The organism is Candidatus Accumulibacter similis (assembly GCA_013347225.1).
GTDB lineage: Bacteria > Pseudomonadota > Gammaproteobacteria > Burkholderiales > Rhodocyclaceae > Accumulibacter > Accumulibacter similis.
The window spans coordinates 4,141,907-4,198,529 of record CP054595.1 but is presented as its reverse complement, the minus strand read 5'-3'; the positions used below and the strand labels follow the sequence as shown (position 1 = coordinate 4,198,529).

Sequence of the window (56,623 nt, the reverse complement as noted above, 5' to 3'; positions counted from 1 at the left end):
GCAGTTGCGATCCGTTGCCGGTGCCGTCGGCGAGCCTGTTGGCGAACGTGTTCGCTGACGGCGCAGCGGGCGTCTCCGCTGTTGCCGGAGTGGCCGCCGGCTGATTGCGCAGCGCGGCTGTCTGCAGGTCGAAAAGCCGGTCGAGGAAGGGCTTGCGCTCGGCCGTCGCGACGCCGATCTCGTCGAGTCCCTCGCCGATCCGCCTGAGCAGCGACGAGGCCATCCCGGCCAGCCTCTTGCGCTCGTCGGGACCCTGCTTCGGCAACACGCTCCAGATCAGATCGTCGGCGGTCCGGCTGTGCCGCTGCCAGCGCTCGCCGTGTGGGCTTTCGCCGGCGGCAGCGGAGATCATCACTTGCAGCCAGTAGGTTTCGAGAAAGGCGGCGATGTCGGCCGAGCGCGTCCGCGCCAGGCTCGTTCGCAGCCAGGTCGACGCGAGCTGGCTGGCGTAGCGGCGGTTATCGTGCGTGCGCACCATCTGCACGTACGGTTCGGCCGCCACCCGGATCGTCCGTTCGCGCTCATCGATCAGCTCTGCCAGATCGGCGAGTGGGGCATCGAGATCGACAGGCTGCCGTCCGAGCGCTGTGCGCGCCGTTACTGCCAGCCGGGACAACCGTTCGCACAGCGGGTGCGACGATGGAGCGCTGCGTGCCAGTCCGAGTGCCGCGTGGCCGAGTCGGTTGAGCAGCACGCGGGCAGGGTGTGCCTCGTCGGCGAGCAGCGCCGGATCGATGATCGCCACTTTCAGCATCGGAATCTGCAGGCTGCCGAGCGCCGCCCGGATGGCATCCGGCAGCTCATCCGACTCGAAGATCGCATCGAAGATCAGCGCCATGGTGTCGATTACGATCGCTTCCGGTCGTCCTGCCGGCAGATCGAGGTCCTGCGATCGCGGCGCGGAACTGTTGGCGGCATGGGCCGCCAGGGGGTCTGCTGCGGGCGTGCGTGCCTCGAGCGCAGCCAGGCGGGCGAGCAGGTGGTTGAGCATCACGAGCGCTGCCGTGTCGAGCGTCGGGCTGCCGGCCTGCGGGCTGCCATCGCCGGTCAGCGGGGCGGAGCCTGCCGTCGGTGTGCCGGCAGTGCGCTGGCGGATGATCTCCTGCAGTGCCGAGCTCGACGTGCCGCCATTGCTGGCCGTGTTCCGTGGCGGCGGTGCCGTCGCCATGCCCGTGTCGGCCTTTTGCCGTCTCTCCGCCGGCGCCGCGTCGACTCCCTGGCTGGCGAGGAAGTCGTCGATCTCGCCATAGATCAGGGGAAGTTGCTGCAGCAGCCGCTGTTCGATCCGATCGAGCAGGGTCAGCGCCTCCTCGAGGCCGCGGGCAGCCTCGCGACAGAGTGCCCAGAGCCCAAGGCAGATCACCTCGGGACCCAGTGGCTCGTCGCCCTCGTTGATTGCCGACCAGCCGAGCAGCGTCAGGTAGCGCGACTGGCAGCGAGACAGGGCACGCCCGCCCACTTCGCGCAGGCGGCCGCCGAGGCTGCGCATGCGGATGTCGAGTTCGAGATCGTCGTCGCCCATCAGGGTGAGGCGCGAGGCCGTCAACTCGCTGGCTTGCCCGAAGTCGTCGTCGGAGTGGGTTGACAGGAGTTCGTCATGCGCTTCGCCGACCTCGCGCTCGAAAGCTGCCGCCGCTGCCGGCGAATGTGCCGCGCAGATCCGGACGACATCGCCCAGCCGGCGTTGAAGGATCTCCCTGCTGGCGCGGGTCAGCGCGAGCTGCCGCTCTCCGGCGCGATTGGTTGGCGGTTCGTATGGAAGCATCGGCCAAGCCTTCGGGTTGCTCCCGCATATCGCGGGTGGTCTCGATTGGTGTATCGTGATGCGGCGCGTCTGTCGGCTGCAGCCTGCGTTGCTGCGGTTTCGGAATCGTGGCACCGATTATAGACGACGATATCCGTCGTCATGCATGGGCGTCGGTCGATGGCGCCGAGCTTGAATTCCTTGCGCGCAGGGGGCGCCGAGGATCGTGATGGTCGTCGCTGTGCGACAAGCGGGAGAAGACATGAAACGGACATGCCTTGGCAACAGTGACCTGCAGGTGTCCGAGCTTTGCCTCGGAACGATGACCTTTGGCCAACAGAACAGCGAAGCGGAAGCGCATGCGCAGCTCGACCGGGCGCTGGCTGCCGGCATCAACTTCATCGACACCGCCGAGATGTACCCGGTGCCACCGCGGGCGGCAACCTGCGGCCGGACCGAGGAGATCGTCGGCCGCTGGCTGCGCGGCCAGGCGCGCGACCGCCTGGTTGTCGCCAGCAAGGCCGCCGGGCCGTCGCGTGGCCTGAACTGGATACGCGGCGGCCATCTCGGGTTCGACTACGGCAGCCTGCGCAGCGCGGTCGAAGGCTCGCTGCGACGGCTGCAGAGCGACTGCATCGACCTCTATCAACTGCACTGGCCGGCGCGCAACCAGCCGATGTTCGGCCAGTGGCAGTTCGATCCGGCCAGGGAGCATGCCGCGACCCCGATTCTGGAAACCATCGAGGCGCTGGCGAGGCTGATGCAGGACGGCAAGATCCGACAGTACGGCCTGTCGAACGAGCATCCGTGGGGCGTCATGGAGTTCGTTCGCCTGGCGCGCGAGAACGGTCTGCCACGGCCGGTTTCGCTGCAGAATGCCTACAACCTGCTCAACCGGGTCTACGAGAGCGGTCTCGCCGAGGTCTGTCACCGCGAGCACATCAGCCTGCTGCCGTACTCGCCGCTCGCCTTCGGTACCCTGACCGGCAAGTACCTGCGCGACCCCGGGTCAGCAGGTCGCATCAACGAGTTTCCCGGCTTCGGCCAGCGCTACGGCAAGGCCGGCGTCGCGCCGGCGGTGCAAGCCTACGTCGAACTGGCGGCCAGGCACGGGCTGGCGCCGGCGCAACTGGCGCTGGCCTTTGTATACTCGCGCTGGTTCGTCGCCAGCACGATCATCGGTGCCACCAGCGTCGCGCAGTTCGACGAGAACCTCGGTGCGCTTGCGCTGCACCTGTCGCCGACGATCGTGGCGGAGATCGACGAAATTCACCTGCGCTGCGGCAACCCGGCTCCTTGAGCGGCGGCAGTGCCCAGCCGCCGGCAGGCACAGGCCGTTGCAGCGGACTCGCCGGCGAGGAGATCCCTGGTGCAGTTCGCCAGCGAACCGGTGCCGGTGCCGTGCCGGGCGTCCGCGCGACGACGCGCGCCAGCTCCTATTCCCTGGTTGCAGCCTTCGGCGCCGGCCTGCCTTCAGCATCGGCTTGTTCGGCGGCCTTCTTCTTCTTGCTGCCGGGCGGTTGCGGCGGTGGCAGTTGTGGCTCGACGGTTTCCAGCTTGTTTTCGCGCATGTAGATGTCCATGTCGCGCCAGCCTTCGTAGACCGAGGCCTTCGGCAGCCACGAGTAGATCGAATAGCAGTCCTCGATCGCCCGTCCGGATTGCCGGCACGCACCGCCGACTGCCTTGCCCTCGGCATCGAGACGCGCGAGCTTTGCTCCTGCTGGCTCGATGCCGACAGCCTGCTGCACCGAGTCACAGGCGCTCAGGCCAGGCAGCAGCCAGCAGGCGATCAGGAGGGTACGAATTGGCAGGCGCGCACGATGGAACACGGTGCTTCCCGAGAAGCTGAAGGTCAGTCCCGCATTTTAACCACAAACGAAGGCTTGCCACGCCGCTTTCGCTGCCGGTGGTGACGCTTTGTGGCTGCCGCTGGGCGGCATCGCTTGCCAGTACTTTGCCTCCTGCCGCTATAATCGCACTCTTTTTCTCGCTACCAAAGGACTGCCATGCTCTTGCGCAAATTCCTTCCGACGGCACTGGCTCTTGCCCTTGCCGCTTCCATGCCCAGCCTGACGGCGGCCGCGCCGGCAGAGATCCTGCTGTCGCACCAGCTCGACGAGGAGCGTGCCGAGCGCGTCGAGAAGGTGGTGGAGCGCTTCAACGGAGGCCAGAAGGACTACCAAGTCAAACTGGTGCGCCGCGTGCAGGGCGAACCGGCGACGGATCTCAACCTCGTGACGCGTGAGGAGCAGGGGCATTACGTCGCCGCCAAGGCGACCTTCAAACCGATCCAGCAGATCATGACCGAAGCCGGCATTCCCTTCGACGGCAGCAGGATCGCTCCCGAAATGCGCGTTGGCCTGACCGATGCGAAAGGCGGCTTGGCGGCTCTGCCGCTCGGCCTGTCCACACCGATCCTGTTCATCAACAAGAGCGCCTTCCGCAAGGCCGGCCTCGACCCTGAGAAGCCGCCCAAGACCTGGGCCGAAGTGCAGCAGGCAGCGGACAAGCTCTTCGACGCCGGCAGCAAGTGCCCGTATGCCACTTCCTGGCCGGCGTGGGTGCATATCGACAACCTCAGCGCCTGGAATGGCGTCGAAGTCGCCGATGCCAAGGGCCGGCTGATCTTCAACGGCCTGCCGCAGGTCAAGCACACGGCGCTGCTGACGACTTGGGCGAAGGCGCGCTTCTTCATCTACTTCGGCCGCCGCGACGAGGCCGACAGGCGCTTCGCGGAAGGCGAGTGTGGGATGCTGACCAGTTCGTCGGCGCTCTTCGGCGCGCTGCATGAGAGCCGCAGGGTCGACACCGGCGTCTCGCCTTTGCCCTATCACGACGATGTGCAGGGAGCGCCGCAGCAGACCCTGGCCGGTGGTGCGTCGCTGTGGGCTGCCGCCGGCCGGAAGCCGGCCGAGTACAAGGGAATCGCGCAGCTCGTCCGCTTCCTGATGGAACCAGATATGCAGGTCCAGCTCACCGCTGCCTCGGGCTTCCTGCCGATGACCGCCGCCGGGCGCGCCGCCGCCGGCAGCAAGCTGCTGCAGCCTGACGTTGCCGGTCTCAACATCGCCTATCGCCAGTTGCAGGGTCCGGCGGCGCTGCGCACGATTCGTGTCTCGGAGATCGAGAAGGTGCGCATCATCGTCGAGGAGGAACTCGAGGCCGCCTGGTCCGGCAAGACGCCGGCCAAGGAGGCGCTCGACATCGCCGTGCAGCGCGGCAATCTGGTCATGAACCAGGCGCCGGCGGCAGCGGCCAAGGCGCCAGCCAGGAAGAAGTGATCACGGCGCGGCTCGGCTGGCGCCTGCCGCGCGTTTTCGCACACCGCTGCGGTGGTGCGCTGGCCCCCGAGAACACGCTCTCCGGCCTGCGCATCGCTGCCTGTCTCGGCATCACGGCGGTCGAATTCGACGTCATGCTGTCGGCCGACGGGTCGCCCTGGCTGTTGCATGACGAGACCCTCGAACGGACCACCGATGGCGCAGGCCGCGTGTGTGACGCGAGCGACGCGCGGCTGCGTCGCCTCGATGCCGGCGTCAGTCGGCACCCGGCTTTCGCCGGCGAAGGTGTGCCGACCCTGGCCGCGGCTGCGGCCGCGTGTCGTCAGCTTGGCCTGCACGCCAATGTCGAGATCAAGCCGGCGGCCGGCTGCGAAGAACTGACCGGCAGAGTCGTCGGGCGGCTGGTGGAGGAATTGTGGAGCGGCACCGGGCAACTGCCGCCACTCGTCTCGTCGTTCTCCGAAGCCGCGCTTCGGGCGGCGCGCACGGTGGCGCCGACCCTGCCGGTCGGCTGCCTCTTCGAGCGCGTCCCCGCCGACTGGCGCATGCGCCTGCGCCGGCTCGGGGCGCTGACGCTGCACTGCGACGCCGCGCTGCTGGACGATCGCGTGCTCGCGGAAGCACGCGCCGGCGAAATACCGGTGCTCTGCTATACGGTCAATGATCCGCTGCTGGCGTCGGACCTGTTCGCACGTGGCGTCGCGGCGGTGTTCACCGATCGCATCGACCTCATCGCCGACGGCGAGTCGGCAGCCGGGCGCGCGGCGGATCATGCCGGCAGCGGCAGGGTCGCGTGATCCCAGACGCCGCCCATCGCCCGTGCGAGGTCGATGAGCGCGATGCGGACAGGTGCGGCCGAGACCGGGGTGGCGTGTCTGCTGCTCTGCCGGCGCGGTGGCCGTGCGCCAGGCGGTTGACGCAGGCGTTGCTGGTTGGCAGCTTGACTCGCAGCCACCGCTGCTTCATCTTTCCCACTTGCTGCGGCGCCTTGGAAACGAGGCAGCAAGGATGTGACAGGGGGGAGGCATGGGAATTCTCGACTGGCTTTTCGGCGGCAATGACGTGGCGACCGGGACGGTCGTCGATCCGGCGGTCATCGAAACGCGCATCGAGCAGGTGGTGGGGATCGTCAATCCGCGCCTGAAGCTCGTTCCCGGTTATCGTCGCAGGCTGGCTCCGGCTGTCGAGCAGGCAGTCCTGTACTGCCGGAAGATCGAGGCGCAGATTCCCCGGGCGATCGAGGCCAGTGCGGCGCTGTGGGCAGACAATCCGGTCCTGCGCGCGGTTTTTGCCAGCGCTCGCGATGTCCCGGCGGTCTTCAGTCGCAGCCGGGCGGTCCAGGATTTTTTCGACCAGGCGGCGGACGCCGACCATGTGTGGGCGGCTCTGCGTTTCATTCGTTGCGAGGAGCAACGCGTCGTGGTGGCGACGAGCGGCGACGTGGTGCAGCGCGACGTCGTGCGAACGGCCGTTTCGTGTGGCGACAAGAAGGTCGTCCTGCCGAGCGGCTGCGAGGAGGAGGCGCGGCTCGAGATTCGCCGCCGTGCATTCAGGTTCCTGGCGAACGAAGCGCTGCGGCAGATCGCTTCGGCCGCGGTGATCAGCAATGACCTCGCGACACAGCGCTCGATCCTGCTCGACCGGCTGATGATCCTCAAGGGACAGCGAGCCGGCCTCGAAACGGTGGTTGGTCATGGCGGGCGGCGGGAAGTGCAGATCGAGGAGGTCGAAGCCAGCCTGTCGCGGAACGAACAGGCGCTGGCAGCGTGTTCGATTGCCGGCAACGCGCTCGAACATGCCATCGAGCGCATCCAGCACGTGCTGATGCACGGCGCCGACCATCTTCACATCGAAACGGCCAGGTTGCGACTGGATCAGATGAATCTCGTCGTCCCGGAAGGATCGGACGAGGCAGCCGTCGACATCGCGCTGCCGCTGGTGGTGGTCAGGAGCGCTCCGGTCATCAGCCTGCTGCCGTGCCGCTTTCCTCGCCGCGAACTCATCCGGCGCCGAACCCTGCTCAGCGATGCGCAGCGATGGGTCTGCTGAGCGGGGCAGCGAGCTCCATCTCGCCGCAGCGCGGCATCCGTATCTTCATCGCAGCCTGCCGAGCTACTCAACGCTTCGAGGAGACGGGGGGCCGCCGCGGGAGCACTCGAGTCCGCTTCCGTTGGCCTGCTCACAGCCCCATTGCGATCGTCCTGAAGCGCGATGCTACTCGCCTCGGGAGACGTCCAATGTGAAAGTTTCTGTGGGTAGCTCGCCGGTCCCTGAAGCCGGAGTCTCACCTGCTTTACCCCCCGTCTCCCCCGCCTCCTTCCGCCGCGCGGCCGGCTTCCGGTTCGGCGGCCTGCGCCTCGAAGAAGCCACGACGGGTGTGCGTCCAGCACTGGGCATGCGTGATCCCGGTCTTCGCCGCATAGTGGGCATAGGCGTGGTAGCCATCCGACAGCAGCACCGCTCGCTCGGCAGGCGTCAGCCCCAGCGCCGCCTCGACGTGCTTGATCTCGCGGCTCTCGAGTGCTCGCCTTGGACCAGTCGGAAATGAAACGGCCAGCCTCGAGACGCTTGGCCCAGACGCAGAAACCACCGCGGTCCCAGTAGAGCACCTTGACCAGCGTCGAGCGCCGGTTGAAGAAGACGAAGAGTTGTCCGCTCACGGGGTCCTCGCGCAGCGCGTGGCGCGTCAGCGCAATCAGCCCGTCGAAGGATTGACGCAGATCGACCGGGCAACCATAGACCTGCACGCGAATTCGCGCTTCCGGGAAGAACATCAGCCGCGAACGAGGAACAGCTGCAGACCTCCGCCGAGGTCGAGGGTCAGTTCAAGACGCGCAGCTGACGAGCTCTCGCGACGCAGCACGCCGACATCGAGAAAGGCTGCCGGCGCCGCACGCTCGGGTTTGCTGCTGCCGCCGGCCCGCAGGCGGCTCCGCCAGCGATGGAAGCTGGTGTCGCTGATTCCTTCGCGCGCGCAGAATTCAGCGACGCTCAAACCGCTGCCGTCAAAGCGCGACAGCAGGACCCGCCACTGCTCCGCGCCACGCTTCACCCGCAACCTCCTGGTCGTCTTCTCCATCCCTGACCTCCATTCCGTGAGCCAAGGAAGGCATTCTCGTCAGGACGGCGAGCGCGGGGAAGAACGCCGGCTGGTTATCGGTTACGTACCGACGACTGGGTCGATCGCGCGGGCGGCGAGATGATCGTCGGGTTGGCGCATCGCGCTCCGGCAAGCGCGGGCAGCGCCAACCCGATGCCCGCCAGGCAGGAGGTCACGGGCGAAACGAAATGAGAGATCACGGGCGAACGACGGTGAGACTGCGAGTCGATTGCCAAACGCCCGATCCGGCCGGACCCTTTCGCGCAAGCGGCGGGGACGGCGGCAGGCGGCCATTTCTGACACGATGGGAGCGTCGAAAACCCGATCGCGCGTACCGCGAGCAACGATAGCACAGCTTGCCGGAAGCTGGCTCGGTGCGTCGAACAGGACAGGCATCGCCTGTCTCTGGTCCCGCTGCGCTTGCCGGGAAGCCGCACGTGGCGGCCACGCCGGCCGTCGTTGCTACCGCGGGACGATGGGCAACGACTGCGGCGTCTGGCCCTGGAGAGGAGCCGGCGCCGGCGCCGGCGCGGGAAACAGTGCTGCCGCTCCCGCTGGCGCCGCCAGTCCGGGTGCTGGCGGCACGGTGTTGCTGCCCTGCGCCACGCCGGCCGGTGCGCTGCCTCTCGCCGGTGCCGCCGGCAGGACGGCAAAGACCCACTCGGAGTATCGCTCCTTGCCTTCGAACAACTGGTTCTCGGGATCGAACCCGGCGATCTTGATGGCGCGCGCGTCGGAGAGGCTGTGCACGCCCATGATGCCGCCGCCCGGTGCGGCGATCAGGCCCCACTCGGGCTTGCCGGTGATCGGGTCGGGATAGAGCTGCCGCAGGTGACGGCGGATGCCCGGGTAGCGCGGGTCCTTGAGCAGGTCGGCGAGGGCAGGGGGATAGCTGCGCCGACCGCCCGGGCTGCTGTTGAGGTAGCTGGCGATCGCCTGGCGATAGGCGGTGCCCACCTCGAGCAGTCGCTGCTCGGCCTCACGACGCTGGGCGATGCTGCCCAGGGTCAGCGTCGCGCTCGTCGCCAGCGCGAGCGTGGCGACGAGGATCAGCAGTGCTAGGTAGGTGAAGCCGCACTGGTGGCGGTGACGGTGTCGCCTGCAGGGGCGGGCGCGCGGCATCGTCAGAGGTCCGCAAAGGGCTTGCCGTCCCTGGTCGTACCCGGGGCGCCGCTCCTGATGTCGTAGACCTTGCCCTGCGCGTCCGGCGCCTGCGGCGGTATGATCGTCCAGGTGCTCGTGCTGCCGGTGACCGGGTCATGCGGCAGTGCCCGCAGGTACCTCTCGGCGACCAGTTCCTCGAGGTTCTCCGGGTAGCGTCCCTTGTCGCCGTAGAACCGGTCGATCGTCTCGCGAACGATGCGCAGATTCTCGCCGAGAACCGCTTCCTTCGAACTGTCGATGCTGTGGAAGTAGCGCGGAACGGCAATCGTCAGCAGCAGGGCGATGATCGACAGCACGACGAGCAGTTCGATCAGCGTGAATCCCTTGCCGACCGGCTCGACCCGGTTGCCGGAGCGGCCGGTGCGATGGCGGGGTTGCCGCGGTTTGCCGTGTTTCACCATTGGCGGTAGGGGACGCCGTTGAGACCAACACCGGCGGATCTCGAATGGACGTCGTAGACGTCGTCGCCTTCCTGTGGGTTGTCGGGTTCGCTCGCGTAGGCTCTCCTGGCCCAGGTGTCTGCGGCCGGCACGCTGGTATCCGGATGCATCGGGTCGCGCGGGATGCGGCGCAGGAAGTAGATCTTGCGGTGCTTGGGATCGCGCACATCCTCCTCACCCTCGACGAGGATGGTGAGTGTCTTCGGGTAGCCGGTCTCGCCGGCCACTTTACGGATCCGCCCTTCGTCGTGGGCCTTCTTGTAGAGGTCGATCGCGTGGCGCAGCTCGCGCAACGCGAGCCGCAGATCGTGCTCCTTGCTGCGCTGGATCGACGTCTGGGCAACCGGAACGACGACCGTGGCGAGAACGGCGACCACGGCGAGGGTGATCATCAGCTCGATCAGCGAGAAGCCACGTCCCTGGCGTTCTCCAGGCTGCCGCCATGGAGCCGTCTGGGCACGCGGCCGGAAGGTGATGGGCGGCGTCATCGATCAGGGGTTGATGGTCAGGGTGTGCGGTGCCGGTGGGGCGGCGGTGATCGACGCACCACCGGCAGCGATCGGGGCGATGGTGATCAGCTCGATGCGCGAGGCGCCCGCCGCCAGCGCGCGGAACGTCAGCGTGGCGAGGACATCCGGAGCGCTGGCGCCGCCGGCGCCGGATCGCGTCGTCGTCAACAACACCTGGCCACCGGGATCAACGCGGTAGTTGAAGGTCGTCGTTGCACCACCCTGGCGCAGGAAGCCGCCTTCGCTGACGTTGGCGACCTGCAGCGCCCGCGGATCGAAGGCGACCGCCAATGGTACGCTGACCACCGGCTGGTCGGCCTGCATCACCAGTTGCACCGTTGCCGTCTCGCCGGTCCGCAGTGCGGTCGGACCCTGCCAGAGCAGTTGCGCCGTCCCGCCGGGAACGGCGCCGGCCAGGCCACCGCTGCCCGACAGGAGCGATCCGGCGGATGCCGCGGAACCCTCCGCCGACGGCGTGACCGGGCTTCCCAGCGGATCGGCCGTGGTTCCCTGCTGCAGCGAGGCGGCCGCAGGCGAGGCGAAGGGGTTGGCTGTTGCACCGCCGGCGCCAGCTCCGGGCGCGGCAGCCGGTGCCGCCTGGCTGTTCGGACGGATGCCCGGTACGGGCGTGACCGGCAATTGCGCGCCTGTGCCGCCGCTCTCCGGCCGCGAGCGGAAGCTGGTCTCGGTGCCGCCGTCGAACTCGGCCAAGTAGGCGTCGACCCGCTGGATGTTGCGCAGGATTCGCGGCGTGATCGACAGCACGATCTCGGTCTTCTTCCCCTCGTCGCTGTGGCTGCCGAAGAGCCGGCCGAGGACCGGGATCTCGCCGAGGAACGGCAGCTTGCTGGCGGTGCGCCGGTCTTCGTCGCTGATCAGTCCGGCCATCAACTGGTTTTCCCCGTCCTTCAGGCGCAGCACGCTGGTTGCCGTGCGCGTGCCGATGCGGTACGCCACCGTGCCGGTCTTGGTGGTTTCCTTGTCGAGAATGTTGCTGACTTCGAGGGTCACCTTGAGGGCGACCTCGTTGTCGAGATAGATCGTCGGTTCGATATCGAGCTTGAGGCCGACGTCGATGTACGTCACCGACTCGGAGGAGAAGCCGGTCGCGGTGATCGTCGAGGTGATGTTCGGCACGCGCTCGCCGATCAGGATCTTCGCCTTTTCCCGGTTGCGGGCGCGGATTCGCGGGTTGGCCAGCAGGTTTACGTCGGCATCGAGCTGGTTCGCCCGGATGACCGCCGGTCCAATGGTGACGCCGGTCGTCGATGAGTTGATGTTGCCGAGTTGCTTCAGCGTCAGTGTGTCGACGGGCAGCGCGCGCAGGAACATGCTGTCGGGCCAGTTCACTCCGAGAGTCTGCAGACGATTGCGACTCACTTCGAGGATCTCGACTTCCAGCATCACTTCGGGCTCGGGAACGTCCTGCACGGCCACCAGCTTGTCGGCGACCCGGATGGCTTCGGCACTGTCGCGGATCATCACCATGTTCAGTTTTTCGTCGACAACGATGTCCTTCGTCTTGAGCATCGTCTTCAGCGTCGTGCCAACAGTCTTGGCGTCCGAATTCGCCAGGTAGTACGTCTTCACGACCAGCGCCTGGTAATCCTTGTGCTTTGCCGGTGTGCCGGGGTAGATGAGGATCGAGTTGCCGTCAAGGATCCGCTGTTCGAGCTGGTTGGTGAGCAGGAGGACGTTGATCGCGGCTTCGATCGTGCTGTTGCGCAGAAAGATGGTTGTCTTCTGGTCGGCGCGCAGATCCTTGTCGAAGACGAAGTTGAGCCCAGATGTCCGCGAGATGACCTCGAAGACCGTCTTCAGCGGCGTGTCCCTGAACTCGATGGTGATCGGCTTCCTGAACGCCGCCGCCAGGGTGGACTCCCTGGCGCCCTTGGCGGACTTTTCCTCGATCAGGCGCTGCAAGGCGAGGGCGCGCTCGTGCTTCGGGTAGGCGACGAGGACCACCCGCAGGTGAGCCAGCGCCAGCTCCGGATCCTTCTTCGCCCAAGCTGCTTCGGCTTCCTGAAACAGGACTTCGTGCCGGCGGGCGCCATCGATCTGGCGCAACCCGGCGGTCGCACGCTCATTGCCCGGTTGCAGCGTCAGGGCGCGGCGATAGGCTGCCTCGGCCTCGTCGTAGCGGCCTTCGACGAAGGCGCGTTCCGCGCGTGCCAGGCTCGCATTGAGATGACGGTCCTGGGCGCGGATGTAGCCGATGCGATACTCGACGGCGCTGGGGTCGAGGAGCATCGCTTCCTGGATCTTCGCCAAGCCGGCGTCGACCTTGTCTTCGGCGAGCAGCGTCTGGCCTTCGCGGTAGGCCTCCTGTGCCGCGCATCCGGCGAGCAACAGGGCTGCTGCCGCGCTCAGGCAGCGGCGGCGCCAGCCAGCGGGTCCGGATTGACGGGAGTTGGCCTCGCTCACTATTGCGATCCTCCGATGGGGATGGTTTGCAGTTGTTTCAGGGGCAGGTACAGCAGCGTCAGTGTCGGTGGCTTGATGCTCTTGACCCGGTAGGTGCCGGCAAAGTCCATGCCTTCGCGAACGATCAGGACTTCGTCGCCGCGCCCGAGATAGACCTCCCACTGTTCGCCTTCCAGTTTCTTGCCGAGATAGGCGAAGGGGATCGGCGGCGCCACCGGTTTCGCCTTCCGCAGCGGCACTTCCTTTGGCGGTGGCGGCGTCCAGCTCAGCGAGGGGAAGAGGTCACGGGTGGCCTTGTCATCGCCGGACGCCGGAATCAGCTGGTCGCGCGGAATCAATGTCGCGACCTCGGTCGTCGCGGGGCTCTTGCCGGCACCGGGTCGCGCAAGCAGTGAAAGGTTCGCCGCCGGCGCTGTTGCGCTCGCACCGGAAGGGCTCCTGTCTCGTCCCGGCGTCGGCTGGACGACACCGTCAGCAGGTTCGCCCGGCGGCGTCCTGTCGCCAAACAGCGCCAAGTAGACTGCCAGCAGAAGCAGCAACAGCAACAGCAGGTGACGGCGGGTCATGGGTCTGTGGTGTCCATGTCAGGCAGGCGGCGGTGTTCGCCCGGGAGCGGCGGCCGGTGCCAGATGGTCAGGCGCACCTTGGCCTCGACCTGGCTCAGAGCGATTTCCTCGCGTTTGAACGCGAGTTCATTGAGTGCCACCGCCGCCTGCGTGCGCAGGATCTCCTCGACCCAGCTCCTGATGTCCGCGTAGCGGCCCTTGACGGGCACCGTCATCTGCAGCCGCGCTGCTTGCGCATGGGCATCGGCGGCACGCAGGTACTCGGCACGGGTGGTGGTCAGGTGATGCCTTGCCGCCGCGTCGAGCACCGTCTTGATGGTCGGCAGGACCTCGTCATCCAGAGCCAGCGCGTCGCTGAACGCCTGGTAGTTCGATGCCGAAGCAGGGGCGGCCGCCGCTGTCGGGGCGGCGGACTCCTGGCGGTTCGCCAGCCGTGCCTGCACTCCGTCGAGGACCAGGAGTTTCGCGGCCAGCTCCGCATCCAGCCGCGGCAGGACGATCACGGCGCAGCCCAGCAACCCCGCCAGGGCGCCGGCGAGCAGCAGCCACCAGGGGCCGTGCCGATGAAGCCAGAGGTCGGCGAGCAGGCGCAGGCGATCGGCGATCCGTTTCACCTCGTTCACTCGCTGTTCCCTTCATGCTCGCTCGGGGTGGCAGCACCCGCTGTCGCGTCGGCGAGCAGCGCCTCGAACATGAAGCGCAGCGGTCGATTGGGATCACGCTCGTTGACCTCGTGCCGGGTGACCATGGCGCCGTTGAATGGTGCGACGGAGCCGAGCTGTTCGAGGTAGTCGAGCATCCGCTGATGATCCTTGGCCTCGGCGACGCCCTTGACGACGTGCCGACGATGATCCGGCTCGAGCTGCAGCAGGGCGACGTCGGCGCCGGCGACGCGTTCGAAGCCATCCAGCAGGGCCGGCCAGGGCGTATTCAGTTGTTCGACGATGCGATTGATGGCGACGACCTGCTGCTCGGAGAGCAGCAATGGCGGCGGTGGCGGCGGGCTGCGGGCGACGATCTCCTGACGGGCCAGGGCGATCGCCTGCGTCGTCTCGGCGAGCCGCTGCTCGAGCAGCTGCCACCACCAGAGGACGGCGGTCCAGGCGAGCGCCGTCACCACGCCAACGGCAGCCAGAATCCGGCGCTGGCGTGTGGCCGGGAGGCGCCATAAGGGACGCTCCGCGAAGTCGATCTGCAGGGCTTTCATCGCTGGCTTCCGGCGAGCGCCAATTGACCGGCGACCCGGCAGTCGTCGGGCAGGCTGGCGAAGTGGCTCGTGCGGCTGTCGTGGGCGCCCGTGCGCGAGGCCAGTCCGGCCACTGTGGCCGTTTCCGGCAGCCAGTCGGCTGCTCCCGTCCATGACAGCCGTTGGCGGGCGTGCGCGTCTGTCGGCAACGGCGTTCGCAGGCGCTCCTGTTCCAACAGCGTGGCGAGTTCGGCCAGTCCCGGGGCCGCCGGCAGGCGCTCGGTGCGCAGCGCGACGGGTTGGGCGTTGCAGGTGTGGGCGAGGGTCAGCGTCAGCCCGAAACCGACGATCAGCCAACCGTCGTCGGGGACCGCGAGGGGGTCGCGATTCCAGCTGCGGACCAGTGCCGGACACACCGATCCGAGTTGCCAGCGATTCGTCCGGGCGAGGCTGTCCAGTTCCCGACAGAGCTGTCGCGGCAGTGCGCTGGCGATGAACGGTGCGCTCGCCTGCCAGTCGGCGGCGAGCAGCCATGGTTCCGCAGATTCGCCGTAGAGCACGGCAAAGCGCGCGGCGGCGGCGGCCCGCAGCTCCTGCAGACCGCGTGCGCCGTTCGGTGGCGTGACGACGAAGCTGCGCACCAGGCCGTCATCGACGGTGACGTGCAACTCGGTGCGACGTGCACCCGCGGTGGGTCGTGCCGGTTTCAGCTCGCCCAGTGCCGCACACAATGCGGCCACCGACGCAGTTGGTGGTGGCTCGACGGTCGTCTGCGCCACCACTTGGCAGGCGGCTGAAGCATCGCCGGCAAGGACGACGGCGCTCGCCGCCGTGCAGCCGAGCAGGAGGCGCTCAGCCTGAAAGCGTGACACGGCGCATCTCGTCGAGCGTTGTTTCACCTTTCGCGACCAGTCGCAGCGCGGCTTCGGTCAGGCTGCGGGTACCGCTGCGGAACGCCGCTTCCTTGAGTTGCCGGATCGGCCGCTTCTCGATGATCAGTTCGCGCAACTCGTCGTTCAGGTTGAGGATTTCGGCAACTGCCTTGCGCCCGCGGTAGCCGGTGCCGCGACAGTCGCCGCAGCCACTGCCGCGACGGAAGTCGAAGCGCGCCAGGTCGTCGGCGGCGATCACGAAGCGTTCGAGTTCGGCATCGCTGGGTACGAAGGACTCGCTGCAGCGGGGGCAATTGACGCGCAGCAGGCGCTGCGCCCAGATGCCGTTCAGTGCCGAGGCGAAGGCGTAGGGGTCGATCCCCATGTGGGTGAAGCGACCGAAGACGTCGAAGACGTTGTTGGCATGCACGGTGGTCAGCACCAAGTGCCCCGTCAGCGCCGACTGGACGGCAATCTCGGCGGTCTCGCGGTCGCGGATTTCGCCGACCATGATCTTGTCCGGGTCGTGTCGCAGGATCGATCGCAGGCCGCGGGCGAAGGTCAGGCCCTTGCGGTCGTTGACGGGAATCTGCAGGACGCCGGGCAACTGGTATTCAACCGGGTCTTCGATGGTGATGATCTTGTCGCGACCGTTGTTGATCTCGGAAATCGCTCCGTACAGCGTCGTCGTCTTTCCGGAACCGGTCGGGCCGGTGACCAGAAGCATCCCGTAGGGCTCCCCGGCCAGGCGCCGCAGGGCTTTCAGCGCATGCTCGTCGAAACCCAGCGAAGCCAGCGTCAGCGAACCGTGCGCCTCGATGACGCCGCGCTTGTCGAGGATGCGCACGACGGCATCCTCACCATGAATGCTGGGCATGATCGAGACGCGCAGGTCGATGTCGCGGCCACTGACCTCGACGCGGAAACTGCCGTCCTGCGGGGTCCGCCGTTCGGCGATGTCCAGTTCGGCCATCACTTTCAGGCGCGAGATCACCTGCTCGGCCAGCGCCACGCCGCTGATCTGGGCGACCGTATCGAGTACGCCGTCGATGCGGTACTTGATCGTGATGCCGGTCGGCGTGCTCTCGAGGTGGATGTCGCTCGCCGCGGCCTTCACCGCATCGTAGACGGTCGAGTTGACGAGCTTGACGGCCGGGCTGGCGGCTTCGCTGAGCGACGCGAAACTCAGGACCTCAGCCGGCCGGTAACGCTCTGGTGCGCCGCTGCCCGTGTCGAGCAGCGAGTGGACCGCATGCACGGACTCTTCGTGTTTCGACAGGTAGGCCTGGATGTCCGCCGCCAGTGCCAGGCAGAAGTGAACCGGTGCACCGGCGAGGCTGCTCAGCCAGACCATGCAGTCGGTATCGAAGGGATCCGGTGTCACGCCGATGATCCGGCTGCCGGCAAGCGCTTCCGGCGAGCGCAGCAGCACGCAGCCGCGCGTCTGTGCCCTGGCCAGGGGCAGGATGTCGAATGCCGGCGCATGGTTCAGCATCTCGGTCGTCTCCATCACCGCCAGGTGGAAGCGCCGGGCAAGCTGGTCGACCAGTTGCCGCGGCGGAGTTCCGGTCAGCGCCTCGAGTTCCGTCACCAGCGACCGTCCGGAGCTGCGCGCCAGGCTTCGCGCGTGCTGCAGGACCTGGTCGCCGAGTTCGGCATCGACGTTCGCGGTCGGCGCGTTCATTGCAGCGTGCCCGCAAGGTCGAAGATGGGCATGTAGAGGAGGATGACGATCAAGCCGACGAGGAGGCCGATGGCGGTCATCAGGACCGGCTCGAAAACTTTCGTGAAACGCTCGATCCAGCGGGCGCTCTCACCTTCGTAGAACAGCGCCGAGCGCGTCAGCATGGCGCCCATCTGCCCCGAGCGCTCGCCGACCCGCAGCATGCGCAGGGCGATCGGTGTCGCCAGCCGGCTGCTCTCGAATGCCTGCGACAGGGTGCCACCGTCGGAGATGATGCGGCGGGCTTCGAGGACTGCGGCACGAGTCGTGGGTGAGACGGCATTGCCGACGATGTCCAGCGCGGTGACGATCGGGATGCCGCCCTCGAGCAACATCCCGGTCGTCAGGTAGAGGCGGGAGAGCTCGATGATCCGGACGCGCTCACCGAGCCCGGGCAAACGGGTCAGGAAGACGATCCAGCGACCGCTGCGGACGAAACGCCGCAGCCAGTAGCCAGCGGCGAGCAGCCCGGCCAGCAGGCATCCGAAGACGGCGCCGGAGTGCTGGCCGACGAACTGTCCCCAGTCGAGGAGCAGTTGTGACAGCCACGGCAAGGCGCGGCCGCTCCCCTGGTACACCCCGGCGAAGCGGGGAACGACATAGCCCATCAGGAAGAAGGTGACGCCACCGCCAACGATGAGCAGTATGGCCGGGTAAATGGCGGCGCTGAGCATCCGGTTGCGGACCGTGTCGAGCCGCGTCTGGTAGTCGATGTAGCGCGACAGCGCCCGTGGCAGGTCGCTGGTTCCCTCTGCAGCCCGGACGATGCCGACATAAAGCGCCGGGAAGACGGCCGGCTGGCGGGCCAGCGCAGCGGAAAAGCGCAGACCCTCGCGCAGGTCTGCGGTCAGACGTTCGAGCACGCCCCGCGAAACCGGCGAAGCTTCCTTCTCGAGCAGTGCCTCGAAGGCCTCGACCAGGCTCAGGCCGGCCTCGAGCAGGGCGAGCAATTCGGCGCTGAACAGCAGCAGGGAAAAGGTGCTGCGGCCCGGCAAGCCGGCGGACTCCGCAGCGACTCCGCCCGCTGCCTTGATCGACAGCGGTTGCAGCCGCTGCTGCAGCAACAGCCTGCCGGCTTCGCCGGCGTCTGCGGCGTCAACGGTGTGCGTCTCGATCAGATTGTCGGGAGATAAGGCACGAACCTGAAAGCGCATCCTTGCTCCGCGGCATCCTCATTGATTGGTGACGTCGGCTGCGTCGCCGGCCCCACCCGGTTGGCCATCCTTGCCGTAGGAGATGATGTCGAAGTCGCCGGCCGCTCCCGGAGCCCGGTAGAGGTAGGGGCGCCCCCAGGGATCCAGTGGCACCGCTTTCTGGAGATAGGGCCCGTTCCACTTGGCAACGGTGCCGGGCCGGGTCAACAGCGCATTCAGCCCCTCCTCGGTCGTCGGATACTGGCCGACGTCGAGCCGATAGGTGTCGAGCGCACGGACGAAGGCTTCGACCTGCGCCTTGGCGACTCCCTGTTCGGACTTGCCAAGCTGTGAGAAGTACTTCGGGCCGACGTAGGCCGCCAGCAGACCGATGATCGTGACCACCACCAGCAATTCGAGCAGGGTGAAGCCAGCGCTGGTGCCGACCTGACTGCTTGGCCTGGAGCGACTTGCATTCACGTACTGCAGGCGTTCGGGCAGTCGCTGGCCGACGATCGCCGTGTGTCTGATCATTGCCGGGTTCCCCGTGTCGCTTCGGCAAGTACCGCCGGCACATAGAGCATCGTTTCCCGATACGGCGGAATTCGCCCGCCATGCCTGGCCACCGCTCCCTGACCGGCGTTGTAGGCCGCCAGCGCCAGCGCGACATTGCCCTGATGCTGGAGGAGCAACTCCTTGAGGTGGCGTACGCCGGCATCGATGTTCTGTGCCGCATCCACTGGATCGGTGACCCCATAGCGCGCGGCGGTTGCTGGCATCAATTGCATGGCGCCGGTCGCACCCTTCGGCGAGACGGCCCGCATGTTGAACCCCGATTCCACTCTCACCACCGCCGCGACCAGTGCTGGCTGCACGTCATGGAGGCGCGCGTAATGCTCGATCAGCGGAGCGAGTTGCAGCCTGCCCTGGTGCTGGTCGTCTGTGTTCGCTCGCGGCGCGGCACGGCTGCGAGCGTCGGGACGCTTCTCGCCGCGGATGAACAGCCGATAGCTGGCATCCCGGCGGTGGCTGGCGTAGCTCGGCACGCCGTCGGCGGAATAGGAGACGAAGACATCGCCGACGGTCGCTGATGTCGCCGGACATGCGAGCAGGCCAGCCAGGAGCAGCGCCAGGAGCGGAAACGTCCGAAGACTCCCTACTCGCGCACGAAGCGGATCGGCGGCTGCGGTCGTGCGCATGATGTTCAAAGGGTCAGAAACCGTTGGCACGACACCGCCGCCTTCCCGACGCCGAGCAAGATTGTGCTTGACACCACGTGTCCCTCCCGAGGGTGTGCGCTTGCGAGTGGGTGACCGGAAGCTGATGGCGAAGGATAACATGATGCGTGGCCGGAGTATTGTGGTCCATGCGTGACGGCAGCGAGCTCACGATGACGAGCCTGGGAGACGGCAGACGGCGGCGTCGTGCCGGGAGGGGCGATGCGCAACCCCTCTCCGGGGACCTCATGGCCAGCAGCGTCGAGCCGGTCCGCAGCGACAGGATTCAGCGACCATCGCCAATCGACCCAGGCAGATCCGATCAAACAGTAGTCCGGCGGTTGACGGGTGTCGCCCACGGCTTGCCTGGATGACCGCGGTTGACATAGCATAACCATGTTGCCGGCCATGATGCGACTCCCTCGGGGCTGGTGACGCGCCGATGTGCCAGCTTATTTCACGCCAACGCGTTCTTGCTGGCGGCGCATCTCATGGGGAGGTGCAGTCCAACAACGGCTCACTTTACGGATGATCGGAGTATCCATGAACACACGGAAGATCCTGCTTGCTGCTGGCCTCGTGGCGATCGCCATCTCGCAACCCACCGCCTTGGCAGGGCCGAAAGACGTGCCCTTCAAGGCCAGCCTGGCTGCTCAGGAAACGCTTAATGCTCCCGGGGGCCCATGCCCCGTGCCGGAGTACTTTGCCAAGGGCACCACTGCGGTGGTTGGGCGAGCCTCGCATCTCGGTCGGGTAGCGGGAGTGGGGAGCGATTGTATCAAGTTCACCGACTTTGGCCCCCCGCCGTCATACGCTTTCGATAATGGGGAGCTCACGCTCACCGCGGCCAACGGGGACCAACTCACTCTGAAGTACAGGGGGACGTTCATACCGACGGCACAACTTCCCGTCTACGCGATCAGCGGGCTCTTTGACATCAGTGGAGGGACGGGCCGATTTGCCAATGCCACGGGCTCGGGCTTGCTTGAAGGCACGGAGAACACTCAGACCTTCCAAGGGCAACTGGAGTTCAGCGGACGGATCTCGTACTGAGCACCGTGAACCCCGATGCGGGTCCGATCATCGGAAGGTAATGCACTCGTGCACTCCGAGATTGGAGCCCTTCTGCGAGCGGAGGAGGCTGATTGCAGAACCGGCAGTACGCCCGTGTTCTGAAGACAGTTCCGGTTCGCCGGCAGAGCAGTGGAAATGCAGTAGGTGGAGGTGCTCGTCGTTTCTCGACTGGACGAGTTGCGCCGCTTCCCGCTGCGTGATCAGGTCTGCCGCCCGGTCGACTGAGTCAGTGCCAGCGGCCCGGCTTACCTTCTGTCGGTCGAGCGTCTTTCGGTCCATGTCCTGGTCTCGCCCCGCCCCGCCCCTGGAAGCCGTGATTCCGGCGGCACCACGCAATCCTGCTCGAGTTCGACCGCGCCAAGGCGACTGTCGACGGCGCCCGGGTCGCGCCTCAGTCGACCCGCAGCAGCACGACGCGATCGTTGTAGGTATCGATGACCCAGACGTAGGGCGCGCGGGCAAGAACTGCCTCGGGCTTGTGGAAGGCATCGGCGGCGCGGCCGCGTCGGCTGCTGCCGAGTACACCGAGGAGTCGATGGCTGCGATCGAGGAGCAGGATGCGATGGTTGTACTCGTCCGCCAGCCAGAGGCGATCGCCGTCGATGGCGAGGTACTTCGGCCCGCTCAGGCCAAGCGCAGCGCCGAAGCTGGCCCGATGCCGCAAGGCGGCGTCGAAGACCTGGACGCGGTTGTTGCCCGAATCGACGACATACACCGTGCCGTCGCTCGCGACTTCGACGTCATGCGGATTGCGCAGTTCGCCGTCGCTGCTGCCCGGGTCGCCGGCCGTTTGCACCAGCCTGCCGTCGCGAAACATGCTCAGCGTCGCGCTGCGCGTGTTGCTGACGAGGACCCGTCCGTCCGGCATGATCGCCACCCCTTCCGGGCCGGCGAGACCCGTCAGCTCGCCGACCAGCCTGGCTTGCGCGCCCTTGATCTCGTAGATCGCCACGCGGTCGTTGCCGGTGTCGGCGACGAGCAGTCGTCCGGATCGGTCGAACTCGGCATCGTGCGGATGGGACAACTCACCGGTACCGAAGCTGCCGACCGGTTTCAGCGTCATGGCTTCGAGAACCTGGATGCGGCTGTTGCGCATGTCGGTCAGGTAGATCAGTCTGCCGTCCGGAGAAAGGGCCGCATCGTGCGGTTGCGCCAGTCCGTCCGCGAACTCGGCGAGCTGCGTTGCGCGCAGGGCGGTTTGCGCCAAGGTTGGCAAAGACAAGAGAAGCAAAGCGGCCAATACGAAAATGCGCATGCCCATGAACCGCGCGGCCGTGCGTCGAGGCAACGGCGCCAAGGGCTGCGGCAGGCCCCGGCCTGCCCGACACCCGCCTGTGGCAGCCATTGCCGGTGCACCCTCGGCCCGGTTCACGAGTCCTCCGGCGACATGCGGTAGAGGTGGCCCGACTCGGGTGCCCCAGACTGATGGTGGCCAACCAGCATCGGCATCACCCAGACCAACTTGCGCAGCGACCTGCCGGGACCATGCGCCTGATTGCGCCAGTGCCTCCGGCGCCGGTGCGTAACCGGATGCCCCGCGCCGGGGCTGGCCGAGGCACGGACGCGCTGCCGCTGCCTTTCGACCTGCTGGCCGCACAGCAGAACGGGAACGTAGCCGCGCGCCGCCAACTGCGATCGCGCGCGCCTGACATCCTTGCCCTGGCCAGTGCTCGCTTTCGTCTGCAGCGCTTCCGGTGTACCGGTCGGCCAGACCGTCGCGATGTCGTCCGGATGGGCGGTGACCGTGAAGCAGACATCGCCGGCGTCGCCACCCGTTTCGACATGGGCGCCATCAACCAGCCAGCCCGGCTCGCGCTCAAGATCGGGCTGTGGTCCGAAATGGAGGTGCCGGGCGGAGCAGGGCATCCTGATGGAGTCATCTCGTTGAGCAGGTCGATGGCCGGCATGCCCGAGCGGGCGTCCACCTTGTGGCGACAGATCTTGCCGATCTGTTCAGCGCAGCAGCCTCCCCAACACACGATCCTTCATCGCCTGTCCGTATCTCGCCAGTCGCATCCTCTCCCTTTCGCCCCCTCGTCTCAGATCCTGTCGAGGCGACAACTAGTCTGACGCAGAGGGGGGTGAACGGTCACGATAGAAGACAGCGCCTCGGCACGGTGCATGCCCGTTTAAGACTCTCTTAATCTTTCGCTTTGATGATGATGACGATGACGCCTCGAATATGGGCATGCGACTCGATCAACGGAGTCGGCAGCGCCTATTGGCCATGGTTCGGGCGGCGCCAGAGCAGCGTATCGCTAGCTTGCTTCTTGACCGCTCTGAGCGGTTCAGACAATGACAGTCCTGGGCTCTTTGCCGCGGACTCGTCACTCTTGGAGGATACGCAATGCAATTGAAGACGATTTCGCCACGCTACCTGATCCTTTGCGGTCTGGCGCTGGCTTCCCACCATGGCGCGCAGGCGGCTCCACCCCCAGGACAGCTTCTGGCCTCCCAATGTGCACAATGTCACGGCACCAATGGCAACGGTCCAGGGTTTGACGAAGTGGCGGGCAAGAGCGCCAGCGAACTGCTAAAAGACCTCCTGGAAATGAAGCGCCGACCGGTCGAGGGCATCATGGACCGACAGGCTCGTGGCTACACCGATGCCCAGATCAAACTCATTGCCGACTACCTTGCGGCACACAGCGGTGTAGCGGCCGCGACGACTGACCATTGAGAGGAGACGTCGGCATGATGCACACCTTCAGCAGAAGACGATTCCTACAACTGGCGGGCGCGGCCTCAGCGGTTGTGGTCTTGCCCCAAACAGCTGCTGCAGCTGCCTCTACCGCTGCGCGTGTGGTTGTCGTTGGCGGTGGCTTCGGAGGCGCCACTGTTGCCAAGTACCTCAGCATTTGGGGCGGCGGCCAGGTGGCGGTTACGCTCGTGGACCCCAATCCGAGCCACATAGCGTGCATTCTTTCGAACCTCGTGGTCACCGGTGCGTTGTCCATGGACCGAATCACATTGGGTTACAGCGCGCTGAAAGGCAAGCCTGGTGTTACGGTGAAGCAGGGTCTTGTGACGGCGATCGACTACATGCGCGGCGCCGTCAGCCTTGGTGACGGAACGACTTTGCCATACGACCACTTGGTCCTTTCGCCCGGCATTGACTTCATTCCTCCACCGGACGGGGCCTGGGATCCAAACCTCACCCCGCATGCCTGGCAGGCCGGCGCACAGACCCTCTTGCTGAAACAGCAGCTGGCAAGCATGCGGGATGGTGACACCTTTGTCATGACCGTACCCAAGTCTCCGTACCGCTGTCCGCCTGGCCCCTATGAGCGCGCCTGCATGGTTGCCGACTACCTCAAGAGAAAACGCCTCGTTTTTGCCAAAGTCGTCGTTCTTGACGCGAACCCCGGCATTCAGGCCGAGCCTCTGGCCTTTGGCGAAGCCTTCAACTTCATATACAAGGGGATGATAGAGTACGTTCCCAATGCCACGGTGCTGGCCGTGAATTCAAAGTCGCGAAGCATTGACACCACGGCTGGCGACTGGTCAGGCGTCCGCGTTCTGAACTACATTCCCAACCAGAGGGCTGCAGCCATGGGCCCGGCCGACAGCCCTAATCGCGGATGGCCGGTGCTAAACGCACAGGGCTTTGTGCCCGTCGACCCGCTGACCTATGGTATCAGTGGCTACGCGAATGTACACGTGATCGGGGACGCATGCGCAGTACCCGCCAGTGAGGGCAAGGCTGTGCCCAAGTCCGGTCACATGGCCAATGCGGAAGCGAAGGTCTGCGCCGACGCCATCCTGCGCACCTTGAACAACCAGCCACTCGACCAGAACATCACAACCAACTCGGCCTGCTTCAGCCCGATTACCGCCACCACGGCGTCTTGGCTTTCGGCAAACTTCAACTACGGTGACATCTACGACGGCGCTGGCAAGGTAAAGGGCAAGGGCATGCACCGCGTGGATCTTGGCGAGGCCCCCAAAACCAACGGCGACAACTATCGGGACATGTTCACCTGGGCACAAGGACTATTCGCGGATAGCTTCGTTTGAGAAAAGGGGGCCGGCAGAGTGCGCCCGACCAAAAGTCGTCGCCGGCTCCGCGCCCAAGCCTCGAACGTTAGCTGGTTGTCATTGTTACTGCTAAGCGTGAGAGAGGGGCGGTTTCGGCTGCGGTCTGGAGTTGCGATAGTCACTGGCGGCGTATTGTGACCCGCGATCCGAGTGATGCATCAGACTCAGCCAGAATCCAGGCAATAAAACAGGACAACTCACGATGTCAAGACGATGGCCTGGCCAGTCATTGCCTGAGGTTGCCGAACCTGCGGCTATTCCCACTCGATCATCAACGAGCCTTCTAAGCTGTTGATTTGCAATGTACGCGACTCTGCCTCGCAGACTTTTACCGTCATTTTTACCGTCAACCTGTGAGGGACCAGCATTGGCGCGGGATTCCGGGCAGTTCGGCGAAAGCTGACCTTTCGAGATCTATCGACATCCATCGACTCCCACGACGATCGCGGAAAGCATCGCAGACACCAATGACGCATGTCCGTGGCGGTCACGGCAACGCCGAAGAAGGGCCGGCATCGATCGACCTAAGCTATTGTCCTGTCGCATTTTTCCGCCCATTTTTTTACCGTCACGGTCCCGTATGGCGGTGAAGTTGAGAGTCTTCATCTAGATCAATCGACACGAATAACTCTCGGCGAACGATCGGGCGGAGTCAGATCGCTCCCTAGCATTCTGGCAGAGCGCTTCACCAGCGGATACGCCCCCGAAGACCCCGGCCGCGCTCGGCTAGTGCGAATGCGAGTGCCGGTGATGGATGTCAGGGTAGTGAGGGTGCTTGTGCGTCAGCACCTCGTGTCGATGGGGATGCACATGCGGTTCGTCGCTGTTCCAGTCGAACGCGTGCGCATGCTGATGATGCGCGTCGTGACGATGCGGGTGAGAGTGCTCGAGCGGCTGGTGCGTGTGCTCGTGCAGATGTCGTTCCCGCACGTGAAGCCAGACACCTAGCGTCATCAAGGCTGCGGCCACCCAGAACAATGGCCCCGGCACGCTTGGCCAGATGGTCAGTGAGATGACGACGCCGAACAGTGGCGCCACCGAGAAGTAGGCGCCGGTGCGAGCGGTGCCGAGCGCCCGAAGGCCGACCACGAACAGTGTCAAGCTCAGGCCGTAACCGAAGAACCCCACCAAGAGGCTGGCCCCAACTGCAGGCGGCGCCGGCCAGTTCGCCCCGCCGAGCAGCGCCAAGGCCGTGTTGCAGGTGCCCGCCACAAGGCCCTTGAGGCAGGCAACGAGCATCGCGTCATTGGTCGACACCTTGCGCGTCAAGTTGTTGTCGATGGCCCAGCAAAGGCAGGCGCCGAGGATGAGCAAGGCTCCGGTCGAAAACGTCGCGCCACCAGGTTCCCAGGAAAGCAGCACCCCGCCGGCAACGATGGCCGCCATACCGAGGACGATCTGCCGGTCGGCGTTCTCCTTGAACACGAGCCAGGCGATGACCGCGGTCAGGACACCCTCGACGTTCAGCAGGAGTGACGCCGCCGCGCCGCTGGTCTGGGTCAGCCCCAGCATCAGCAGCGCCGGTCCGAGGATGCCGCCGAATGCGATTGCACCCAGGAGCCATGGAACCTCCCCGCGCGGAATTGCAAGGTGCGTGGCTGCCTGCCCCGAGGCGCACTCGCGCGCACATCGCAAGGCAAGAAGAGCGCCCAGACCCAGACCACTGCCGAGATAGAGCAACCCCGCCAGCAGTAGCGCGGGCACGCCACCCACGAGCAGCTTGGCCAACGGCGTACTCGCGCCGAACAGTAGTGCCGCCGCGAGCGCAGGGAGTGCAGTGCGAAGAGCCATGGCGCAAGTTGAGCACAAACGCACCAAGGATGTAGCACGGCGCACGTACTTGTAGCATTCATCGCTTTGTGCGATATTTGCTACATGACGGATTGGCTCATCCTTACCGCAACGCTCCCAACGAACCCAAGCGCGCTGCGCGTGCGCGTCTGGCGGGCACTCAAGGCCACCGGGGCCGGAACCCTGCGCGAAGGCGTCTACGTGCTGCCCAACGGCGCTCCGACTGCGCAGTCCCTCTGGGACATCGAGCGGACCATCGCCGAGGCGGGTGCCGACGCGCACATGCTGGTCGTCACTGCCCGAGACGAAGCCCAGGAACGGGTGTTTCGAGACCTGTTCGACCGGTCCGACCTCTATGCGGAGTTGCTGCAATCCATCAAGGATGCGCGCGGCACGATCAGGAAGGTCACCGAGGCGGAACTGCACAAGCAGCTGCGGTCGCTCGAGCAACAACTCCAGACCATCCAGGCCAGCGACTTCTTCCCCGGCAAGGCCCACGAGAAGGCTGCCAGTGCCCTCGCCGCGCTTCGACGCGAGGTGGAACTGCACCTTTCGCCCGGCGAGCCTGCGTCGACCCAGGCACACATTCAACGCCAGTCAGCCGAGGGCTTCCAGGGTCGGACCTGGGCGACACGCAAGCGACCCTGGATCGACCGCCTGGCCACCGCATGGCTGGTGCACCGCTTCGTAGACAAGGCACCAAAGTTCATCTGGCTGGACGGCCCGAAGAAGTGCCCGGCGAGAGCCGTCGGGTATGACTTCGACGGCGCACGGTTCTCGCACGTAGGCGACAAGGTGACCTTCGAGGTCGTAGCGGCGACGTTCTCCCTCGACGAAGACCCCGCCATCCGCGCCATGGGTCAGCTGGTCCATTACATCGACATCGGGGGCATCCCGATCGACGAGGCGCCTGGGTTTGAACTGCTCGTTCGCGGCCTTCAGGCGCAATACCGCTCCGACGACGCGCTGCTGGCGGCCGCGCTGCCCGTGTTCGACACGCTCTACGCAGCTCTGCAAGCACGCACATGAACGACGAAACGATGGCCGATCCGCCTCAAGGCCCAACCTTCGGCCAGGCCCTTTCGTATTGGCTGAAGCTCGGCTTCATCAGCTTCGGCGGCCCTGCAGGGCAGATCGCCATCATGCACGCGGAGCTCGTGGAGAGACGTCGGTGGATCTCGGAAAACCGATTCCTGCATGCGCTCAACTACTGCATGGTCCTGCCCGGTCCCGAAGCACAGCAGCTGGCTACCTACATCGGCTGGCTCATGCACCGGACCTGGGGCGGCATCGTTGCGGGCGGCTTGTTCGTGTTGCCATCGCTGTTCATCCTCATCGCCCTGTCCTGGGTATACATGGCCTTCGGCAACATGCCGGTCATCGCCGGGATCTTCTATGGCATCAAGCCGGCCGTGACGGCGCTGGTGGTCCACGCGGCCTGGCGCATCGGCTCGCGAGCTCTGAAGAACGCCTGGCTCTGGGGTATCGCCGCCGTCGCGTTCGTCGCCATCTTCGTGCTCGATGCGCCGTTCCCGCTCATCGTGCTGGCGGCGGGGCTCATCGGTCACTTCGGCGGCCGTTACGTCCCCGACAAGTTCAGGACCGGCAGCGGGCACGGCAAAGCTGCAAAGGAGTTCGGCACCGCGCTCATCGACGACCACACGCCGACACCCGAGCACGCCCTGTTCACCTGGGGCCGGTTCCGGAGCGTGCTGTTGGTGTGCCTGGGCCTCTGGGGAGTTGCCATCGGTGCACTCACGGCCATCTACGGTTGGGACGCGGTACTGACGCAGATGGCGTGGTTCTTTACCAAGGCGGCCCTGCTGACCTTCGGCGGCGCCTACGCGGTGCTGCCCTACGTGTACCAGGGCGCCGTGGATCACTACCAGTGGCTGACGGCCCTGCAAATGATCGACGGGCTGGCTTTGGGCGAGACGACGCCCGGCCCGCTCATCATGGTCGTGTCGTTCGTCGGTTTCGTCGGCGGCTGGACCAAGGCCATCTTTGGCAGCGACTCTCTGTTCCTGTCCGGAGCAGTGGCTGCGGGCGTGGTCACCTTCTTCACCTTCCTGCCGTCGTTCTTCTTCATCCTGCTCGGCGCGCCGTTCATCGAGTCGACGCACGGTAAGCTGAAGTTCACCGCGCCGCTGACCGCCATCACCGCCGCCGTGGTCGGGGTCATCGTGAACCTGGCCATGTTCTTCGCGTACCACGTGCTGTGGCCGCAAGGCCTGGGCGGGCACTTCGAGTGGCCCTCTGCGGTCATCGGCCTTGCCGCTGCGGTTGCACTGTTCCGCTTCAAGCTTGGCGTGATACCGGTCGTAGTGGGCTCCGGCATCGCCGGTCTGACGTACCAGCTCGCCCATGCCGCGCTCTACGCACACGTTTGAGGAGACCCTATGGACGCTCGAATCCTGGACCTGCCGTCCGAAGCTGCAACGGTGAAGGGTCTGTCGGAAAAGCTGCTGCGCAGCCACCATCAGAACAACTACAGCGGTGCGGTCAAGCGATTGAATGCCATCCGCGCCCAGTTGCGCGAGTTGCCTTTCGCATCAGCGCCGGGCTTCCAGCTCAACGGGTTGAAGCGCGAGGAACTCGTTGCGACGAATTCGATGCTCCTGCACGAGCTGTACTTTGACTGTCTGGGTGCGAGTGCCCCCATGGTGCCTGCCATGGAGCTGGCGCTGCGAGCCAACTTCGGCAGCGTGGTGCGGTGGCGTGAGGAGTTCGTGGCGATGGGCAAGGCACTCGGCGGAGGCTCGGGGTGGGTGCTGCTCGTCTTCCAGCCTCGCGAGGGAACGCTGGTGAACCAATGGTCCGCGGAACATACATACGCCATCGCCGGAGGCGTACCCATCCTGACGCTCGACATGTATGAGCACGCGTACCACATGGACTTCGGGGCTGCGGCCGGGCATTACGTCGATGCCTTCATGGAGAACGTTCGGTGGGAGCGTGTCTACGAGCGCTACCAGCAGGCCGTCGAGAACGCGAGCGATGCGTTCGGCGCGGGCCAAGAAGAGGTCCAAGGTGCAGTCCTCCTCGATGTTCGGCGCTCAGCCATCTACGAACAGTCGGACGCGGTCATCCCCGGCGCCCAGTGGCGTGACCCGGGCGACGTCAGCACCTGGTCAGGGCAGCTGCCCAGTGACCGCGATGTCGTCGTGTACTGCGTCTTTGGGCATGAGGTCGGCCGCGCGACGGCCATGAGGCTGCGCGCCGCAGGCATCCGCGCCCGCTACCTCCGTGGCGGCATCGATGCCTGGAAGGCGGCGGGCAAACCACTCCAATCGAAAGGAGCCACGTCATGAAGTGGGTCACGCGTGAACGGCCGAAGATCGACCGCATTGCTTGTCCCTGGCTAATTGCGAGGTTCATCGACAAGGAGCCGGAGTTCCTCTATGTGCCCGCGGCACAGGTACTGGTCGTGGCGGAGAAGACGGGCGCCGTGCCCTACGACATTCCGGGCGTGGAGATGTCGCACGTCGGCGATCTCTGCAGCTTCGACGCCTTTCTTTCAAAGCACAAGTTGAGTGACCCGGCGCTGCAACAGCTCGCTGCCATCGTGCGCGGTGCCGACACGTCGCGGCTCGACCTGACCCCGCAGTCCGCCGGGCTCTACGCAATCTCGCTGGGTCTGTCTCAAACGTACCTCGACGACCACGAGATGCTCAGGCACGGCATGGTCATGTACGACGCGCTCTATGCGTGGTGCGTGAGCTGCCAAGCCGAGACGCACCAGTGGCCGCCCAGGATGGCTTGAGGATTCCGAATGCGGGTGGTTATGAGTCAGCGCGACAGATCCCCGACGACGTCACCTCATCGTGATCACGTCGCGCGACGTCAATACAATCCGTAGGCTGCGCAATGCGTTCACCGGCATCGGCAATTCAGTCAGTGAGAGACGATCATGGAGTCGTCGACTCTTCTTTGCCGGGCTTCTCGAAGTTGGCGGGCACGCGCTGGAAGTACTTCTTCAGTGCCCAGCCAGTGCGATGCTCTTGGTAGAGCCAGTGGTAGTACTCGAACTCGATCCACTTGCCGCGGTCCGAGATCGGCCGGACCACCTCTCGTGGCAGCAACTTGCCCTGAACGGCCGACCCGTGCTCCGGCTTGGACCGAACGATGGCCACGCGATCCAAAACGACGAATCGCTCCTCCTGCCGTTTGGCTTCTTGCGCCAAGGCCCTCTCCACCACCTTCGTGAGGGCATGGATCGTCTTTCGCTGCGCCTCCAGATTGGTGCCAAGCGCCTCGATCCTCTCGGTCTGCCCTGCGAGTGTTCTATCGGTCGCTGCCTGCCAGCGTGAAGAGCTGAGCTCTTGGTAGAGCGGGATCAGTACTGCCAGGATGAAACCCAACAGTGCCATCAACTCCAAGGTCTTGCGGCTGAGACCGAGGCCGTCTTCTTGCTGAACGAACTGGACGTTGACTGACCCATCGGGGTTGATGCCCATCGCCGCGAGCTGCGCCTTGATGCCCTCCGGCCCCAGCACCTTGGCAAGCGTGGCAGCAGACGATGCATCGATCACAGGCAACGACAGCCTGCCCATTTGCTCCTGCAGCGCCTGCAACGCGCCAATCGAGTCGAGCAAGGGCTGAGGAACGATCCAGCGTTTGTTGGCCTCCTCGAAGCTCTTCATGAGCTGCCCGATACCACTACTGACCGAGGCATCCGCAAGAATCTTCCGGGCGCTCTCGATCGAGCTCTCGATGTCCGAGTGCATGCCCTTCAGAACTGCGCTGGATCCCGTGGCCTGTTCGACGAGCTTGGCCAACTGCTCCGAGGCGGCAAGTGGCTTCGCGAGGTCCTCCAGCATCTGCTGGATCGCACTGTCCTTCAAAAGCGAACTGCGAATGTCCTGAAGGGGTTCGAGCATTCTTCTGATGCTCTCTTGTTCGGCCCTTTGGACTTCCTGCCATCGCTTTGCCATCTGGACAGCCAGCGAATTCTCAGGAATGAGCAGCTTCATCTGTTCTGGCAAGGAGTAGGCCCGCAGCTCCTTTGCCTGCTTACTCAGCTGGGCCGCAAGAGACGTGTCTCCCACCACCTTCTTCATCTGCTCTGCGATGCTGTGGCTCTGGGCCATGGCCGCCATCCAAGAGGCGCGCTCCAGTTCGAGCCTGCGCAGTTCACCGGCCACACCGCTGGTCAGCAAGCCACCAATCTTGTCGAGTTCCAAGCTCTTCAGGGCGTCGCTCTGCACGATTTCAGACCACGATGGCAACCTTGTTGGCAATGACGGCGTACAGGTCCACTTCGGTCTGCTCGGTGTGGATCGACACGACGAGGCTGTATCTCGCAGGGAGGGCGTACCGCTCGAGCGCAGGTCGCGAACGCCACCAGCCAGCCGATGGATACACCGCGATGAATCCCCTGCTGGCCAAGTCCGCCGCGGTGCCTTGCCAGACATCGCGATGAAGCGACCCACGGTGACGCTGCCGCTCCCCCAAGTACCAATCCGTGTCCTTCGGGTTCGCCGCATCGCCTTCGTCTTCGCGCTGGGCGGCGGCGTTCACTCGTGCGATGAAGTCCTCCGTTGAAGCGTCGAGCGGCCGCTGGACGTCGAACCGGAGGCGGTGCGACGGATAGTGGAACTTCGACGACACGCCTCTCGCCGAAGGGTTGGGCTCGATGAAGTACGACAGCGTGACGTGCAACTGCACCTCGGCATCGCCGAGGGCCTCCAACTCTTCCTTCGGCCAAGGAAGTGCATGCAAATTCATGTCGCGACTGACGACACCCCGCTTGTCATCCTTGCCATAGGGATGAACCAGGTCTTCGACCACCAACGTCAGCGAGTTGCCCGCGCTCCAGAGTGCCCGGTCGAGATCTGGCATCCCCCAGCCGCAGTGCCGGATGAGATTGACATAGTCCTTCTTGGTCGGCTTGGCATTGGCGGGCAGATACATCTGCCGCATTGCCGGTGTCCACCTGGCCGAGTGAACGATCAGTGCACGAACTGTCTCGGCGCGTAGCTGCGGATAGGCAGCCATGATCTGTGCAGCCATGCGCGCACACTGCGCCGAGGCGGCGCTGGTGGCGTTGGTCGTCGTGAACAGCCGTTCGTTGGGTCGGTGGTTTGTCGTGAGCAGGTTCAGGCTCGACATCCCCGTCGCCCCTTGCTGGTCCTTGGCGACGTTCCCGCCTTCAAATACAACGTCGGGCTTAAGCGGCCACGCGGGATCCCAGGTCATGGACGTGGTGGTGTAAGGGCTCAAGCCGCCATCGGGAGCGATTGCTACGAGCGAATCATGTTCAGTGTCGATCTTGTTCGTGCAGGCGCCCACGGTTATCGCATTCCATGCCTGCCCCGGGTCGTGAACGAGGTTGGTCGAGAGGCTGTCTGGATACGTCATCCAGGCCCCGTGATCCCGCGTGTTCCCGGCCGCGAGTACGAACAGCCGGGGATACTGGCCGGCGTCGTCGACGTCTGCTGCCATCCGATCGACCATGGAAGACCATGACGACGGGCGACCGCGGTCGCGGTAGTCAGAGGCGGTGACGGCGGATGCGAACACCCGTCGTCGATCTGCAGCAGTGACCTCCGGTCGGCTGACAGCCTCGGCGAACAGATAGGCGTGGTGTTTGCTGTCGCCTTCGTTCGACCCCTCGTCTGGCGTCAGCTTGACCGATTCGAGCCGGTGCGCGACCTGCACCACACCGGTCTCGCCCAAGACGTGCGTCAGGTCTCCATAGGCGGCAAGACCCGCCAAGCCAGTGCCATGGTTCGCCGTGTCGTCGACTCCCCACGCGGGATTAACCGAGTGCAGATCTGGCTCGGCGAGCAAGGGCTCAAGTAGCGGGTGGCCTCGATTGACGCCCGTATCGAGGAAGCAGACATGCGGCGCGTCCGTCCCCGCTGGGGCAAACTGCGCTTTCGCCAGCATGTCGTTCATCCACAGTCCCTGCTCTTCGACACCCATCGCATCGAAGAACTCGGCGGTGTCCTTGGCGCGGCGCAGTTCGGCAACACAGTTCAGCAGCATCACAGACTGTGTGAATTGACCCTGCGACCCGTACATCAGCAGGACGGTCCGTTCGGGGAACTCGGCTTGGTGTTCGCTAACGACACAGCCCGCACGCTCGGCGAGTTTTCTGAAATCTGAGACCACGGCCTGCCGCGCTGATCGCACCGGCAACCAGACCTCCCACCAGAACGCCTCATCTGGATTCTCCGGCAGTAGACCTGGATCGTCGGTCCAGAGAGCACGCAGCTCAGCGACGCGGATCGACGCGATCGTGTTCAGCAGGGCCTTGTGATCCAGCGCCTGCCCCTTCTTGCCCTTCTTTTCCTCCAGGTAGTCCGCGACGTAGCGCTCGAAATGATCGAGCCCCCCATCCGGCACGAAGACGTTGGCGTAGGTGACGTCACCCTCTCTCCGCACGCTCAGCAGTTCGATCTTCTTCCGATCGTCAGCGAGGCTCTGGAAAGCCAATTCCACGTCGGGCTGACCGACAAACTCAATCTGTAGGCCGAGTCCGCTCTCGAGCGCAAGCTCACGCTGAGACGCAGCCGCGGTTTCCGCTGCCGCTTCCAGCTCTTGCAGCTGCCCCCGCAGGGCCTGCCCGTGCGCCTGGCGATCGCGCTCAGGCAGCTTCTTCTTTCCGCCGCCCGGACTGTGCGCAGTGAAGGCGTGCGGTTGCGACGTGCCGTGAAGGAGAAGGTGCGCGCGCTTATCGGCTGCTGGATCCGGCATGGTTCACTGGCTTGTTGTTCTTCTCCAGCTTCTCACTCAACCTGCGACGCTCCAGGAGCGCCCGGCCAAGAGCATCCGCATCCACTCGCCCTCCTTCATGCATGACGACCTCCTTGATGGACTCGTCGACAGCACGGCGAATCTCAGCAAAGCTCAGACCAACGGTCTTCGCCGCCAATGCTTTGGCCGGCAATGGCTTGGGCGCGTAGGTGCCGAGACGAGACCGGATGAGAGCCATGGCCTGCGCTGGCGTCGGCAGGTGGTACTCGATGACATCGTCGAAACGACGGAACAACGCGTAGTCGAGGATCTCTGGGTGATTCGTAGCCGCCAGGATCAGGCTGGTCGACTGGTCGCGCTCGATCATCTGCAGAAAACTGTTGAGCACGCGCCGAATCTCTCCAACGTCGTTGGCCAAGCCGCGTTGTGACCCGATGGCATCGAACTCATCGAAGAAATAGACCCCGCGCACGTCCGTGACGGCATCGAAGACCTGTCGCAGCTTCGCGGCTGTCTCGCCCATGAACTTGGTGATCAATGAATCCAAACGCACAAGGAACAGCGGAACGCCGAGTTCGCCGGCAAGTACGGCTGCAGTCATCGTCTTGCCTGTGCCAGGTGGACCCACGAGCAGAAGTTTGCGTCGAGGCGACAAGCCGTGCTCGCGAATGCGGGCATGGAGGCGCTGTTCCTTCATGATTCGCTGCAACTGCTCGAGGACGACCGGATCGAGCACCATGTCGGCCAAGCGATTCTTGGGATAACTGACGTCAAGCAGGTTGGCCAGTTCGCCGCGCGGCCGCGCCAGGGGGACGAGCTTTCCGGGCTCGCCTGAGACGCTGCGCGTCTTGGCGGCATCAATCATGTCGCGCAACTCTTCGGCGAGCTTGCCGTGTCCGGCCTTCGCCTCATGCGCAGCGACCTGCATGGCGACGGAATAGAATTGGTTGTCGTCCCGACTGATGTGGGACTTGACCAGTGCCTTCAGTTGATCCGCGCTAGCCATCTCTATCCTCCGCTCCCGCGATACCGATGGCCGAAAGACCCCTCAGCCACGGACCGCCCCCGCGTCGTTCGCCGACAGAATCGATGACATGGCCGCGCGCTGCAGTCTCCCGGCCAGCCGACTATCGATGTTCCCCAGCTCCTTCTCTTCGGATGCCATCACGAAGAGCGCTCCAACAGGCACATGAAGCGCCTCGGCGATTTTCGTAATCATCGACAACGTCGGGTCGCGCTTGTTGTTCTCCAGCATCGACAGGTACGACACCGAGCAATCGGCGCGCATCGCGACATCGGTCTGAGACACGCCGCGCCGCTTCCGACAGAGGCGAATAGCATTTCCCACGTCCATTGCGCACTACCCCCCGCTGAATCGCCCAGGACACGGTGCTCCAACAGCCCGCCTTAGCCTTCCGAAATTTTACCAGCAGTGAAATCGCCGAGGAAGCTCTGTTTGCTGAGAAGCGCCGTCGACGAAAGCGCGAGGAGCCGGACCACACTACATGTGCTTCTTGTAGTACGCCCACTGCACACTCGCCAAGCCGCCGGTCAGCAGCGCGCCCAGCACCACGCACAGCTCCCACTGCACCGGCCCTGGCCACATCAAGAGGGCAACCCCGCCCAGCCCCAGCACCGCCAACTGCAGGTACTTCGCCCGGTGGTACAGGCTGGCCGACTCGCGTCCCCCACAAGCCCGCCGGATCGCGCGCTGGGTGAAGCCATCGGCGGCGCCGATCGCATACAGAAGAAGGAGCAGCGGCGCGAACCGCGCCAGGATTGCCGCGCGCACGCCGAGCAGCTGCGTGCCGACCATCGCCGCCTCGATGCCCTCTCGGTGCGAGACATAGCTGCGCCGCATGATCGTGTCCGGGATCGACAGGGCTGACCCGTTGGCGAACTGCGTGCCCATGTCGTGGATGCCGGTGGCCTCGAAGACGATCGAGTACAGGGCATTCGCCGGCGCAGTGATGACGCCGGCATCAGCGCCCTGCCGAGCGGCGAGCGCGATACCGCCCCCAAGATCGTGAGCCAGGAGCTCGCGCAGTCGCACGATCCCCTGCGGCCAGACCTTGAACACGAACACCCAGTCGACGATCCAGGCGCACAGCAGGAGCGCGACCAGACCCAGGGCCAGCGAGAAGGCCAGCTTCAGTGGGCTGAGCAGCACGCCCGCCAGCGCTCCGTCGTGAAAGGCCGCATTCCTAGACGTCACGCCGATCCTCCGGTTCGGAATCGTTCTCCGGCTGATTCCAGGGCCCGTCGAGGCGGGCGCGCAACGTCTCGCCAATTGCAGCGAGGCTCGTAGGCATCAGCGCATCGCTCGACGCCGATGGCAGCGGCATGCGGATCTTGTGCAGCTGGCCGCCGTGAATGAGCGCGAAGGCCTCGCCCTTGGGCAGTTGAACGAGATCGGTCGGCTCGAGCATCCGGACGGTTTCCGGGGCGATGCGGTCCTCGTTGCGGCTGGCGAAGTCCGCGAAGTCGACCGGGTCGTTGGTGTCCGAGACCGACGACGACACGACGGTCGAGACCACATGCACTTCGGGCAGCTGGCTCGTCAGCAGCTCGGCGGTGGCCACCTCCTTCACCCGCAGCATGATCAGGGTGTTGAAGTTGCCGGCGATCTGTCCGGCCTTGGCCGGCGAACCGATGCGCGCTTCGACGTCCGACCAGGTCTGCGTGTACGCCGTCACCTGAAACCCCGCGCCGCCCGCCTTGTTGAGCAGCGGAATGAACTCGTCGCCGATCAGCTCGTTGAACTCGTCGGCGTGGATCGCGATCCGCCGGGGCGTCACCTCGCCCGGCAGGCCGCGACCGGCGCCGAACTTGTAGAGGCTGCCGGCCACGCTGGTCAGGTCGGCGAACATCGAATTGCCGACCGCGGCGGCCACCTCGTAGTCGGAGAGCGCATCGAGTCCGACGTAGACGATGCCGCCCAGGTGGATCACCGAGGTCCAATCGAACACTGGCCTCCAATCGGTCGGATCGTCGAGCTCCGGCGACAGCAGCGACGCGGTGCGACCGGTGGTGAGCTTCTCCATCAAGGGCAGCAGCGACGCCACCAGCTTGTCGAAGTGGCTCTTCTCGTAGTTGAGCGTCGATGCGAGCGCGTGGGCGATCGGGTCGTAGAGCTTCTTGCGCCGCGCGTATTCCACGAGGCTGACCGCACGCGCGCCGCGCGACTGCAGGCCCTTGTCGAGATTCTTCTTGTCGATGGCCAGCGATCGCAGCTCCTCACGCCAGCCCGCGGCGGCGGGCTCCCGGTCGAGCCAGTACTCGAAGTAGTCGATCAGCAGCGGCTCGACATCGGACGCGTAGCGGTTGATCTCCTGGTAATCGGGCTTGCGACCGAGCGCCACGAGCGCGCGGGCCATCACGTTCACGAAGCGCCAGACGAACTCCTTGAAGGCGGCGGACTGGCCTTCCGAGGGCAACTGGCCCGCGATGCGCGTGGCGACCTCGGTGATGCGCGAGAAGCTGCCCACCGGGTTGTAGCGGGCGGAGATCTCCGGATGCCCGAGGTGGAACATGAAGAACTCCCCTGCCCGTCCCGCCCGCTCGGCTTCCGCAAACACGCGGCGCAGCAGATCGACGTCGCCCTTCGGATCGAAAACGATCACGACCTCGCCGCGACGGATGTCCTGGGCGATCAGCAGTTCGGCCAGCCGTGTCTTGCCGACGCGCGTGGTGCCCAGCACCAGCGTGTGCCCGACTCGATCCTCCAGGTCCATCCAGATCTCGGTCTCGTCGGGCTCGACACCGTGGATCGCGGGATCCCCGCCAACGCCCCCGAATTCATCCGCTGGGGGCGTGAACACCGCCAACGCACCCGTGAAAGGTCCGCCCTGGAGCAGCGGTCGGTTCACCGGGAGCCGCGCCTCGAACAAGCGCTGGGTGTGGCGCTGGTCCCACCGAAACCCGCGCCCCAGAAAGAGCCGATCCGCCGACCAGGGAATGTCGGCGGGGCCCAACTCATAGCGCCGCCGGCGGCGCAGGTTGGCGCGATAGCGCAGCGTGCTCAGTCCGGCCGCGCCGCGCCACGCCGCGTGGCACAGCAGCAGGCCGGCAAGCGCCAGGTGCCAAGGAGGAGAGATCAGAAAGAGCCCTGGGCTGCTCAGAATCAGGGCCGCGCCCAGTGCCGACACCGAGGCCGCGCCGAGTTCGTGCGCCGGCCGCAGCCGGGCTTCCAGCGGATAGCCCATCACTCCGCGGCCGCCGTGGCGTCACCGACGCGCACGAGCGCCAGGTTGATCGGCGGTACCGGATCGACGAACCGCTGTGGCGCAAGGATCACGACGCCGTGGATGCGAACGGCCGCGCGCCCGTCCTGCTTCCACGCATAGCCATGCAGGTTCACGCCGCCATCGGCCCGCAGGTGCCATCCGGCCCGAAGGACCTCGCGCTGCAACCGCTTCGCGGCGTCGCCGGGCTCAGCCTGGCCGGCGCCATCGCGCCGGATGAACGCCCGAAAGATGCCCGGTGATGCGAGCAACAGGCCGTCCTCGACCCCGTGCACGAGCGCGCCGCGCACGTTCACCGGCAAGGTTCCGTCGGCGATCCCCTGCCGCACCCACTCCATGAAGCGTCGCGGTCGCTCGGCACCCGCCGCGTCGACGCCGTCGAGGAATTCGGGTCCGTCAGCCTCGGGCGCGATTGGCGCCGTCTCAACGCTCGCCTTCACCGCGCCGGCGATCGACGTCGTCTGCGCAGGAGGCAGGGTCGCCTCAACGCCCGAGCGCGTGCCGGTCACGGCGCGCTCCACCAGTTCGGCAATCGCGCTGGATGCCTCCGCGCTGCCCGCTAGCACGGCGCGCAGTTCCTCCATCAGCGGAGGATGTTCGGCCAACCAAGCCTGGACGATCGGCGGTACCCAGCGCTCGAACATTCGCACCGAATCGTCTGACTGAGCTCTGCCGGCATCGCGCAGCAGCGCTGCCGCGAACACCGCATAGGTCCATCGATGCGTGAGCGCGCCCAAGATCTCGGGTGGCGCACTGCGCGGCAGGATCTGGCCGCGCCGGTGATCGAGCGCGCGCAGAGCGGTCACGAGCCCGCGCTGCAGTTGTCCGCCCGGACCGCCATATCGACTGGAGCCCGGTATCGGCCGCAGCTGCACGAACTTCGCATAGCCGTCGATCAGCGGCCGCGCCGCCAGCGCGAAGCTCTCCGCGGGAAACCCCATCCTGACGCGAAGCAGGACGATCAGGTTCGTCGCTCCGCTGCGATCGACGATCGCCTGCGCGGACAGCGCCGGCCACTCGGACTCGATTGGCGACCCGATTGCTCGCGGCGACCCAGACCCGGAGGGCGTGTCGTTGAAGGTCATTCGACCAGTATTCCGGGCGGCTTGACGGCCATCAGCTTCGATCGAAGCCTCGACCAGGACCCGATGTCCTCTTGACGAGTTCGACCGAGCTTCGTCGTGAGCCACGCCGCAGCGTCGGCTCCTCGCATCGGCCGCTCGTCGCACATCGGCGGCAGAGATTCCGCGCCGATGCAAGCCGGATTCGGGGCTTCATCGAAGTCCCGATGGAGCCTGATTCACACGTGCTCGCTACCTAGGATGGCAACGCAATGCGGCTCGCTCGATGCGCCGCACTTCCGCGCCAACGTGAAGGGGGTTCCGATTGCGCAAGACAGCGAGCTGGGCACCGACGGCAGCACTGATCACCGCGATCGTCACGCTCGCGGCCCTGCCCGCCCACGCTTGCTGGGACGAGGCGGCCGCGCGCTACCGCGTCAGCAGCGAGCTGCTCTACGCGATCGCGCGCACCGAATCGGCACTCGACCCGCAGGCCGTTGGACGCAACCGCAACGGCACGCGTGACATCGGGCTCATGCAGATCAACTCGGCGTGGCTGCCCACGCTGGCCGCCCACGGCATCGGCGAGCGAGATCTCTTCGACCCCTGCACCAGCATCCACGTCGGCGCCTGGATCCTCGCCGGCAACGTCCAGCGCCTGGGCTACACGTGGGATGCGGTCGGTGCCTACAACGCCGCCAATCCCGCCTTGCGCCGCGCCTACGTCGACAAGGTTCGCCGCCACCTGCGCAGCGCCCACGACGGCGCATATCGCGCTCGCCACGGCGCCACCCGTACCGCCATCACCCGAGGCGACCACCGAGCACCGGTGGTCGCAACCCTGCCCTGACCGCTCGCCCGAGCACTTCCTCTCCACCCAACCTCGAGACACCACACCATGACTCTGATTCGCCGCAGCAGCACCGCCATTCCGATTGCCCTCGTCCTGACGCTCGCCGCCGGCTCGGCCCTGGCCGGCACCACCGGGACCGAGTTCCAGACGATGTACACGACGCTGCTCAACTGGGCGACCGGCTTCCTGGGCAAGTCGATCGCGATTGCCGCCTTCATCCTCGGTGCGGGCATCGGCATCGCGCGCTCCTCGCCGATCCCGGCGCTCGCCGGCGTCGTCTTCGCGCTCTTCATGGTCTACGTGCCGACCATCATCGACTCGATCATGACCGCCGTGATCTGACGGGGCGTGTGCCGTGATCGACGCGTCCCTCGACATCCCCCGCCGTCTCAATGACCCGCCGCGCATGTTCTGGTGGGACATCGACGTCGCCCTGCTGGTGCTGGGGGCCGCGCTGGCGGGCATGGTCGCGGGCTTCTTCGTGAGCGGCTGTGCCGTCGGCCTGCTGCTCGCCTCGGCCTACGGTCGCGCGAAGGCGGGCAAGCACCCCGCCTTCGCGCTGCACCTGCTTTACTGGCACCTACCGGCCTTCATGACGGGCCTGAAGCGCACCCCGCCTTCCTACCTGCGCGAGCTGGCCGGATGAAGCTCGACTGGCTGCGCGCCGACATCGCCAGCGCGCGCCGCGCGAGCGCCCTGCTCGTGCTGCTGCTCGCCTGCTCGATGCTCGCCAACGTGACGCTGGCGGCCTTCGCGATGCACATGGCCGGCCGCGAGCGCGTGGTGGTGGTGCCGCCCAGCATCAACAAGACCTTCTGGGTCGAGTCCGAGCGCGTGAGCGCCGAGTACCTCGAACAGATGGCCTATTTCCTCCTGCAACTCACGCTGAACGTCACGCCGCAGAGCATCGACCACCAGTCCCGGGTGCTGCTCCAGTACGCAGCGCCCGCTTCCTACGGGGAGCTGCGCAGCGTGCTGGCCACCGCCGCCGAGCGCGTCAAGCGCGACGGCGCCTCCACCGTGTTCAGCGCGCAGGACCTCGCCGTCGACGAGCGCACCCAGCGTGTCGGCGTGCGCGGCCTGCTCACCACATTCATCAGCGACCGCCGCGTGTCCGAGGTCTCGAAGGGCTACGCCATCGAGCTCCAGTACGCCGGCGGCCGGATCTTTCTGAAGGCGTTCCGGGAGACCAGTCCCAATGACCCGCTCGAAATCCAAGCTCAGTCTCAGCTTCGCCTGGCTCCTGCTGCTGGCACTGGCCGGTAGCCAGCCCGCGCTGGCGCTGCAGGTCGTCGATGCGCGCGACGGCGAGACCGTGCTCGCCAAGGTCTCGCGCAAGGAGGTGACGCGCATCTCTGTCGATCGTGGCCGCATCCGCAAGGTGACGGGCAACGCCGGCGAATTCGTGCTGGAGAAGGACGACGAGAAGGGCCAGGTCTTCATCCGGCCGGTCTCGCCGGACAGCACCAAGCCCATCAACCTCTTCGTCAGCACGGAGCGCTCGACGATCGGGCTGCTGCTGCAGCCGGTGGACACCCCGAGCGACGCCATCGTGATCCGCGAGGCCCGCGACGCCGCGACCGGACCCGCACGCATCGAGCGCAGCGGCCGTCACGTGCGCACGATGAAGAACCTCCTGCTCGCGATGGCCGAGGACGCGCTGCCCGACGACATGGAGGTGCGCGAGCCCGGGCGCGAGCTGACCCTGTGGCCCGGCGCGAGGCTCACGTTGCAGCGCCAGTGGCTGGGTAGCGGCGTGGTCGGCGAGAAGTACCAGCTCGTCAACACCGGCGCGTCCGCGCTCGAACTGGCCGAGCGCGATCTCTTCAAGCGCGGGGTGATGGCCGTGAGCGTCGAGCAGGCGGCCCTGCGCCCGGGCGAGACCACGCAGCTGTTCGTGATCCGGGAGCGCCGCGCCGATGACTGATCCCGTCCTGCCGCCCGGCATGTCGCCGACCGGCGCGTCTCACCCGTCGGGGCAAGGGTCCCCGTCGGCCCCGGCGGAGCCAACGGCTGCAGCCATCAAGCGCCGTCAGGTCCTGCTGCTCGCCGGCATCGCCGGCACGATCGTGGCCGGCACGCTGCTGTCGGTCTCGTTGACCGGCACGAAAGGCAACGACGCGCAGCCGGCGAAGCCGCAGTCCACCAACATCCTTGCGCCGGGTGCGCAGATTGATCCCCGCGACGCGTGGCGTGGCCAGGCCGATGCGCAGCTGAAGGCGATCGAGCAGCGCTCTCGCGACCTCGCGCAGCGCAACGCCGAGCTCGAAGGCCAGGGCAAGGAAATGCTCGAGCGCCTGAAGAAGCTCGAAGGCGGCGGACTCACGCCGCTGCCGCCTCCGCCCGTCACCGCCCCCGCGGCACGGCCGAGTTTCGGGCCGGATCGCCCGGGGAGTGCGCTGCCGGATTCCGGTCCGCAGCGCTTCCCGCCGCCACCGATGCCGCAAGGCGCCGTGCAGGGCGCCGGCCTGCCACCGCCGCCCGGCGGGGTTTCGAGCACGCCGACGCACACGGGCATCGTCAGCATCGTGCTGGGGGACGTCGCAGCGGGCAAGGGCGCCAAGCCGGTCGCGGACGCGGCGGCCGCCGCCGCACCAGCCAGTCGCGACACCCGCCGCTACCTGCCCAGCGGCGCCTTCACCCGTGCGGTGCTTCTCGGCGGCCTGGATGCACCCACCGGCGGCCAGGCGCAGCGCAACCCTCAACCGGTGCTGCTGCGCCTCGCCGACAACGCGATCCTGCCCAACCAGTTCCGCGCCCGCGTGAAGGAGTGCTTCATCGTGGGCGCCGGCTACGGCGACGTGAGTTCCGAGCGCGCCTACATCCGCACCGAGTCGCTGTCGTGCGTCACCCGCGACGGCACGGCCATCGACGTGCCGGTGAAGGGCTACGTGGCGGGCGAGGACGGCAAGGCCGGCATGCGCGGACGCCTGGTCTCCAAGCAGGGGCAGATCCTCGCCAACGCACTGCTCGCCGGCGTGGCCAGCGGCATCGGTCACGCCTTCACGCAGAGCTCCACCACGCTGTCGGTCTCGCCGCTGGGCACCACCAGCACCGTCGACCCCGGCAAGCAGCTCGAAGCCGGTCTGGGCACGGGCGTGGGCAAGGCGCTCGACCGGCTCGCCCAGTACTACATCAGCCTCGCCGAGAAAGTCTTCCCGGTGATCGAGGTCGACGCGGGCCGCAGCGTCGACGTGGTCCTCACGCAGGGCGTCGCCCTGCCCGGGACGCTGGACGCCGCCGGCACCGATCCCGACAACCTCGCGCAACTCGCCGAGCGCGCCCGCACCCTCCGGAGGAACGACGATGAAGACGACTGACGCGCGCCTCACGCTGCGCGCACTCGCTGCCAAGGCCGCGTTGGCCGCGGCACTGACCACCTGCCTGAGCGTCACGGCACTTGCGCAGCGCAGCCAACCGCCAACCACGCCCGAACTGACCAGCCTCATCGGGCGCCTGCAGGCGCTCTACCCCTCGACCCGCTTCGGCGAGATCCGTCCGACGCCGTGGCCGGGTGTCTTCGAAGTGGCGATGGGCGCCAACCTCGCCTACGTGGACGCGAGCGGCCAGTACTTCCTGTTCGGCCACCTGTACGACATGAAGGCACAGCACGACCTCACCGCCGAGCGCAAGGACACGCTGGCCCGCATCGACTTCAACGCGCTGCCGCTGGCCGACGCGATCAAGGACGTTCGCGGCCGCGGCTCCCGTGCGCTCGCGATCTTTAGCGATCCGGACTGCCCGCACTGCCGCCGGCTTGAAGCCGAGTTGAAGGGCCTGTCCGACGTGACGATCCACACCTTCCTGATGCCGATCGCCTCCCTGCACCCGCAGGCGCGCGCGAAGGCCATCGCCGTGTGGTGCGCAAAGGATCGCCTCGGCGCCTGGCAGGCACTGATGACCCGCGACCAGGTGCCGCCCAGCGCGGACTGCGCACACCCGGTCGATCGCAACGTCGCGCTGGCCGAGCACCTCGGCGTGACCGGCACCCCGACGCTGGTCGCTGCCGACGGTCGCGTGCTGCCCGGCGCCGCAAGCGCCGAGCAGATCAGCGCCTGGCTGTCGCGCTCGACCACGAGCGCCGAGGGCCCCGCACCGAGCAACCCGGCGGCCCAGGCGACGGGCAAGGCGCCATGACGGACCTGCGACGGACCGTCGCCCTCCTCGTCGGCGCGACCGCCACGCTGTTGGGCGGCTGCGCGTCCACGATGAGCGGCCTCGGCGGCGAGGGCAGCTACGCCTGCAAGGCCCCGGTTGGTTCGCAGTGCACCTCGGTCTCGGGCGTGTACGCGAATTCGATCCACGGCCAGCCGCCCGCCTCCGCGCTGCCGAAGCCCGCCAAGGAGCCCACGAGCACGGCAGCCGCCGCGACGGTCGCCTCGGCATCCACAGCCGCTCCGGGGCTTGGCGCACCGCCATCGGCACTGCGCTCCCAACCACGCGTGCTGCGCCTATGGATCGCGCCCTGGGAGGACGCCGACGGCGACCTGCACGAGGCCTCGGTGGTGCACGTGCTGGTGGACACCGGCCGCTGGCTGATCGAACGCGTCCTCCCGGCGAATCGACAGCGCGTCGATGCCGTGCGGCCTCCGATCCCGTTCACGTCGCCCGCATCCAGCCCGGCATCGGCGAGCGAGCCCGCGTCGTCCACAGAGACAGCGCCCGATCGCTTTCCCCCGCGCATGGGACTGCTGCCCGGCAATGGTGCGACCCAGGAGCCCTGAGCGATGTGGCGCAGCCTGCTGACCGATCTGGAGTCCGTGCTGAAGGGCGCGAAGCCCGCGGACCTGATCCGCGTTCCCAAGTCCGGCGCCGCATCGCGCGGCGAGGACGCCGCCGCGTTCTCCGAGTGGCTGCCGTACCGCGCCTGGATCGCGGACCGCCAGGTCTTCGTCAATCTCGACGCGCTCGGCTTCTGCCTCGAGGTGCGACCGCAATCCGGCGCCGACGAGGAGATGGCGCGCGTGCTGACCGCGCTCTACGCGGCCTCTCCGCCCGGCACGGGCATCCAGTTCCACCTCTACGCGAGCCCCGCGATTCGCGCGCCGCTGGCGCGCTACGCGAACCTGCGCGTCACCGACGAGGTCGTCCCGGAGCTCGACACGCTCGGCCGCGCCGGCAGGCACACCAACATCCACCGCACCATGGCCCGGCGCCGCGCCGGACACTACCTGCAGGGCAGCCGGACGTCGCTGCTGTCGGCGCAGAGCTACCTGTTCCGCGACTACCGGCTGGTGGTCAGCGTCTCGCTTCCCGGCAGCCCGGAGAATCTCTCGCGCCTGGAGGAGTTGCTGCTGCTGCGCGACGGGATCCGGGCCACGCTGCACGCCGCCGGCTTCCCGTCCCGTTCGTGGACGGCGGAGGACCTGATCAACTGGGTCTCCGCGCTGCTCGACCCGCACCGGCAAACCGGCGACGCCGTCCCGCTCACCTACGACGACGGGCGCGAGCTGCGCGACCAGGTGATCGACCGGGCCACGCGCCTGCGCATCGACCGCCAGGGCATCGGCCTCGCCAATCCGGCCGCCGACCTGCAAACCGAGCTTCGCCTGATGTCGGTGCGCGCCTTCCCGCCGCGCTTCGCGCTGTGGAACGCCGGTAGCCTGATCGGCGACCTCTACCAGGGCACGCTGCAGTACCCCTGCCCGTTCCTCCTCACGCTGGGCGTGCACGTGCTCGACGCCGAGGCCACCCGCAACTGGGCATTCCTCAAGGCCGCCCGCGCCACCACGAACGCCACCAGCTACATGGCGCGCTTCCTGCCCGACCTGCAGGAGCGCAAGGCCGACTGGGACATCGTGCTCAAGGCGATGGACGACGGCCAGCAGCTCGTCGATCTCAACCTGCAGCTCGCGCTCTTCGCCGAGCCGCACGCGGTGACCCGGGCCGAACAGGCGGCGCGCGCCATCTTCCGTGCGCGCGGCTTCGAACTCTCCAGCGACACGATGATGATGACGCAGGCCCTCATCGGCTCGCTGCCGATGACGCTCTCGGCGCCGTTCCACGCCGATCTGCAGCGCATGAAGCGCGTCACCACCAAGACCTCGGCGAACGCGGTGCACCTGGCGCCGCTCGTCGCCGAGTGGCAGGGCACGGGCACGCCGGTGCTCCTGTTCGGCGGCCGGCGTGGCCAGATCATGCAGATCGATGTCTACGACAACCCGGCGGGCAACTACAACGTGGCGATCGCCGGCACGTCGGGCTCGGGCAAGTCGCTGCTCTTGAACGAGATCGCCGCCGCCTACCTCGGCACCGGCGCGCGCGTCTGGATCATCGACGTCGGCCGCTCCTACGAGAAGGCGTGCCGCAACTTCGGCGGCAGCTTCATCGAGTTCACCGAGGACGCCGCACTCTCGCTCAACCCGTTCCCCCTGGTCGAGGACATCGACGAGGACATGGAACTCCTGCAGCCGCTGCTCGCGCAGATGGTGTCCCCGCGCGAGTCGCTCGACGGCTTTCAGTACTCAACGCTGGGTGCGGCGATCAAGAAGGTCTGGAAAGCCAAGGGCCGCGCCATGACCGTCACCGACATTCACGACCTGCTCGCGACCGGACGCCTCGACGACGACGGCGCGCCCTCCGCCGGCGAAGGCGACCGGCGGCTGAAAGACCTCGCCGCGATGCTGCACCCCTACACGCGCGACGGCGCCTACGGGAAGTACTTCGATTCCGAGGCCAGCATCGACTTCGGCGCCGACCTCATCGTCCTGGAGCTCGAGGAGCTCAAGTCCAAGAAGGACCTGCAGACCGTGGTGCTGCTGATCGTCATGTACCGCATCACGCGCGAGATGTACTTCTCTCGCGACCGCAAGAAGATCGTGATCATCGACGAGGCCTGGGACCTGCTCTCCGGCGGCGCCACCGCCGAGTTCATCGAGGCCGGCTACCGCCGCGCGCGCAAGTACAAGGGCGCCTTCATGTCGGCCACCCAGGGCGTGGACGACTACTACCGCAACCCGGCGGCGAAGGCGGCACTGGACAACTCCGACTGGATGTTCCTGCTGCGTCAGAAGCCCGAGTCGATCGAGATGATGGACAAGCTCGGTCAACTCACGATGGACGATGCGATGAAGCGGCTGCTGCTGTCGCTGCGCACCGAGCACGGCGCCTACTCCGAGGTCTTCATCCACTCGCCGGCCGGCAACGGCATCGCCCGGCTGATCGTCGATCCGTACAGCCTCCTGCTCTTCAGCAGCCGGGCCGAGGACTTCAACGCCATCAACGCCAAGCGCGCGGCGGGCCTGGACGTCTCCGCCGCCATCGACGCGGTCTTGCGCGAACGGGGGCTCGCGTGAACGCACGGGCCGCCGCACTGCTCGTGGGCGTCAACGCGCTGGTGAGCGCCGCGCTGATCGCGCTCGTTCACCTGTGGCTCGTGCCCGAACGCCTGCCGGCGCTGGCCGTGCTCGACGTAGCGGAGCTCTATCGCTTGAAGGAGTTGCAGGTCGCCGCGGTGCTGGTCAAGCGCGACACCAGCGACGAGGAGCGCGCCGGCGCACTGCGTCGCGCCGCGGGCTTCGGCACGGAGGTGAGCACGCTGCTCCAGGCGCTACCGGGAGAGTGCCGCTGCATCGTGCTGGCGCGTGGCGCCGTGATGGGCTCCGAACCCCTGCTGCAAGACCTGACGCCGGACGTGCGGCGCCGGCTCGGCCTGTAGCTGCATCGGGAGTCCGCATGCGCACCCTGTTCTTGCATCGAAGCTGGCGCGACCGATTCGCATCGAGCGGACGACTTCGGCTGCACACGTTCGCCGAGCGCTCGGTCGAACACCTGAAGCGCTGGGCCCTCGTCTACGTCGCGGTCGGCGCGATCGCGCTCTGGTTTCACGCGCACTATGGCTTCGGGCTGAACGCCTCGCCGAGCCTGCCGCACCGGCTCTTCCTCATCCACAAGGGCGAGATGCCGAGCCGAGGCGACTTCGTCGCCTTCCGCTGGGCCGGCGGCGGACCATACCCGGCGGGCGTCACCTTCATCAAGGTGCTCGCCGGCATGCCCGGCGACGAAGTCACCCGCGATGCGCAGGGCTTCCACCTCAACGGCGTTCCGGTGGGCGTCCCCAAGCCAGTGAGCCGGCAAGGTCAGCCGCTCGAACCCGGCCCCACCGGCCGGATTCCGGAGGGCCGCTACTACGTGCAAGCCGGACACCCCGACAGCCTCGACTCCCGGTACCAGCTGACCGGCTGGATCCACACATCCCAGATCATCGGGCGGGCCGATGCGCTCTTCTGATCCGACGATCGCAAACGGCACGGCCCGCGGCTGGCCGCTGCGCCTCGCGGCGGCCGTCTTCGCCGCGATGGTCGCGACGGTGCCCGCCCACGCGCAGGACCTCGGCGTCATCGGCCCGGTCTACCCGATCGCCGAGCCAAACCTGCTGGAGGTGATCCTCGGGAAACTTCGCGCGGCAGGCGAAGACGGCACGCTCGCCCGTCTGCAACGCGAATCGCTGGAAAGGGTCAGGCGAGGCGTCGATTACCCGGCGCCGGTGGCGGGGCTCTCGCGCACCCGTCAACCGCGGCACTTCCACCACGACCCGAGCATCGTCGTGCAGGAGGCGATCCGCGACGCCGACGGCCGGGTCATCGTGCCGCCCGGCACGGTGGTCAATCCGCTCGACACCGTGAGCTTGAGCCAGGCGCTGCTCTTTATCGACGCGCGCGATCGCGAGCAGGTCGCGCGTGCACGCAAGCTCATCGACGAGCGCCAAGGCAAGGTGAAGGTGATCCTCACCGGCGGGTCCTACCTGGACCTGATGCGCCGCTGGCAACGGCCGGTGTTCTACGACCAGCAGGGCAACCTCACGACGAAGCTCGGCATCCGCCAGGTGCCCGCACTCGTCACCCAGGACGGCAGAAGGCTGCGCATCGATGAGCTCCTATAGCCCCGTCCACCGGCAGCTAGGTCGCCCACGCGCGGCGCTGTGGCTCGCGCTCGCCCTGTGGCTGCTCGCGCTGGTGCCCGGACCCGCCGCGGCCGGCCCCACCTGCCACGGCCGCTTCATGAACCCGATCACCGACATCTGCTGGAGTTGCCTGTTCCCGCTGACCATCGGCTCGGCATCGATCCTCTCCGACGGTCAGCCCGACATCGGCAATCCGTCGTCGCCCGTCTGCTACTGCAGCAACCCGCCCCGCATCGGCGTGTCGATCGGCTTCTGGGAGCCGGTGCGCATGGTGGACGTGACGCGAACGCCCTTCTGCATGGTCGGCCTGGGCGGCATCGCGCTGGACCCCGGACTCGACGTGCCGCGCGGCGCGCACGTCGGACACGACAGCCAGACGCGCAACAGCTTCTATCACGCGCACTGGTACGCCAACCCGATCCTCACCTGGCTGGAGGTGCTGCTCGACTTTCCGTGCCTGGAGAAGGGCTCGCTCGACCTGGCCTATCTCACTGAGGTGGATCCGCTGTGGGCCGACGACGAACTGACCGCCATCCTGAACCCCGAAGCGGTGCTGTTCGCCAACGCGCCCGCGAAAGCCGCGTGCGCCGCCGACTGTGTGGCCGCAACCGCCGGCATGCCGATCGCGAGCCTGTTCTGGTGCGCCGGCTGCCAGGGCTCGATCTACCCGATGGGTGGCCACGTCGCCACCCACATCGGCGGCGTGCAGGCCTCGACGCTGATCACCCAGCGCATGACCGCGAAGATGCACCGGCAGCTGGTGACGTTCACCGGCGCCGGGTCGGCGGGGCTGTGCGGCTACTACCCGCTGCCGATCATGGACAAGACGCACTACAAGCTGCAAATGGTCTACCCGGTGCCGGCCACCGCGAAGGAAGCCGGCCAGTGCTGCCAGCCCTACGGCCGCACGACGATGATCTGGGGCGCGGGCAAGTCCTACCCCGTCTCGGGCGAAGACTTCGCGTACCAGATCTTCCGCAAGAGGAACTGCTGTGCCGGCGCGTACTGAGATCCGCGCCATCGCCGCGGCCGCCTGCGCGCTCGGCTTGCTCGCGGCCAGCATCGCGCTCGCCCAGGCCCCGCGCTGGCCCGATGCCGATGACATCGAGCGGGCACGGAAAGCCCACCCCTTCCCGCAAGCCGATCGTCTCGGCGCTCAACCGGTGCCCGCGCCGCCGCGCGTGAACCTGCCGTCGACTGCGGCGCCCACCGACATCGAAGCACTCGCCCGGGCTGGCGCGCGCCTCGGGAGCCCAGCCGCACAGACCCCGGCCGCGAGCCCGCTTCGCATCTTCATCACGCTGGAGATGCCCCGCGCGAGCCTGCAACTGTTGACCGATCAAGCCGCGCGCAGCGGCGCGGTCCTCGTGCTGCGGGGCCTGAAGGCCAACTCGATGCGCGAGACCCTCGCGGCCGTCTCCAGCCTGATCGGCGAGCGTCAGGTGGCGTGGGTCATCGACCCCGAAGCCTTCACACGCCATCGCATCGAACGCGCGCCGACCTTCGTGCTGAGTCTCGACTATCGCGCCGACACGGCGACGAGCTGCGGCACAGACTGCCGCACGCCGCCGGCCTTCGTCAGCGTGTCCGGAGACGTGAGCGTCGACCACGCGCTGGACACGCTGGCCAGGCAGCGCCCCGAGGCGCGACCGCTGGTGGCGCCGCTGCTCGCGCGGCTGAAAGGGCCCTGAGCATGCGGCGCGCAAGGCGACTCACTGGCCAGCTCGTCGCGTTCGCGGCCGTGCTGCTCGCGACGCTTCCGGCCGCCTTCGCGCAATCGCCGCCAACGCAGGGTGAGGCCTTCGAGCAGGGCAAGACACTCGGCCGGACCGGCAACGCCGCGGCCCGCGGCACCATCAGCGGCAGCACGGCGCAGTCCACCGTTCCGAGCTACACCACCAATCCCCCGGAGGCGAGCTACTTCGGCAGCCCGGGGCTTGGCACCCAGGCTGCGGCGCGAGCCAGCGCCTGCGCGAGCGGCCCCGCCGCCGATCCCTCCTGCACGGCAGTGCAGTTCTCGCAGACCAATCCGAGCCAACGGCCGAGCTTCAACATCGCGCCGACCGACCCCCTGCTCACCCGCGGTCGCGCGATCACCGCCGATCCGCAGGCCATCGCCGGAAACATCGCCGGCACCTACAGCGGCTGCGCCGTCCAGACCGTCACCACGCCCGACCGTTTCGAGACGGCGATCTGCCACCAGTACCGCACGCTGGAGACCCTCACCTGCGACAAGGTGCTGATCGTCACGCCGATCCAGACGCCAGGCTGCTCCGCGGGCCAGTTCCTCACCCGCGTCACCGCCGACCCCTGCCCCGCCTGCATCGACTACCTTGCCTTCGACTTCAGCTGCGGGACCAACAGCTACACGATGCACGTCGTCACCATCGACAAGGGCAGTGGTCAGGTCTACATGGACCTCGGCTCGCAAGACGTGCCCGGCAGCCTGAACACGCAGATCCCGCAGACCCCTGGCCCCTCGCGGATCGACGGCTTCTTCTGCTACCAGACCTACTACAGCCAGAGCTGCGCCGGCCCCAACTGCACCATCGGCGCGTGGTTCTACAACCCCTGCCAGGGGACGAGCTACTACGGCGCCAACACCTTCGCGATGCCGACCACGGTGAGCTTCAGCGACACCTGGGACAACCAGTGCGCGACGCTGGAGGCGCGCTCGCAATGAGAGCCGCGCGGCGCTTCGCCTGGATCGCCGCCGGCGCGCTGGTGCTCTGTCTGTTCACCTCCGCGCCCACGTGGGCCGCCGACTGCTACCAGACCGCGGAGACCTGCGTCGAGGGCCCCGAGACCCGCAATATCGGCGGCTACCCGGTGCAACGGGACTGCTGGCGTTACCGCGCGTCCTACACCTGCGTCTCGCAGAACAGCACCGACGACTGCCAGCCCCTGCGCGACCGCGGCTGCAGCCAGGTCGATTCGCGCTGCATGGACATGAACCCCCAGGGCGCCTGCATGCTCTACGAGCAGACCTGGCAGTGCCGCGTCGCCACGGGCACCACCTCGACGGTGACCAACTGCGGCGGGCAGCAGTTCTGCCTGGACGGGCGCTGCTTCGACACCGGATACGCGCCGGACGCCGACTTCGCGCGTGCCGTTGCCGGACTGGAAGCGCAGCGCGAAGCCGGTCGCTACCTGGACCCGAACACGCTGGAGGTATTCAAGGGCTACGACAACCGCTGCCGCAAGAAGCTCTTCGGTCTGGTCAACTGCTGCAAGGGCGGCGGCACCGACGGGTCGCTCTTCTCCACCTTCAGCCTGATCACCGGCGCCGGCGGCCAGGCCATCGGCGCCATCGGCTCGAGCTACACCTACGACGCCCTCTTCACGGCGGATGCACCCGACCTGGTGATCGCCGGCTTCGAGGCGCTCTTCGGCGCCGGCGGCGGCTCCTCGGCGCTCGCCGGGCTGATCGCCGGCGACCTGTCGGTGGGCTCCTTCGTGACCTCGCTGGTGCCGGGCCCGTGGACGCTCGCGATGCTCGCGATCCAGCTCTCGGGGCTGCTGTCCTGCGAGGACGCCGAGCAGGTCCTCGCGATGAAGCGCGACAACCGCCTCTGCCACGGCGTCGGCAGCTACTGCTCGGCGCGGCTGCCCATCATCCGCACCTGCATCGAGACCACCGAGACCTACTGCTGCTTCAACTCGCGCCTGTCGCGCATCATCAACGAGCAGGGCCGCGCGCAACTCGGTCGCGGCTGGGGCGGCGCCCAGGGCCCCGACTGCAGCGGATTCGCGCTCGCGCAGCTCCAGGCGCTGGACTTCTCGCGCATGGACCTCAGCGAGTTCTACGCGGAAATCGCGCCCACGCTGCCGAACCTCGGCGACCTGCAGCAGCGCGCGCAGCAGAAGGTCAACAGCTACTTCGGCCCATGACCTTCATCACTGCCATCCTGTCCGTCCCAAGGCGTCGCCACGCACTCGGCGCGGTCCTGCTCGGCGCGCTGCTCGCCGTGCCGGGCCAGGCACAGACGACGCAGCGCATCCCGGTCTCGGAGATCAAGCCCCTGTTGGCGCTCGCCGCCGAGCGCGGCGCGGCGTACGGCGTGCTCACCGGTCCCGGCGCCGACTACATGCGTCGCCGCTTCGATGCCACCACGCCCATCGAGATCGACGTGGCCACCTTGCACGCCCTGCCCCAGCCCGGCTGCGCGCGGCTCGAGGTCACCACGCGCCAGCGCGACGTGCTGGAACAAGGCCAGCGCGGCGATCAGGAACTGCGTTGGGAGATCAGCTTCTGCCGGAACGGCAGTTTTCCGGAGAAGCGGTAGATGAGCGGGAGGGTACGCACGACTCGCAGGGCAGCGCGCACCCGCGCTGTGCTGCTGGCTTTCGCGATAGCGCTGTCCACGACGACGGCATGGGCGCAGAGCGCGAGCACCGACACGCAGCAGATCGAACCCGACCCGCAGAGCGCCGCGTACTGGCTGCGCAACCGCGAAGGCTGGTTTTGGTACCGCGACCCGCCCGTCGCAGCCCCGAGGCCGGCGCCGCCGGCGAGCAAGCCACCGCGCGAGCTGGCCGACTTCGAAGCGATGCAGAAGCGGCTGGAAGACCTGAAGCGTGTTGCCGTCATGAACCCCACCGACGCCAACCTCACGGCCTACATGCGCTACCAGCGCATGGTGATGGACAAGTCCGAGCACTTCGCCGAACGCTGGCAGCGCCTGGTGTGGACGGTGCCCGATCTCGACTACGGTCTGAGCGGACGGCCCACCAACGCGATGGCGATCAACGTCTTCGACGAGCAGCAGCGTGAGCGGCAGGCACAGACCATCAAGAGCCTGGCCGCCACCCACGGGCTCATCTTCGTGTTCCGCGGCGACTGCCCGCATTGCCACCGCTTCGCGCCGATCCTCAAGCGCTTCGAGCAGGAGTTCGGGTTCACCGTGCTCGCGATCAGCATGGACGGCCGCGCCATCCCCGAGTACCCCAACGCCCGGCCCGACAACGGCATGGCCGCGCGCCTGAATGCGACGGCGGTGCCGGCGCTCTACCTCACCGCGCCCGCCACCCGCCAGATCGTCCCGGTGGGCTTCGGCGTGATGTCGATGACCGACCTGGTCGAGCGCATCGCCGCACTCGCGCAAGACGCCCCCGCCGGCAACCGTCAGCCCTGAGGAACCGACCATGGCACGTCGCCCGAACGCCCGCCCGGCCCGACACCTCGGCAAGCGCCTGATCGCCAGCCTGCTCGCCGTGACGCTGGCCACCACACCGCTGGTGAGTCACCCCGCCGACCTGAACGCCGAGATGCAGGCCATGTTCAACGACCTGGGCGCGCTGGGCAACGTCACCACGCCGGGCGCGTTCCGCGGCCAGGCGATGAACCTCTACACCGGCGGCAGCCTGATGATGCGCGCCCCGGGCCGCAACTACCCGCTGGCCACGGTGCAGCTGCCCAGCCTGCGGGCCGGCTGCGGCGGTATCGACATCTACGGCGGTGCGTTCTCCTTCATCAACAAGCAGCAGTTCATCGCACTCTTGCAGAACATCGGTGCCAACGCCGTCGGTTACGCCTTCAAGCTGGCGCTCCAGTCGATCTCGCCCGACATCGACAAACTGCTGACCGAGCTGCAGGACCAGATCAACAAGATCAACGCGATGAACATCAACTCCTGCGAAGCCGCGCAGGCGCTGGTGAACGGTGTGGTGGGCGAGTACGACAACTCGGTGATGAGCGGCTGCGCGAACATCTCCCAGTACCTCGGCAGCGTCTCCGACCGGGCCGAAGCCCGGCTCACCTGCGCCAGCAACGCGCCGGCCGTCGTGAAGACCGCCGCCAACAGCGCCGACCCCAACGTGCGCAACGCCACCTTCGTCAAGGGCAACGTCACCTGGATCGCGCTCAACCAGGTGGGCGGCAGCATCAGCCAGCAGGAGAAGGAGCTGATCATGAGCGTGATCGGCACCGTGATCCTGTATCCGCCCGCCGACGACGGCAGCGGCGCGACACCGCGCTACGCCGAACCCACCATCGTGGGTCTGCGCGACCTGCTGCTCGGCCGCGGCGCCTCGGCCACGGAGGGCAACGTCGACATCGAGGTGTATGTCTGCGACGAGCCCGCCGAGTGCCTGAACCCGACGCGTACCACCGTGTCGGCCAAGCCTTTCACCCGACTGGTGTCGGAGCGGCTGCGCCGCATGTCGGACAACATCGCCACGCGCAGCCCGCAGACGCCCGCAGACATCGGATTCGTCAACAACACCACCGAGCCGGTCTACAAGATGCTTTCGGTGGCCAACGCCGTGCCGGGATCGAGCACCGCCGAGACGCTGATCGAGACCTACAAGGACGTGATCGCGCTCGACTACGCGGAGACCTTCCTCAACCGCGCCATCCGCCAGGCCATGAGCGCCCTGTCGCAGGCGCTCAAGCGCACCGGCATCGAGCAGCAGTACATCGACGCGATTCGAGAGAACGCCCAGGAGGCCCAGCGCCAGCTCCTCACCGAGAAGCAGGCCGCCTACGCCAAGGTGCGCTCGGTCTCCTCGATGACCCAAGATCTGCAGACGCTGGAGCGCCAGCTCTGGAGCTCGATGCCCTCGTCGGTGAAGTCGATGCTCGACTTCAGCGCCAGCAGCGGCGCCCGCGGCTCCTGAGTTCGGGCACGAGCCGCTCGCGCCCGCATGTTCGAGATCTACGCTTACGGCAACGTCGACACCCTGACGGGGGTCTTCAACGCCATCGCCGCCATCATGGGCGGCGCCGACTACTTCGGTCTCATCAAGGCCATCGCCATCACCGGCGTGCTGGTGGCGGCGTTCGCCGGGCTCTTCACGCCGGGCAAGTTCCACGGCTGGGGCTGGCTGATGGGCTTCCTGCTCGTCTACTACGCGCTCTTCCTGCCCAAGTCGACCGTGGTGATAGTCGACAAGCTCGGCAGCCAGCCGCCGGTGGCCGTGGGCAACGTGCCGATCGGCGTGGCCTTCTTCGGGCACGCCACCAGTAAGGTGGGTGACGTGATGACGCGATTCTTCGAGACCGCCTTCCAGGTCATCCCGGCCACCAACGCGCAGCTCCCCGGCGAGCTCGCGTACCAGAAGAACGGCGTGATGTTCGGCAACCGCCTGATCCAGGCCTCCCGCGCAGCGAACGTTGCCGATCCGCAGTTGCGCACCGACCTCATCGCCTTCATTCACAACTGCACCGTCTACGACCTGCAGGACGGCACGATCGACCCCGCCGCCTTTGCGCGCAGCACCGACATCTGGTCGCTGATGGGCACGCCCAACCCGGCGCGGTTCACCACGTACGGCAACCCCGTGCAAGTCGACGCCTGCCCGAACGCCTACACCTACCTCGCCGCCCGCCTGCCGGCCGAAGTGGCGCACGCGCGATCGATCCTCGCCTTCCAGCTCAATCCCACACTGGAACCGGCCGCCGCCCTGACGGTCATCGACGCGCAGATCGAGCAGGCCTACTACAAGACGAAGATCGCCACCGCGGCCCAGGGTGCGGCCGACCTGCTACGCCAGAACATCATGATCAATCTGGTGCAGGACAGCCGCAGCCTTGCCGGCCAGAAGCTCAACGACCCGGCCGCACTGATGATCGCCACCGCGCGCGCCAACGCCACGG

General features: G+C 66.8%; 57 protein-coding genes and 1 pseudogene (2 of these 58 cut by a window edge). 31 read left to right on the top strand and 27 right to left on the bottom strand.

The window, feature by feature from the left end:
* Window positions 1–1,765: the 5' portion of a DUF1631 family protein gene (locus tag HT579_18495; protein QKS30733.1), read on the bottom strand. 326 nt of this gene lie to the left of the window's left edge; 1,765 of the gene's 2,091 nt are visible here — the first part of the coding sequence; its start codon is at window positions 1,763–1,765; the stop codon falls past the left edge of the window.
* A gap of 241 nt (window positions 1,766–2,006) precedes the next feature.
* On the opposite strand from HT579_18495, the gene HT579_18490 reads away from it, so the two are divergent.
* Window positions 2,007–3,044, top strand: coding sequence for an aldo/keto reductase (locus HT579_18490; protein ID QKS30732.1), 1,038 nt, complete (start codon window positions 2,007–2,009; stop codon window positions 3,042–3,044).
* A gap of 136 nt (window positions 3,045–3,180) precedes the next feature.
* Here HT579_18490 and HT579_18485 read toward each other — a convergent pair whose 3' ends face one another.
* Entirely contained in the window at window positions 3,181–3,576 is a 396-nt protein-coding gene (locus tag HT579_18485) for a hypothetical protein (GenBank protein QKS30731.1), read from the bottom strand.
* 177 nt (window positions 3,577–3,753) lie between these two features.
* On the opposite strand from HT579_18485, the gene HT579_18480 reads away from it, so the two are divergent.
* From HT579_18480 to HT579_18470, 3 genes are all read left to right on the top strand, one after another.
* The gene (locus HT579_18480; protein QKS30730.1) at window positions 3,754–5,028 is read left to right on the top strand and encodes an extracellular solute-binding protein; all 1,275 of its coding nucleotides are present in this window, start codon (window positions 3,754–3,756) and stop codon (window positions 5,026–5,028) included.
* A complete protein-coding gene (gene ugpQ / locus HT579_18475) occupies window positions 5,025–5,825 on the top strand; it encodes a glycerophosphodiester phosphodiesterase (protein ID QKS30729.1) in 801 nt (266 codons plus the stop codon). The genes HT579_18480 and ugpQ overlap by 4 nt, the downstream gene beginning before the upstream one ends.
* Window positions 5,826–6,054: 229 nt before the next feature.
* Window positions 6,055–7,077: a hypothetical protein gene (locus HT579_18470; GenBank protein ID QKS30728.1), complete on the top strand. Its 1,023-nt coding sequence runs from the start codon at window positions 6,055–6,057 to the stop codon at window positions 7,075–7,077.
* 244 nt (window positions 7,078–7,321) lie between these two features.
* Here HT579_18470 and HT579_18465 read toward each other — a convergent pair whose 3' ends face one another.
* From HT579_18465 to HT579_18395, 15 genes and pseudogenes are all read right to left on the bottom strand, one after another.
* On the bottom strand, window positions 7,322–7,618 hold the full coding sequence (locus tag HT579_18465; GenBank protein QKS30727.1) for a transposase: 297 nt from the start codon (window positions 7,616–7,618) through the stop codon (window positions 7,322–7,324).
* Window positions 7,554–7,802 (bottom strand): annotated as a pseudogene (tnpB, locus tag HT579_18460) (IS66 family insertion sequence element accessory protein TnpB). Before tnpB ends, HT579_18465 begins: the two are co-directional and overlap by 65 nt.
* Window positions 7,802–8,107, bottom strand: a complete 306-nt coding sequence (locus tag HT579_18455) for an IS66 family insertion sequence element accessory protein TnpB (GenBank protein ID QKS30726.1) — start codon at window positions 8,105–8,107, stop codon at window positions 7,802–7,804. Before HT579_18455 ends, tnpB begins: the two are co-directional and overlap by 1 nt.
* Before the next feature lie 483 nt (window positions 8,108–8,590).
* Window positions 8,591–9,250, bottom strand: coding sequence for a type II secretion system protein (locus HT579_18450; GenBank protein ID QKS30725.1), 660 nt, complete (start codon window positions 9,248–9,250; stop codon window positions 8,591–8,593).
* A gap of 2 nt (window positions 9,251–9,252) precedes the next feature.
* On the bottom strand, window positions 9,253–9,693 hold the full coding sequence (locus HT579_18445; protein QKS30724.1) for a type II secretion system protein: 441 nt from the start codon (window positions 9,691–9,693) through the stop codon (window positions 9,253–9,255).
* Window positions 9,687–10,220: a type II secretion system protein gene (locus HT579_18440; protein QKS30723.1), complete on the bottom strand. Its 534-nt coding sequence runs from the start codon at window positions 10,218–10,220 to the stop codon at window positions 9,687–9,689. Before HT579_18440 ends, HT579_18445 begins: the two co-directional genes overlap by 7 nt.
* Before the next feature lie 3 nt (window positions 10,221–10,223).
* The gene (locus tag HT579_18435; GenBank protein ID QKS31711.1) at window positions 10,224–12,491 is read right to left on the bottom strand and encodes a secretin and TonB N-terminal domain-containing protein; all 2,268 of its coding nucleotides are present in this window, start codon (window positions 12,489–12,491) and stop codon (window positions 10,224–10,226) included.
* 173 nt (window positions 12,492–12,664) lie between these two features.
* Window positions 12,665–13,231 (bottom strand): hypothetical protein, encoded by a 567-nt coding sequence (locus HT579_18430; GenBank protein QKS30722.1) that lies wholly within the window; start codon window positions 13,229–13,231, stop codon window positions 12,665–12,667.
* Entirely contained in the window at window positions 13,228–13,854 is a 627-nt protein-coding gene (locus HT579_18425; protein ID QKS30721.1) for a hypothetical protein, read from the bottom strand. Before HT579_18425 ends, HT579_18430 begins: the two co-directional genes overlap by 4 nt.
* Window positions 13,851–14,438 carry a hypothetical protein gene (locus tag HT579_18420; GenBank protein ID QKS30720.1) on the bottom strand — a complete coding sequence of 196 codons (588 nt, stop codon included), beginning with the start codon at window positions 14,436–14,438 and terminating at the stop codon, window positions 13,851–13,853. The genes HT579_18425 and HT579_18420 overlap by 4 nt, the downstream gene beginning before the upstream one ends.
* Complete coding sequence (locus HT579_18415; protein ID QKS30719.1) at window positions 14,435–15,289, bottom strand: hypothetical protein; 855 nt, start codon at window positions 15,287–15,289, stop codon at window positions 14,435–14,437. Before HT579_18415 ends, HT579_18420 begins: the two co-directional genes overlap by 4 nt.
* Complete coding sequence (locus HT579_18410) at window positions 15,270–16,973, bottom strand: type II/IV secretion system protein (GenBank protein QKS30718.1); 1,704 nt, start codon at window positions 16,971–16,973, stop codon at window positions 15,270–15,272. The genes HT579_18415 and HT579_18410 overlap by 20 nt, the downstream gene beginning before the upstream one ends.
* Window positions 16,970–18,166 (bottom strand): type II secretion system F family protein, encoded by a 1,197-nt coding sequence (locus tag HT579_18405; GenBank protein QKS30717.1) that lies wholly within the window; start codon window positions 18,164–18,166, stop codon window positions 16,970–16,972. The genes HT579_18410 and HT579_18405 overlap by 4 nt, the downstream gene beginning before the upstream one ends.
* An 18-nt stretch (window positions 18,167–18,184) precedes the next feature.
* Window positions 18,185–18,679: a type II secretion system major pseudopilin GspG gene (gene gspG, locus HT579_18400; protein ID QKS30716.1), complete on the bottom strand. Its 495-nt coding sequence runs from the start codon at window positions 18,677–18,679 to the stop codon at window positions 18,185–18,187.
* Window positions 18,676–19,344, bottom strand: a complete 669-nt coding sequence (locus tag HT579_18395) for a lytic transglycosylase domain-containing protein (protein QKS30715.1) — start codon at window positions 19,342–19,344, stop codon at window positions 18,676–18,678. The genes gspG and HT579_18395 overlap by 4 nt, the downstream gene beginning before the upstream one ends.
* A 561-nt stretch (window positions 19,345–19,905) precedes the next feature.
* Here HT579_18395 and HT579_18390 point away from each other — a divergent pair.
* The gene (locus HT579_18390; GenBank protein QKS30714.1) at window positions 19,906–20,415 is read left to right on the top strand and encodes a hypothetical protein; all 510 of its coding nucleotides are present in this window, start codon (window positions 19,906–19,908) and stop codon (window positions 20,413–20,415) included.
* A 412-nt stretch (window positions 20,416–20,827) separates the two neighbouring features.
* On the opposite strand, the gene HT579_18385 is transcribed toward HT579_18390, so the two are convergent.
* Both HT579_18385 and HT579_18380 read right to left on the bottom strand, forming a co-directional pair.
* Window positions 20,828–21,643 (bottom strand): hypothetical protein, encoded by an 816-nt coding sequence (locus HT579_18385; GenBank protein QKS30713.1) that lies wholly within the window; start codon window positions 21,641–21,643, stop codon window positions 20,828–20,830.
* 161 nt (window positions 21,644–21,804) lie between these two features.
* The gene (locus HT579_18380; protein QKS30712.1) at window positions 21,805–22,302 is read right to left on the bottom strand and encodes a hypothetical protein; all 498 of its coding nucleotides are present in this window, start codon (window positions 22,300–22,302) and stop codon (window positions 21,805–21,807) included.
* 481 nt (window positions 22,303–22,783) lie between these two features.
* On the opposite strand from HT579_18380, the gene HT579_18375 reads away from it, so the two are divergent.
* Both HT579_18375 and HT579_18370 read left to right on the top strand, forming a co-directional pair.
* Entirely contained in the window at window positions 22,784–23,116 is a 333-nt protein-coding gene (locus tag HT579_18375; GenBank protein QKS30711.1) for a c-type cytochrome, read from the top strand.
* A gap of 14 nt (window positions 23,117–23,130) precedes the next feature.
* Window positions 23,131–24,453, top strand: a complete 1,323-nt coding sequence (locus HT579_18370) for an NAD(P)/FAD-dependent oxidoreductase (protein QKS30710.1) — start codon at window positions 23,131–23,133, stop codon at window positions 24,451–24,453.
* Between the two features lie 747 nt (window positions 24,454–25,200).
* Here the strand turns inward: HT579_18370 and HT579_18365 are convergent.
* A complete protein-coding gene (locus HT579_18365) occupies window positions 25,201–26,265 on the bottom strand; it encodes a DMT family transporter (protein QKS30709.1) in 1,065 nt (354 codons plus the stop codon).
* Window positions 26,266–26,349: 84 nt separating this feature from the next.
* Between HT579_18365 and HT579_18360 the strand changes: the two genes are divergently transcribed.
* From HT579_18360 to HT579_18345, 4 genes are read left to right on the top strand one after another with little or no spacing between them, the layout of a single operon-like run.
* Window positions 26,350–27,294 carry a chromate resistance protein gene (locus tag HT579_18360; protein ID QKS30708.1) on the top strand — a complete coding sequence of 315 codons (945 nt, stop codon included), beginning with the start codon at window positions 26,350–26,352 and terminating at the stop codon, window positions 27,292–27,294.
* Window positions 27,291–28,655, top strand: coding sequence for a chromate efflux transporter (gene chrA / locus HT579_18355; GenBank protein QKS30707.1), 1,365 nt, complete (start codon window positions 27,291–27,293; stop codon window positions 28,653–28,655). Before HT579_18360 ends, chrA begins: the two co-directional genes overlap by 4 nt.
* 9 nt (window positions 28,656–28,664) lie before the next feature.
* Complete coding sequence (locus HT579_18350) at window positions 28,665–29,576, top strand: superoxide dismutase (protein ID QKS30706.1); 912 nt, start codon at window positions 28,665–28,667, stop codon at window positions 29,574–29,576.
* A complete protein-coding gene (locus tag HT579_18345) occupies window positions 29,573–30,028 on the top strand; it encodes a chromate resistance protein (protein ID QKS30705.1) in 456 nt (151 codons plus the stop codon). Before HT579_18350 ends, HT579_18345 begins: the two co-directional genes overlap by 4 nt.
* Before the next feature lie 145 nt (window positions 30,029–30,173).
* Here HT579_18345 and HT579_18340 read toward each other — a convergent pair whose 3' ends face one another.
* The 7 genes from HT579_18340 to HT579_18310 all read right to left on the bottom strand — a co-directional run bounded on the left by HT579_18340 (window position 30,174) and on the right by HT579_18310 (window position 39,295).
* A complete protein-coding gene (locus tag HT579_18340) occupies window positions 30,174–31,448 on the bottom strand; it encodes a hypothetical protein (GenBank protein QKS30704.1) in 1,275 nt (424 codons plus the stop codon).
* Window positions 31,449–31,476: 28 nt separating this feature from the next.
* On the bottom strand, window positions 31,477–33,966 hold the full coding sequence (locus HT579_18335) for a S8 family peptidase (protein ID QKS30703.1): 2,490 nt from the start codon (window positions 33,964–33,966) through the stop codon (window positions 31,477–31,479).
* Window positions 33,944–34,972 carry an ATP-binding protein gene (locus HT579_18330; GenBank protein ID QKS30702.1) on the bottom strand — a complete coding sequence of 343 codons (1,029 nt, stop codon included), beginning with the start codon at window positions 34,970–34,972 and terminating at the stop codon, window positions 33,944–33,946. Before HT579_18330 ends, HT579_18335 begins: the two co-directional genes overlap by 23 nt.
* 42 nt (window positions 34,973–35,014) lie before the next feature.
* Entirely contained in the window at window positions 35,015–35,320 is a 306-nt protein-coding gene (locus HT579_18325; GenBank protein QKS30701.1) for a helix-turn-helix transcriptional regulator, read from the bottom strand.
* 147 nt (window positions 35,321–35,467) lie between these two features.
* Window positions 35,468–36,181, bottom strand: coding sequence for a DUF4400 domain-containing protein (locus tag HT579_18320; GenBank protein QKS30700.1), 714 nt, complete (start codon window positions 36,179–36,181; stop codon window positions 35,468–35,470).
* The gene (traD, locus tag HT579_18315; protein ID QKS30699.1) at window positions 36,171–38,171 is read right to left on the bottom strand and encodes a type IV conjugative transfer system coupling protein TraD; all 2,001 of its coding nucleotides are present in this window, start codon (window positions 38,169–38,171) and stop codon (window positions 36,171–36,173) included. Before traD ends, HT579_18320 begins: the two co-directional genes overlap by 11 nt.
* Complete coding sequence (locus HT579_18310; protein ID QKS30698.1) at window positions 38,171–39,295, bottom strand: TraI domain-containing protein; 1,125 nt, start codon at window positions 39,293–39,295, stop codon at window positions 38,171–38,173. The genes traD and HT579_18310 overlap by 1 nt, the downstream gene beginning before the upstream one ends.
* 337 nt (window positions 39,296–39,632) lie before the next feature.
* Between HT579_18310 and HT579_18305 the strand changes: the two genes are divergently transcribed.
* The 20 genes from HT579_18305 to HT579_18210 all read left to right on the top strand — a co-directional run.
* The gene (locus tag HT579_18305) at window positions 39,633–40,121 is read left to right on the top strand and encodes a lytic transglycosylase domain-containing protein (protein QKS31710.1); all 489 of its coding nucleotides are present in this window, start codon (window positions 39,633–39,635) and stop codon (window positions 40,119–40,121) included.
* Between the two features lie 48 nt (window positions 40,122–40,169).
* The gene (locus tag HT579_18300) at window positions 40,170–40,466 is read left to right on the top strand and encodes a hypothetical protein (GenBank protein QKS30697.1); all 297 of its coding nucleotides are present in this window, start codon (window positions 40,170–40,172) and stop codon (window positions 40,464–40,466) included.
* A 64-nt stretch (window positions 40,467–40,530) separates the two neighbouring features.
* Entirely contained in the window at window positions 40,531–40,770 is a 240-nt protein-coding gene (traL, locus tag HT579_18295; GenBank protein QKS31709.1) for a type IV conjugative transfer system protein TraL, read from the top strand.
* The gene (gene traE, locus HT579_18290; GenBank protein ID QKS30696.1) at window positions 40,767–41,390 is read left to right on the top strand and encodes a type IV conjugative transfer system protein TraE; all 624 of its coding nucleotides are present in this window, start codon (window positions 40,767–40,769) and stop codon (window positions 41,388–41,390) included. The genes traL and traE overlap by 4 nt, the downstream gene beginning before the upstream one ends.
* Entirely contained in the window at window positions 41,323–42,051 is a 729-nt protein-coding gene (locus HT579_18285) for a type-F conjugative transfer system secretin TraK (protein ID QKS30695.1), read from the top strand. Before traE ends, HT579_18285 begins: the two co-directional genes overlap by 68 nt.
* 19 nt (window positions 42,052–42,070) lie before the next feature.
* Complete coding sequence (locus HT579_18280; GenBank protein QKS31708.1) at window positions 42,071–43,444, top strand: conjugal transfer protein TraB; 1,374 nt, start codon at window positions 42,071–42,073, stop codon at window positions 43,442–43,444.
* Window positions 43,431–44,261 carry a DsbC family protein gene (locus HT579_18275; GenBank protein ID QKS30694.1) on the top strand — a complete coding sequence of 277 codons (831 nt, stop codon included), beginning with the start codon at window positions 43,431–43,433 and terminating at the stop codon, window positions 44,259–44,261. The genes HT579_18280 and HT579_18275 overlap by 14 nt, the downstream gene beginning before the upstream one ends.
* The gene (locus HT579_18270; protein QKS30693.1) at window positions 44,258–44,848 is read left to right on the top strand and encodes a TraV family lipoprotein; all 591 of its coding nucleotides are present in this window, start codon (window positions 44,258–44,260) and stop codon (window positions 44,846–44,848) included. Before HT579_18275 ends, HT579_18270 begins: the two co-directional genes overlap by 4 nt.
* A gap of 66 nt (window positions 44,849–44,914) precedes the next feature.
* The gene (gene traC / locus HT579_18265; protein ID QKS31707.1) at window positions 44,915–47,419 is read left to right on the top strand and encodes a type IV secretion system protein TraC; all 2,505 of its coding nucleotides are present in this window, start codon (window positions 44,915–44,917) and stop codon (window positions 47,417–47,419) included.
* On the top strand, window positions 47,416–47,781 hold the full coding sequence (locus HT579_18260; GenBank protein QKS30692.1) for a hypothetical protein: 366 nt from the start codon (window positions 47,416–47,418) through the stop codon (window positions 47,779–47,781). The genes traC and HT579_18260 overlap by 4 nt, the downstream gene beginning before the upstream one ends.
* A 17-nt stretch (window positions 47,782–47,798) precedes the next feature.
* A complete protein-coding gene (locus HT579_18255) occupies window positions 47,799–48,353 on the top strand; it encodes a S26 family signal peptidase (GenBank protein ID QKS30691.1) in 555 nt (184 codons plus the stop codon).
* Window positions 48,340–49,005 (top strand): type-F conjugative transfer system protein TraW, encoded by a 666-nt coding sequence (gene traW, locus HT579_18250; protein QKS30690.1) that lies wholly within the window; start codon window positions 48,340–48,342, stop codon window positions 49,003–49,005. Before HT579_18255 ends, traW begins: the two co-directional genes overlap by 14 nt.
* Window positions 48,992–50,035: a TraU family protein gene (locus HT579_18245; GenBank protein QKS30689.1), complete on the top strand. Its 1,044-nt coding sequence runs from the start codon at window positions 48,992–48,994 to the stop codon at window positions 50,033–50,035. Before traW ends, HT579_18245 begins: the two co-directional genes overlap by 14 nt.
* Window positions 50,019–50,717, top strand: a complete 699-nt coding sequence (gene trbC / locus HT579_18240) for a type-F conjugative transfer system pilin assembly protein TrbC (GenBank protein ID QKS30688.1) — start codon at window positions 50,019–50,021, stop codon at window positions 50,715–50,717. The genes HT579_18245 and trbC overlap by 17 nt, the downstream gene beginning before the upstream one ends.
* Before the next feature lie 2 nt (window positions 50,718–50,719).
* On the top strand, window positions 50,720–51,709 hold the full coding sequence (locus HT579_18235) for a hypothetical protein (protein QKS30687.1): 990 nt from the start codon (window positions 50,720–50,722) through the stop codon (window positions 51,707–51,709).
* Entirely contained in the window at window positions 51,706–52,917 is a 1,212-nt protein-coding gene (locus HT579_18230; protein ID QKS30686.1) for a conjugal transfer protein TraN, read from the top strand. Before HT579_18235 ends, HT579_18230 begins: the two co-directional genes overlap by 4 nt.
* On the top strand, window positions 52,914–53,312 hold the full coding sequence (locus HT579_18225) for a hypothetical protein (protein ID QKS30685.1): 399 nt from the start codon (window positions 52,914–52,916) through the stop codon (window positions 53,310–53,312). Before HT579_18230 ends, HT579_18225 begins: the two co-directional genes overlap by 4 nt.
* Window positions 53,313–54,161 carry a conjugal transfer protein TraF gene (traF, locus tag HT579_18220; protein QKS30684.1) on the top strand — a complete coding sequence of 283 codons (849 nt, stop codon included), beginning with the start codon at window positions 53,313–53,315 and terminating at the stop codon, window positions 54,159–54,161. It begins immediately after the preceding gene.
* 10 nt (window positions 54,162–54,171) lie between these two features.
* The gene (locus tag HT579_18215; GenBank protein ID QKS30683.1) at window positions 54,172–55,644 is read left to right on the top strand and encodes a conjugal transfer protein TraH; all 1,473 of its coding nucleotides are present in this window, start codon (window positions 54,172–54,174) and stop codon (window positions 55,642–55,644) included.
* A gap of 27 nt (window positions 55,645–55,671) precedes the next feature.
* Window positions 55,672–56,623, top strand: partial view of a conjugal transfer protein TraG N-terminal domain-containing protein gene (locus HT579_18210; GenBank protein QKS30682.1) — the start only. 2,000 nt of this gene lie beyond the right edge of the window; 952 of the gene's 2,952 nt are visible here — the first part of the coding sequence; the start codon lies at window positions 55,672–55,674; its stop codon lies beyond the right edge, outside the window.

Excerpts from the sequence above, each read along its gene's own strand:
- HT579_18430 (QKS30722.1), bottom strand. The coding sequence starts at position 13,231 with ATGACCCGCCGTCACCTGCTGTTGCTGTTGCTGCTTCTGCTGGCAGTC.
- HT579_18365 (QKS30709.1), bottom strand. The coding sequence starts at position 26,265 with ATGGCTCTTCGCACTGCACTCCCTGCGCTCGCGGCGGCACTACTGTTC.
- HT579_18380 (QKS30712.1), bottom strand. The coding sequence starts at position 22,302 with ATGCCCTGCTCCGCCCGGCACCTCCATTTCGGACCACAGCCCGATCTT.
- HT579_18455 (QKS30726.1), bottom strand. The coding sequence starts at position 8,107 with ATGGAGAAGACGACCAGGAGGTTGCGGGTGAAGCGTGGCGCGGAGCAG.
- HT579_18360 (QKS30708.1), top strand. The coding sequence starts at position 26,350 with ATGACGGATTGGCTCATCCTTACCGCAACGCTCCCAACGAACCCAAGC.
- HT579_18390 (QKS30714.1), top strand. The coding sequence starts at position 19,906 with ATGAACACACGGAAGATCCTGCTTGCTGCTGGCCTCGTGGCGATCGCC.
- gspG (QKS30716.1), bottom strand. The coding sequence starts at position 18,679 with ATGATCAGACACACGGCGATCGTCGGCCAGCGACTGCCCGAACGCCTG.
- HT579_18225 (QKS30685.1), top strand. The coding sequence starts at position 52,914 with ATGACCTTCATCACTGCCATCCTGTCCGTCCCAAGGCGTCGCCACGCA.
- HT579_18410 (QKS30718.1), bottom strand. The coding sequence starts at position 16,973 with ATGAACGCGCCGACCGCGAACGTCGATGCCGAACTCGGCGACCAGGTC.
- HT579_18280 (QKS31708.1), top strand. The coding sequence starts at position 42,071 with ATGTCGCCGACCGGCGCGTCTCACCCGTCGGGGCAAGGGTCCCCGTCG.
- traW (QKS30690.1), top strand. The coding sequence starts at position 48,340 with ATGCGCTCTTCTGATCCGACGATCGCAAACGGCACGGCCCGCGGCTGG.
- HT579_18275 (QKS30694.1), top strand. The coding sequence starts at position 43,431 with ATGAAGACGACTGACGCGCGCCTCACGCTGCGCGCACTCGCTGCCAAG.
- HT579_18375 (QKS30711.1), top strand. The coding sequence starts at position 22,784 with ATGCAATTGAAGACGATTTCGCCACGCTACCTGATCCTTTGCGGTCTG.
- HT579_18230 (QKS30686.1), top strand. The coding sequence starts at position 51,706 with ATGAGAGCCGCGCGGCGCTTCGCCTGGATCGCCGCCGGCGCGCTGGTG.
- HT579_18490 (QKS30732.1), top strand. The coding sequence starts at position 2,007 with ATGAAACGGACATGCCTTGGCAACAGTGACCTGCAGGTGTCCGAGCTT.
- HT579_18450 (QKS30725.1), bottom strand. The coding sequence starts at position 9,250 with ATGCCGCGCGCCCGCCCCTGCAGGCGACACCGTCACCGCCACCAGTGC.
- HT579_18445 (QKS30724.1), bottom strand. The coding sequence starts at position 9,693 with ATGGTGAAACACGGCAAACCGCGGCAACCCCGCCATCGCACCGGCCGC.
- HT579_18370 (QKS30710.1), top strand. The coding sequence starts at position 23,131 with ATGATGCACACCTTCAGCAGAAGACGATTCCTACAACTGGCGGGCGCG.
- traF (QKS30684.1), top strand. The coding sequence starts at position 53,313 with ATGAGCGGGAGGGTACGCACGACTCGCAGGGCAGCGCGCACCCGCGCT.
- HT579_18270 (QKS30693.1), top strand. The coding sequence starts at position 44,258 with ATGACGGACCTGCGACGGACCGTCGCCCTCCTCGTCGGCGCGACCGCC.
- traD (QKS30699.1), bottom strand. The coding sequence starts at position 38,171 with ATGGGCTATCCGCTGGAAGCCCGGCTGCGGCCGGCGCACGAACTCGGC.
- HT579_18470 (QKS30728.1), top strand. The coding sequence starts at position 6,055 with ATGGGAATTCTCGACTGGCTTTTCGGCGGCAATGACGTGGCGACCGGG.
- traL (QKS31709.1), top strand. The coding sequence starts at position 40,531 with ATGTTCTGGTGGGACATCGACGTCGCCCTGCTGGTGCTGGGGGCCGCG.
- HT579_18345 (QKS30705.1), top strand. The coding sequence starts at position 29,573 with ATGAAGTGGGTCACGCGTGAACGGCCGAAGATCGACCGCATTGCTTGT.
- HT579_18440 (QKS30723.1), bottom strand. The coding sequence starts at position 10,220 with ATGACGCCGCCCATCACCTTCCGGCCGCGTGCCCAGACGGCTCCATGG.
- HT579_18405 (QKS30717.1), bottom strand. The coding sequence starts at position 18,166 with ATGCGCTTTCAGGTTCGTGCCTTATCTCCCGACAATCTGATCGAGACG.
- HT579_18215 (QKS30683.1), top strand. The coding sequence starts at position 54,172 with ATGGCACGTCGCCCGAACGCCCGCCCGGCCCGACACCTCGGCAAGCGC.
- HT579_18235 (QKS30687.1), top strand. The coding sequence starts at position 50,720 with ATGCGGCGCGCAAGGCGACTCACTGGCCAGCTCGTCGCGTTCGCGGCC.
- HT579_18435 (QKS31711.1), bottom strand. The coding sequence starts at position 12,491 with ATGCTCCTCGACCCCAGCGCCGTCGAGTATCGCATCGGCTACATCCGC.
- HT579_18350 (QKS30706.1), top strand. The coding sequence starts at position 28,665 with ATGGACGCTCGAATCCTGGACCTGCCGTCCGAAGCTGCAACGGTGAAG.
- HT579_18310 (QKS30698.1), bottom strand. The coding sequence starts at position 39,295 with ATGACCTTCAACGACACGCCCTCCGGGTCTGGGTCGCCGCGAGCAATC.
- HT579_18245 (QKS30689.1), top strand. The coding sequence starts at position 48,992 with ATGAGCTCCTATAGCCCCGTCCACCGGCAGCTAGGTCGCCCACGCGCG.
- HT579_18480 (QKS30730.1), top strand. The coding sequence starts at position 3,754 with ATGCTCTTGCGCAAATTCCTTCCGACGGCACTGGCTCTTGCCCTTGCC.
- HT579_18300 (QKS30697.1), top strand. The coding sequence starts at position 40,170 with ATGACTCTGATTCGCCGCAGCAGCACCGCCATTCCGATTGCCCTCGTC.
- HT579_18420 (QKS30720.1), bottom strand. The coding sequence starts at position 14,438 with ATGAAAGCCCTGCAGATCGACTTCGCGGAGCGTCCCTTATGGCGCCTC.
- HT579_18335 (QKS30703.1), bottom strand. The coding sequence starts at position 33,966 with ATGCCGGATCCAGCAGCCGATAAGCGCGCGCACCTTCTCCTTCACGGC.
- traE (QKS30696.1), top strand. The coding sequence starts at position 40,767 with ATGAAGCTCGACTGGCTGCGCGCCGACATCGCCAGCGCGCGCCGCGCG.
- chrA (QKS30707.1), top strand. The coding sequence starts at position 27,291 with ATGAACGACGAAACGATGGCCGATCCGCCTCAAGGCCCAACCTTCGGC.
- HT579_18285 (QKS30695.1), top strand. The coding sequence starts at position 41,323 with ATGACCCGCTCGAAATCCAAGCTCAGTCTCAGCTTCGCCTGGCTCCTG.
- HT579_18325 (QKS30701.1), bottom strand. The coding sequence starts at position 35,320 with ATGGACGTGGGAAATGCTATTCGCCTCTGTCGGAAGCGGCGCGGCGTG.
- HT579_18255 (QKS30691.1), top strand. The coding sequence starts at position 47,799 with ATGCGCACCCTGTTCTTGCATCGAAGCTGGCGCGACCGATTCGCATCG.
- HT579_18330 (QKS30702.1), bottom strand. The coding sequence starts at position 34,972 with ATGGCTAGCGCGGATCAACTGAAGGCACTGGTCAAGTCCCACATCAGT.
- HT579_18395 (QKS30715.1), bottom strand. The coding sequence starts at position 19,344 with ATGCGCACGACCGCAGCCGCCGATCCGCTTCGTGCGCGAGTAGGGAGT.